Source organism: Prochlorococcus marinus str. MIT 9401 (assembly GCF_000760095.1).
In the GTDB taxonomy this organism is placed as follows: domain Bacteria; phylum Cyanobacteriota; class Cyanobacteriia; order PCC-6307; family Cyanobiaceae; genus Prochlorococcus_A; species Prochlorococcus_A marinus_I.
This window is the reverse complement of the sequence record NZ_JNAR01000006.1, coordinates 57,672-111,179: the sequence shown is the minus strand read 5'-3', so window position 1 is coordinate 111,179 and position 53,508 is coordinate 57,672. Positions and strand designations below refer to the sequence as shown.

Annotated in this window: 60 protein-coding genes and 3 tRNA genes; 35 read left to right on the top strand and 28 right to left on the bottom strand. The window is 32.9% G+C overall.

All coding sequences use genetic code 11. The features are described 5' to 3' along the window. From EV01_RS06150 to EV01_RS06160, 3 genes are all read left to right on the top strand, one after another. The coding region (locus EV01_RS06150) for a P-loop NTPase (RefSeq protein WP_032523280.1) at window positions 1-554 on the top strand (554 nt) is incomplete at its 5' end. Window position 555: 1 nt separating this feature from the next. After that, the gene (minE, locus tag EV01_RS06155; protein ID WP_032517442.1) at window positions 556-882 is read left to right on the top strand and encodes a cell division topological specificity factor MinE; all 327 of its coding nucleotides are present in this window, start codon (window positions 556-558) and stop codon (window positions 880-882) included. 65 nt (window positions 883-947) lie between these two features. Continuing rightward, window positions 948-1,019: transfer RNA gene (locus tag EV01_RS06160), tRNA-Thr, on the top strand. A gap of 172 nt (window positions 1,020-1,191) precedes the next feature. Here EV01_RS06160 and EV01_RS06165 read toward each other — a convergent pair. The 4 genes from EV01_RS06165 to EV01_RS06180 all read right to left on the bottom strand — a co-directional run bounded on the left by EV01_RS06165 (window position 1,192) and on the right by EV01_RS06180 (window position 3,307). Continuing rightward, the gene (locus EV01_RS06165; protein ID WP_032517439.1) at window positions 1,192-1,773 is read right to left on the bottom strand and encodes an L-threonylcarbamoyladenylate synthase; all 582 of its coding nucleotides are present in this window, start codon (window positions 1,771-1,773) and stop codon (window positions 1,192-1,194) included. 36 nt (window positions 1,774-1,809) lie between these two features. Beyond that, on the bottom strand, window positions 1,810-2,679 hold the full coding sequence (prmC, locus tag EV01_RS06170; protein WP_032517437.1) for a peptide chain release factor N(5)-glutamine methyltransferase: 870 nt from the start codon (window positions 2,677-2,679) through the stop codon (window positions 1,810-1,812). 10 nt (window positions 2,680-2,689) lie between these two features. Continuing rightward, on the bottom strand, window positions 2,690-2,842 hold the full coding sequence (gene psbM, locus EV01_RS06175; protein WP_011817804.1) for a photosystem II reaction center protein PsbM: 153 nt from the start codon (window positions 2,840-2,842) through the stop codon (window positions 2,690-2,692). 102 nt (window positions 2,843-2,944) lie between these two features. Then, the gene (locus EV01_RS06180) at window positions 2,945-3,307 is read right to left on the bottom strand and encodes a 2Fe-2S iron-sulfur cluster-binding protein (RefSeq protein ID WP_032517434.1); all 363 of its coding nucleotides are present in this window, start codon (window positions 3,305-3,307) and stop codon (window positions 2,945-2,947) included. A 222-nt stretch (window positions 3,308-3,529) separates the two neighbouring features. Between EV01_RS06180 and psbB the strand changes: the two genes are divergently transcribed. The 7 genes from psbB to EV01_RS06210 all read left to right on the top strand — a co-directional run bounded on the left by psbB (window position 3,530) and on the right by EV01_RS06210 (window position 9,740). Continuing rightward, window positions 3,530-5,053 carry a photosystem II chlorophyll-binding protein CP47 gene (psbB, locus tag EV01_RS06185; protein ID WP_032517433.1) on the top strand — a complete coding sequence of 508 codons (1,524 nt, stop codon included), beginning with the start codon at window positions 3,530-3,532 and terminating at the stop codon, window positions 5,051-5,053. A gap of 23 nt (window positions 5,054-5,076) precedes the next feature. Next, a complete protein-coding gene (locus tag EV01_RS09335; protein WP_011131951.1) occupies window positions 5,077-5,175 on the top strand; it encodes a photosystem II reaction center protein T in 99 nt (32 codons plus the stop codon). Window positions 5,176-5,275: 100 nt separating this feature from the next. Beyond that, the gene (gene nrdR, locus EV01_RS06190; RefSeq protein WP_032517432.1) at window positions 5,276-5,755 is read left to right on the top strand and encodes a transcriptional regulator NrdR; all 480 of its coding nucleotides are present in this window, start codon (window positions 5,276-5,278) and stop codon (window positions 5,753-5,755) included. A 108-nt stretch (window positions 5,756-5,863) separates the two neighbouring features. Further along, window positions 5,864-6,955, top strand: coding sequence for a 30S ribosomal protein S1 (locus tag EV01_RS06195; RefSeq protein WP_032517431.1), 1,092 nt, complete (start codon window positions 5,864-5,866; stop codon window positions 6,953-6,955). Between the two features lie 137 nt (window positions 6,956-7,092). Beyond that, window positions 7,093-8,334 carry a methionine adenosyltransferase gene (gene metK, locus EV01_RS06200; RefSeq protein WP_032517430.1) on the top strand — a complete coding sequence of 414 codons (1,242 nt, stop codon included), beginning with the start codon at window positions 7,093-7,095 and terminating at the stop codon, window positions 8,332-8,334. A 12-nt stretch (window positions 8,335-8,346) separates the two neighbouring features. Further along, window positions 8,347-9,576, top strand: coding sequence for an FGGY-family carbohydrate kinase (locus tag EV01_RS06205; protein WP_032517428.1), 1,230 nt, complete (start codon window positions 8,347-8,349; stop codon window positions 9,574-9,576). Window positions 9,577-9,667: 91 nt separating this feature from the next. Further along, window positions 9,668-9,740, top strand: a tRNA-Phe gene (locus tag EV01_RS06210). Window positions 9,741-9,829: 89 nt separating this feature from the next. Here the strand turns inward: EV01_RS06210 and EV01_RS06215 are convergent. Continuing rightward, window positions 9,830-10,249 carry a hypothetical protein gene (locus EV01_RS06215; protein WP_032517613.1) on the bottom strand — a complete coding sequence of 140 codons (420 nt, stop codon included), beginning with the start codon at window positions 10,247-10,249 and terminating at the stop codon, window positions 9,830-9,832. Window positions 10,250-10,395: 146 nt separating this feature from the next. Here EV01_RS06215 and EV01_RS06220 point away from each other — a divergent pair, with 146 nt between their 5' ends. The 3 genes from EV01_RS06220 (at window position 10,396) to EV01_RS06230 (ending at window position 11,854) form a co-directional block, all read left to right on the top strand. Then, window positions 10,396-11,031: a TVP38/TMEM64 family protein gene (locus tag EV01_RS06220; protein ID WP_032517427.1), complete on the top strand. Its 636-nt coding sequence runs from the start codon at window positions 10,396-10,398 to the stop codon at window positions 11,029-11,031. Between the two features lie 117 nt (window positions 11,032-11,148). Next, window positions 11,149-11,328 carry a hypothetical protein gene (locus EV01_RS06225; protein WP_012007103.1) on the top strand — a complete coding sequence of 60 codons (180 nt, stop codon included), beginning with the start codon at window positions 11,149-11,151 and terminating at the stop codon, window positions 11,326-11,328. Then, window positions 11,303-11,854 carry a phycobiliprotein lyase gene (locus EV01_RS06230; protein WP_032517426.1) on the top strand — a complete coding sequence of 184 codons (552 nt, stop codon included), beginning with the start codon at window positions 11,303-11,305 and terminating at the stop codon, window positions 11,852-11,854. Before EV01_RS06225 ends, EV01_RS06230 begins: the two co-directional genes overlap by 26 nt. Here the strand turns inward: EV01_RS06230 and EV01_RS06235 are convergent. After that, window positions 11,838-12,350: an R-phycoerythrin subunit beta gene (locus EV01_RS06235; protein ID WP_032517425.1), complete on the bottom strand. Its 513-nt coding sequence runs from the start codon at window positions 12,348-12,350 to the stop codon at window positions 11,838-11,840. The two genes, EV01_RS06230 and EV01_RS06235, sit on opposite strands and share 17 nt — an antisense overlap. A 179-nt stretch (window positions 12,351-12,529) precedes the next feature. Between EV01_RS06235 and EV01_RS06240 the strand changes: the two genes are divergently transcribed. From EV01_RS06240 to EV01_RS06250, 3 genes are read left to right on the top strand one after another with little or no spacing between them, the layout of a single operon-like run. Continuing rightward, window positions 12,530-12,736 (top strand): hypothetical protein, encoded by a 207-nt coding sequence (locus EV01_RS06240; RefSeq protein WP_032517424.1) that lies wholly within the window; start codon window positions 12,530-12,532, stop codon window positions 12,734-12,736. 22 nt (window positions 12,737-12,758) lie between these two features. Then, on the top strand, window positions 12,759-15,167 hold the full coding sequence (locus EV01_RS06245; protein ID WP_032517423.1) for a UvrD-helicase domain-containing protein: 2,409 nt from the start codon (window positions 12,759-12,761) through the stop codon (window positions 15,165-15,167). A gap of 5 nt (window positions 15,168-15,172) precedes the next feature. After that, entirely contained in the window at window positions 15,173-16,420 is a 1,248-nt protein-coding gene (locus EV01_RS06250; protein ID WP_032517422.1) for a CCA tRNA nucleotidyltransferase, read from the top strand. Here the strand turns inward: EV01_RS06250 and selD are convergent, their stop codons facing one another. Continuing rightward, window positions 16,421-18,592: a selenide, water dikinase SelD gene (gene selD / locus EV01_RS06255; protein WP_032518536.1), complete on the bottom strand. Its 2,172-nt coding sequence runs from the start codon at window positions 18,590-18,592 to the stop codon at window positions 16,421-16,423. It lies immediately after the preceding gene. A 10-nt stretch (window positions 18,593-18,602) separates the two neighbouring features. Between selD and mtnP the strand changes: the two genes are divergently transcribed. Beyond that, window positions 18,603-19,496, top strand: a complete 894-nt coding sequence (mtnP, locus tag EV01_RS06260) for an S-methyl-5'-thioadenosine phosphorylase (RefSeq protein ID WP_032517420.1) — start codon at window positions 18,603-18,605, stop codon at window positions 19,494-19,496. A 44-nt stretch (window positions 19,497-19,540) separates the two neighbouring features. On the opposite strand, the gene EV01_RS06265 is transcribed toward mtnP, so the two are convergent. The 6 genes from EV01_RS06265 to EV01_RS06285 all read right to left on the bottom strand — a co-directional run bounded on the left by EV01_RS06265 (window position 19,541) and on the right by EV01_RS06285 (window position 21,867). After that, entirely contained in the window at window positions 19,541-19,738 is a 198-nt protein-coding gene (locus EV01_RS06265; RefSeq protein ID WP_011375864.1) for a photosystem II reaction center protein J, read from the bottom strand. A gap of 9 nt (window positions 19,739-19,747) precedes the next feature. Then, a complete protein-coding gene (locus EV01_RS09330; RefSeq protein ID WP_002806119.1) occupies window positions 19,748-19,867 on the bottom strand; it encodes a photosystem II reaction center protein L in 120 nt (39 codons plus the stop codon). 11 nt (window positions 19,868-19,878) lie between these two features. Next, window positions 19,879-20,025, bottom strand: coding sequence for a cytochrome b559 subunit beta (psbF, locus tag EV01_RS06270; protein WP_011375863.1), 147 nt, complete (start codon window positions 20,023-20,025; stop codon window positions 19,879-19,881). Window positions 20,026-20,027: 2 nt separating this feature from the next. Then, window positions 20,028-20,276 (bottom strand): cytochrome b559 subunit alpha, encoded by a 249-nt coding sequence (gene psbE, locus EV01_RS06275; RefSeq protein ID WP_002806020.1) that lies wholly within the window; start codon window positions 20,274-20,276, stop codon window positions 20,028-20,030. Between the two features lie 136 nt (window positions 20,277-20,412). Continuing rightward, window positions 20,413-21,429: a photosynthesis system II assembly factor Ycf48 gene (locus tag EV01_RS06280; protein ID WP_032517418.1), complete on the bottom strand. Its 1,017-nt coding sequence runs from the start codon at window positions 21,427-21,429 to the stop codon at window positions 20,413-20,415. Between the two features lie 9 nt (window positions 21,430-21,438). After that, window positions 21,439-21,867, bottom strand: coding sequence for a rubredoxin (locus EV01_RS06285; RefSeq protein WP_032517417.1), 429 nt, complete (start codon window positions 21,865-21,867; stop codon window positions 21,439-21,441). A 77-nt stretch (window positions 21,868-21,944) separates the two neighbouring features. On the opposite strand from EV01_RS06285, the gene EV01_RS06290 reads away from it, so the two are divergent. Genes EV01_RS06290 through EV01_RS06300 form a run of 3 tightly spaced genes read left to right on the top strand, consistent with a single transcriptional unit; the run spans window position 21,945 to window position 23,576 of the window. Beyond that, window positions 21,945-22,307, top strand: coding sequence for an NAD(P)H-quinone oxidoreductase subunit 3 (locus EV01_RS06290; RefSeq protein ID WP_032517416.1), 363 nt, complete (start codon window positions 21,945-21,947; stop codon window positions 22,305-22,307). A 4-nt stretch (window positions 22,308-22,311) separates the two neighbouring features. Continuing rightward, window positions 22,312-23,046 carry an NADH dehydrogenase subunit K gene (locus EV01_RS06295; protein ID WP_032517415.1) on the top strand — a complete coding sequence of 245 codons (735 nt, stop codon included), beginning with the start codon at window positions 22,312-22,314 and terminating at the stop codon, window positions 23,044-23,046. Further along, window positions 23,046-23,576: an NAD(P)H-quinone oxidoreductase subunit J gene (locus EV01_RS06300; RefSeq protein WP_032517414.1), complete on the top strand. Its 531-nt coding sequence runs from the start codon at window positions 23,046-23,048 to the stop codon at window positions 23,574-23,576. The genes EV01_RS06295 and EV01_RS06300 overlap by 1 nt, the downstream gene beginning before the upstream one ends. On the opposite strand, the gene EV01_RS06305 is transcribed toward EV01_RS06300, so the two are convergent. Next, window positions 23,573-24,958 carry a gluconeogenesis factor YvcK family protein gene (locus EV01_RS06305; RefSeq protein ID WP_032517413.1) on the bottom strand — a complete coding sequence of 462 codons (1,386 nt, stop codon included), beginning with the start codon at window positions 24,956-24,958 and terminating at the stop codon, window positions 23,573-23,575. The genes EV01_RS06300 and EV01_RS06305 overlap by 4 nt on opposite strands. Window positions 24,959-25,090: 132 nt before the next feature. Between EV01_RS06305 and EV01_RS06310 the strand changes: the two genes are divergently transcribed. Continuing rightward, on the top strand, window positions 25,091-25,876 hold the full coding sequence (locus EV01_RS06310) for an ABC transporter ATP-binding protein (RefSeq protein WP_241433405.1): 786 nt from the start codon (window positions 25,091-25,093) through the stop codon (window positions 25,874-25,876). Between the two features lie 5 nt (window positions 25,877-25,881). Next, on the top strand, window positions 25,882-26,727 hold the full coding sequence (locus EV01_RS06315; RefSeq protein WP_032517412.1) for an MlaD family protein: 846 nt from the start codon (window positions 25,882-25,884) through the stop codon (window positions 26,725-26,727). Between the two features lie 7 nt (window positions 26,728-26,734). Here the strand turns inward: EV01_RS06315 and bchD are convergent, their stop codons facing one another. Beyond that, window positions 26,735-28,870: a magnesium chelatase ATPase subunit D gene (gene bchD, locus EV01_RS06320; protein ID WP_050496401.1), complete on the bottom strand. Its 2,136-nt coding sequence runs from the start codon at window positions 28,868-28,870 to the stop codon at window positions 26,735-26,737. 96 nt (window positions 28,871-28,966) lie between these two features. Here bchD and folK point away from each other — a divergent pair, with 96 nt between their 5' ends. Genes folK through EV01_RS06335 form a run of 3 tightly spaced genes read left to right on the top strand, consistent with a single transcriptional unit; the run spans window position 28,967 to window position 31,578 of the window. Beyond that, the gene (folK, locus tag EV01_RS06325; protein ID WP_032517611.1) at window positions 28,967-29,530 is read left to right on the top strand and encodes a 2-amino-4-hydroxy-6-hydroxymethyldihydropteridine diphosphokinase; all 564 of its coding nucleotides are present in this window, start codon (window positions 28,967-28,969) and stop codon (window positions 29,528-29,530) included. A gap of 51 nt (window positions 29,531-29,581) precedes the next feature. After that, window positions 29,582-30,145 (top strand): NUDIX hydrolase, encoded by a 564-nt coding sequence (locus EV01_RS06330; protein ID WP_032517406.1) that lies wholly within the window; start codon window positions 29,582-29,584, stop codon window positions 30,143-30,145. Beyond that, complete coding sequence (locus tag EV01_RS06335) at window positions 30,142-31,578, top strand: cryptochrome/photolyase family protein (RefSeq protein ID WP_032517404.1); 1,437 nt, start codon at window positions 30,142-30,144, stop codon at window positions 31,576-31,578. Before EV01_RS06330 ends, EV01_RS06335 begins: the two co-directional genes overlap by 4 nt. Here the strand turns inward: EV01_RS06335 and EV01_RS06340 are convergent. Both EV01_RS06340 and EV01_RS06345 read right to left on the bottom strand, forming a co-directional pair. Next, window positions 31,563-32,768, bottom strand: coding sequence for a DegT/DnrJ/EryC1/StrS family aminotransferase (locus tag EV01_RS06340; RefSeq protein WP_032517401.1), 1,206 nt, complete (start codon window positions 32,766-32,768; stop codon window positions 31,563-31,565). The two genes, EV01_RS06335 and EV01_RS06340, sit on opposite strands and share 16 nt — an antisense overlap. 53 nt (window positions 32,769-32,821) lie before the next feature. After that, window positions 32,822-33,415 (bottom strand): thioredoxin family protein, encoded by a 594-nt coding sequence (locus tag EV01_RS06345; RefSeq protein ID WP_032517400.1) that lies wholly within the window; start codon window positions 33,413-33,415, stop codon window positions 32,822-32,824. Between the two features lie 105 nt (window positions 33,416-33,520). Here EV01_RS06345 and fabI point away from each other — a divergent pair, with 105 nt between their 5' ends. The 3 genes from fabI (at window position 33,521) to EV01_RS06360 (ending at window position 36,486) form a co-directional block, all read left to right on the top strand. Continuing rightward, window positions 33,521-34,303, top strand: coding sequence for an enoyl-ACP reductase FabI (fabI, locus tag EV01_RS06350; protein ID WP_025893966.1), 783 nt, complete (start codon window positions 33,521-33,523; stop codon window positions 34,301-34,303). Between the two features lie 20 nt (window positions 34,304-34,323). Further along, on the top strand, window positions 34,324-34,929 hold the full coding sequence (hisB, locus tag EV01_RS06355) for an imidazoleglycerol-phosphate dehydratase HisB (RefSeq protein ID WP_032517399.1): 606 nt from the start codon (window positions 34,324-34,326) through the stop codon (window positions 34,927-34,929). A 72-nt stretch (window positions 34,930-35,001) separates the two neighbouring features. Further along, window positions 35,002-36,486: a carotenoid oxygenase family protein gene (locus EV01_RS06360; protein ID WP_032517398.1), complete on the top strand. Its 1,485-nt coding sequence runs from the start codon at window positions 35,002-35,004 to the stop codon at window positions 36,484-36,486. A 2-nt stretch (window positions 36,487-36,488) separates the two neighbouring features. Here EV01_RS06360 and rdgB read toward each other — a convergent pair whose 3' ends face one another. Next, on the bottom strand, window positions 36,489-37,064 hold the full coding sequence (rdgB, locus tag EV01_RS06365) for an RdgB/HAM1 family non-canonical purine NTP pyrophosphatase (protein ID WP_032517610.1): 576 nt from the start codon (window positions 37,062-37,064) through the stop codon (window positions 36,489-36,491). A gap of 2 nt (window positions 37,065-37,066) precedes the next feature. Continuing rightward, window positions 37,067-38,521, bottom strand: coding sequence for a phosphoglucomutase/phosphomannomutase family protein (locus EV01_RS06370; RefSeq protein ID WP_032517397.1), 1,455 nt, complete (start codon window positions 38,519-38,521; stop codon window positions 37,067-37,069). Window positions 38,522-38,601: 80 nt separating this feature from the next. On the opposite strand from EV01_RS06370, the gene EV01_RS06375 reads away from it, so the two are divergent. Beyond that, window positions 38,602-40,020, top strand: a complete 1,419-nt coding sequence (locus EV01_RS06375) for a TM0106 family RecB-like putative nuclease (protein WP_032517396.1) — start codon at window positions 38,602-38,604, stop codon at window positions 40,018-40,020. Here EV01_RS06375 and EV01_RS06380 read toward each other — a convergent pair. Next, window positions 40,006-40,842, bottom strand: a complete 837-nt coding sequence (locus EV01_RS06380; RefSeq protein ID WP_032517609.1) for a folate-binding protein YgfZ — start codon at window positions 40,840-40,842, stop codon at window positions 40,006-40,008. The genes EV01_RS06375 and EV01_RS06380 overlap by 15 nt on opposite strands. Before the next feature lie 9 nt (window positions 40,843-40,851). After that, window positions 40,852-41,412, bottom strand: a complete 561-nt coding sequence (pyrE, locus tag EV01_RS06385) for an orotate phosphoribosyltransferase (RefSeq protein ID WP_032517395.1) — start codon at window positions 41,410-41,412, stop codon at window positions 40,852-40,854. Window positions 41,413-41,554: 142 nt separating this feature from the next. Between pyrE and EV01_RS0108820 the strand changes: the two genes are divergently transcribed. From EV01_RS0108820 to EV01_RS06395, 3 genes are all read left to right on the top strand, one after another. Beyond that, window positions 41,555-41,627, top strand: a tRNA-Ile gene (locus EV01_RS0108820). Between the two features lie 18 nt (window positions 41,628-41,645). Continuing rightward, window positions 41,646-42,914, top strand: a complete 1,269-nt coding sequence (locus EV01_RS06390) for a hemolysin family protein (protein WP_032517394.1) — start codon at window positions 41,646-41,648, stop codon at window positions 42,912-42,914. A 48-nt stretch (window positions 42,915-42,962) separates the two neighbouring features. Then, entirely contained in the window at window positions 42,963-43,967 is a 1,005-nt protein-coding gene (locus EV01_RS06395; protein WP_032517393.1) for a Gfo/Idh/MocA family protein, read from the top strand. 27 nt (window positions 43,968-43,994) lie between these two features. On the opposite strand, the gene EV01_RS06400 is transcribed toward EV01_RS06395, so the two are convergent. Beyond that, entirely contained in the window at window positions 43,995-44,135 is a 141-nt protein-coding gene (locus EV01_RS06400) for a photosystem II reaction center protein K (RefSeq protein WP_011375837.1), read from the bottom strand. A gap of 29 nt (window positions 44,136-44,164) precedes the next feature. After that, the gene (tgt, locus tag EV01_RS06405; protein ID WP_032517392.1) at window positions 44,165-45,283 is read right to left on the bottom strand and encodes a tRNA guanosine(34) transglycosylase Tgt; all 1,119 of its coding nucleotides are present in this window, start codon (window positions 45,281-45,283) and stop codon (window positions 44,165-44,167) included. 98 nt (window positions 45,284-45,381) lie between these two features. Here tgt and EV01_RS06410 point away from each other — a divergent pair, with 98 nt between their 5' ends. Beyond that, entirely contained in the window at window positions 45,382-46,122 is a 741-nt protein-coding gene (locus tag EV01_RS06410) for an adenosylcobinamide-GDP ribazoletransferase (protein ID WP_032517390.1), read from the top strand. Here the strand turns inward: EV01_RS06410 and EV01_RS06415 are convergent. Then, the gene (locus EV01_RS06415) at window positions 46,100-47,236 is read right to left on the bottom strand and encodes a sensor histidine kinase (RefSeq protein WP_032517389.1); all 1,137 of its coding nucleotides are present in this window, start codon (window positions 47,234-47,236) and stop codon (window positions 46,100-46,102) included. The two genes, EV01_RS06410 and EV01_RS06415, sit on opposite strands and share 23 nt — an antisense overlap. A 250-nt stretch (window positions 47,237-47,486) precedes the next feature. On the opposite strand from EV01_RS06415, the gene EV01_RS06420 reads away from it, so the two are divergent. Continuing rightward, window positions 47,487-47,855: a DUF3155 domain-containing protein gene (locus tag EV01_RS06420; protein ID WP_032523279.1), complete on the top strand. Its 369-nt coding sequence runs from the start codon at window positions 47,487-47,489 to the stop codon at window positions 47,853-47,855. Here the strand turns inward: EV01_RS06420 and EV01_RS06425 are convergent. Next, entirely contained in the window at window positions 47,852-48,469 is a 618-nt protein-coding gene (locus EV01_RS06425; protein WP_032517388.1) for an alpha/beta hydrolase, read from the bottom strand. The genes EV01_RS06420 and EV01_RS06425 overlap by 4 nt on opposite strands. Before the next feature lie 33 nt (window positions 48,470-48,502). Between EV01_RS06425 and purH the strand changes: the two genes are divergently transcribed. Beyond that, on the top strand, window positions 48,503-50,056 hold the full coding sequence (gene purH, locus EV01_RS06430) for a bifunctional phosphoribosylaminoimidazolecarboxamide formyltransferase/IMP cyclohydrolase (RefSeq protein WP_032517387.1): 1,554 nt from the start codon (window positions 48,503-48,505) through the stop codon (window positions 50,054-50,056). Here the strand turns inward: purH and EV01_RS06435 are convergent, their stop codons facing one another. From EV01_RS06435 to EV01_RS06445, 3 genes are all read right to left on the bottom strand, one after another. Then, complete coding sequence (locus EV01_RS06435; RefSeq protein ID WP_032517386.1) at window positions 50,057-50,617, bottom strand: DoxX family protein; 561 nt, start codon at window positions 50,615-50,617, stop codon at window positions 50,057-50,059. Between the two features lie 103 nt (window positions 50,618-50,720). After that, window positions 50,721-51,917, bottom strand: a complete 1,197-nt coding sequence (locus tag EV01_RS06440; protein WP_032517384.1) for a 4-hydroxy-3-methylbut-2-enyl diphosphate reductase — start codon at window positions 51,915-51,917, stop codon at window positions 50,721-50,723. An 88-nt stretch (window positions 51,918-52,005) separates the two neighbouring features. After that, on the bottom strand, window positions 52,006-53,466 hold the full coding sequence (locus EV01_RS06445; RefSeq protein ID WP_011862304.1) for an ammonium transporter: 1,461 nt from the start codon (window positions 53,464-53,466) through the stop codon (window positions 52,006-52,008). Window positions 53,467-53,508: the final 42 nt, after the last annotated feature.

The following is a 53,508-nucleotide window of genomic DNA, read 5'->3' as shown; positions in this document are numbered from 1 at the left end:
TTTTACCTGCTGGAGATCCCAGGATGTTGGATTGGATGAAGCCAGAAGACATGAAAACAATCAGTGAGTTGCTTAGTGAAAAATTCGATTTTGTTTTAGTAGATTGTCCTGCTGGTGTTGAGGATGGGTTTAAAAATGCCCTTGCAGCATGTAAAGAAGCTATTGTTGTTACCAACCCAGAATTATCTGCAGTACGTGATGCCGATAGAGTTATAGGCATTCTTAATACTTCCGATATTGAGCCTATCCAGCTCGTAATTAATAGAGTCCGACCTAACATGATGGCAAGCCAAGAGATGCTATCTATCGAAGATGTTCAAGGCATCCTTTCTTTGCCTTTATTAGGTATCGTTTTAGAAGATGAACAAGTAATAATTAGTACAAATAGAGGCGAGCCACTAACACTTTCTGATAGTCGATCTCCTGCGAAAAAATGTTATTTAAATGTTTCTCAAAGACTTACAGGAAATGATGTTCCAATTATTGATCCAAAAAATGAAGGTAAAAGTCTTAAAGATAAATTCATGAGATTAATGCAAACAAAGGTTTTTTAAAATGATGACTCTCAGAGATCTTATAAATAAGTTATTAGGCAGAGAAACGGCTAGTGCAAATACTGCAAGGGAAAGATTGCAACTTGTACTTGCTCATGACAGAGTTGACATGAGTTCACTCACAACTGATCTTTTGGATAAGATGAGGAAAGAAATACTTGATGTAGTTGCTAAGTATGTTGAGATTGATTTTGAAGAGGTAGCAGTAAGTTTAGAGACTGAGGATAGAATGACAGCTTTAGTCGCAAATCTGCCAATCAAGAGAACTATCACCGGTGAAATAAAATTTAAAAAAAATGATCAAACTGATAAAGATATCAAAAAGTAATAAATTTAAAAAAACCTAAAAAAATACTGATATTTGCCCCTAAATAATTGTAAGATTAAATAATTGCCGGCTTAGCTCAGCGGTAGAGCAGCGCTTTTGTAAAGCGAAGGTCATCAGTTCAAATCTGTTAGCCGGCATTTTTCTAACTATGTTCAATATTTTTTCCTGAAAATAACAATATAAAACCAATCAGAACGATGATAGGAAACGATCTTATTTCAAGAACATACTCTAAAAATGATGCAAAGGGTTCAAATATCCAGTAAGTAAAAAATTGAAGTAATAAAACAAAAAATAATAATATAAACATTAATGTAATCCCTCAATTAACAGTTCTCCTCCTCTAATTAATCTCCAATCACCACTTTTATTCCAAAAAATTATGGTACTAGCTTTCCCACTACTTTTTTCCCATGGCATAGGTCCAAGAATTTCTACAGAAGGGAAGTCTAAAGCGATACCTTCAGCTGTAATTGATCCAATACGCCCTGAAATATTTGCACTTGAAGTTAACAATGGACCTGTTTCTCTCATAAGGGATTGAGCCATATATGAATTGGGGATTCTTAACCCAAGAGTAAGATTTTTGCTTGTGAGGACTGAATTCTGCTTTTCTGAAGAAGGTATAATCATCGTCAGAGCTCCAGGCCAATATTTTGAAGCCATATTTTCGTAATCTTCCTTAGCTGATTCGTGAACATAATCGATTAACTGTTTATGTTCTGATCCCATAAGAATTAAGGGTTTATTTCTATCTCTTTTTTTAAACTTATATATGATCTTTGAAAATTTTGGCAAGCATCCAATTGCAGGTAAGGTGTCTGTTGGGAAAATTATAGGTAAGCCACTTTTAAGCGTTTTCAAAGCAGACTTGCAAGTTATTAAATTCATTTTGTTTTTTTAGCCATTAATTTAGCCAATAATAATTTATTTATATCTTCCAATCGTAAACCTACCAATACCTGAGAGATCATTCACAATTTCTACTGATTTAAATTTATTTTGGATAAATAGTTGTTTTACCTTTTCACCTTGATCAAAATGATTCTCTAAAATCAGCCATCCCCTTTCTTTCAAAAAAAAGGGTGCTTTTTGAATTATTTCTCTAATATGTTTTAAACCATCTTCACCGCCTAATAAAGCAATTTTTGGTTCGAAATTTTTAACTTCTTTCGGCAATTTTTCATAAGTGTCCTTTGGAATATATGGCGGGTTTGAAATGACGAGATCTAATTTATTTTTGAAACTTTCTAGAGGAGTCCACCAATGTCCGCAATAAAATTTCAAATTTGATTGTTTAGAAGAACTCTTGAAATTTTCACTGGCTATTTCTAATGCATCTTGATCAATATCAGTTGCTATACCTTCCCACATTGGGTAAGCCAATGCCAAAGCAATACTGATAGCTCCAGATCCTGTTCCTAATTCAGCAAAAAATAAATTTTGTGATTTTTTTACAAATATCTTTGAAACAATCTCTATTATAAGTTCTGTCTCTGATCTGGGAATGAGTACTTTATCTGAAACTTTTAATTTTAAATCTCTCCAATAAGTTTCTCCACAGAGGTATTGTATTGGGGTAAAGTTTATTAAATGATCTTCCCAAATTGATTCTAAGTATTCTAAGTTTTTTTCAAAATATATTTGACGATCAGGATTTATATTCAACAAGCTTTGATCACTAGTTTTAAAACCACCTTTGCAGTCAATTAGAATAGCTAAGGACTGATCATCTCCGCCTTTAGAAAGTTGCTTTTTTTTCCAAAATAAAAATTCTTTTACAGAAATGCTAAGCATTTAGAAAAGTTTAGCGTTTTGGACCAAGCCTACCTTTGCTAGAGTCTGAGTAGAAGCTTGATTTTTCACCATCTTGAGTAGAAATAAATAAACCTATAAGGAATATTGTTGGAACTCCTACAAATAAAAGACTAGCTACGAATCCAAAATTAGTTGTTTCCATTTAGTTGACGGTTCTAATAGTTAATAAGACTATAGACGTATAAAATGAAATAAATGGGAAAAATCAACAATATTTATAAACTGATTAACAGTCTTAAACAATTTAACGAGGTAATTTTTTATTTTCACTAATTTTTTTTAGTTCTCCTAGATTTGAAGGAGGAGATTGTGGTTTTGTTAAAATAACTGCAGAGGATTTAATTATTGTTTGGCATGCAAGTCGCCAGTTTTCAGGCCTATTCTTGAGTTTTTCTTCTTCGACAGAGGTAAGAGGGCTTAAGGAATTTTTGTTTCCTCCTTCAACTGAAATAAAACAGGTGCTACATTGCCCTGCTCCTCCACAATTTCCTAAAATACCTTTGAGTCCATAAAGTTGTAAGTTCTCTTTCATTACTAATTCTCTTAAATTTTCACCAGGGCTACATTGAACCTCTAAATCTTCACGGATGAATCTGATAGTTGCCATTTTTTTAGTTATTTTTCATATTTTGGCGCTTTAGTTTGAGAATTGTGACCAAAATATTAACAATTTTTTGTCAAAAATTCCTTGTAAATGCAGACCTGCAAAGCGTTTTAACCAATTTTTGCAATAAGATAAATTTATTTACAAAAATCCCTCAAAGACTAAAAAACCCTTACTATCGTGATGTTTAGCTGTTTATTCAGCATAGTTATTAGAAATTAACCGATGGGATTGCCTTGGTATCGAGTTCACACAGTAGTTATTAATGACCCAGGTCGACTACTTGCTGTGCATCTTATGCATACTGCATTATTAGCCGGCTGGGCCGGTTCAATGGCCTTATATGAATTAGCCATTTTTGATCCTTCTGATGCTGTTCTCAATCCAATGTGGAGACAGGGAATGTACGTCATGCCTTTTATGGCAAGACTTGGTATAACGAGTAGTTGGAACGGATGGGATATTACTGGTGCTACAGGAGTTGATCCTGGATTTTGGAGTTTTGAGGGGGTTGCAGCAGCTCACATAGTATTTAGTGGCCTACTGATGTTGGCCTCAATATGGCACTGGACATACTGGGACCTAGACTTATGGGAAGATTCTAGAACAGGAGAGCCTGCTCTAGACCTCCCAAGAATCTTCGGAATTCATCTTCTTCTAGCTGGACTTACTTGTTTTGGATTTGGAGCATTTCATTGTGCAAACGTGGGAATTTGGGTTTCCGATCCTTACGGTTTAACTGGACACGTAGAGCCAGTAGCTCCTTCGTGGGGAGTAGAAGGTTTTAATCCCTTTAATCCAGGGGGTATAGTGGCCAACCATATTGCAGCTGGACTAATGGGTATCATTGGAGGAATTTTTCACATTACCAATAGACCTGGAGAAAGACTTTATAGAGCATTAAAACTTGGAAGCCTTGAAGGAGTTCTTGCTAGTGCGCTAGCGGCTGTATTATTCGTATCTTTTGTTGTTGCAGGTACAATGTGGTATGGATCAGCAACAACCCCAGTTGAGCTATTTGGTCCTACTAGATATCAATGGGATTCAGGCTACTTCAAAACAGAAATTAATAGAAGAGTTCAAGCTGCCATAGATGATGGCGCCACTAAAGAAGAGGCTTATGCATCTATTCCAGAGAAATTAGCCTTCTACGATTATGTTGGAAATAGTCCTGCTAAAGGAGGATTATTCAGAGTCGGAGCTCTTGTTAATGGTGATGGTTTACCAACCGGCTGGCAGGGTCACATCACTTTTCAAGATAAAGAGGGTAATGATTTAGAAGTTAGAAGAATACCTAACTTCTTTGAAAACTTCCCTGTGATACTTGAAGATAAGGAAGGCAACGTAAGAGCCGATATCCCATTTAGAAGAGCTGAAGCAAAGTATTCATTTGAGCAAACTGGCATTACAGCAACTATTTATGGAGGTGACCTAAATGGTCAAACATTTACTGATCCTGCAGTAGTCAAGAGATTAGCCAGAAAAGCACAGCTCGGAGAAGCATTCAAGTTCGATAGAGAAACTTATAAATCTGACGGTGTATTCAGAAGTTCTCCTCGGGCATGGTTTACATATGCACATTTATGTTTCGGATTGCTATTCTTGTTTGGCCACTGGTGGCATGCTTCAAGAACTCTTTATAGAAATTCCTTTGCTGGTATTGACGCTGAGATTGGTGACCAAGTTGAATTTGGTCTATTCAAGAAGCTTGGCGATGAAACCACTAGAAGAATCCCAGGAAGGGTTTAAACTAAACTTTATTAATTGATCTTATGGAAGCCTTCGCTTACGTTCTTATTTTAACTCTCGCAGTTGTAACTTTATTCTTTGCTGTCGCCTTTAGAGATCCACCTAAATTCGATAGGAAATAATCCCAAAAAAAACTCCTCTTAACAGAGAGGAGTTTTTTTTTACTTTTCATAATTAAGATATTACTCTACTATTAGAGTTAAAGTTCATTTACTTCACTAAATGCAGTGTCCAACCTGTCAAAATACAGATAGCAGAGTTTTGGAATCGAGATCAGCTGATAGTGGTAAAAGTGTTCGAAGAAGAAGAGAATGCTTAAACTGCAGCTTTAGATTTACCACTTATGAGAGGGTTGAAACACTGCCAGTTTCAATTATTAAAAAAGATGGAAGCAGAGAATTATTTAATAAAGAAAAATTATATACTGGCATTTTAAGAGCTTGCGAAAAGACTACTTTCACGAGTGAAGCAATTATTAATTTTGTAGATGGAATTGAATCACAAATCATTCAAGATTCTAATAAAGATATTAAATCTTCACAAATTGGCGAATTAATACTTAAAAACTTAAGGAAAGAAAACGAAGTCGCTTACATAAGATATGCTTCAGTATATAGAAAGTTTAATGGGGTTAAAGATTTTATTTCTACTCTTCAGTCTCTAAAGGGAAGTTCAAAAAACCAATTAGCTTCAATTTTGTAAAAACCAGCATCCTGAAGTGTAGAATACATATCACAAATACTTTTGCTATTAGTTTGCAGGCTAATATCATTCCTTTCTAACTACCTTAGGTAGTCTGCGTCCCTACAAATGAACGAAAATTCTTCTCAAACGATAAAAGAACTTTCTGAAGATCAAAAAATTAAAAATTCTTCTGAACCAGATAATAATTCAGCATCTCAAAATGAGGAAGAAATATCATTCGAAACAAAAGATATTCCTTCAGCAGATTCTTCATCAAGTAGAACAAATCTGGATTTTGAAAATGCAGGATTCACTCAAGAAGAGTTTGCATCACTATTGGGTAAATATGATTACAATTTCAAACCAGGTGATCTAGTAAAGGGAACAGTTTTTGCTTTAGAACCTAAAGGGGCCATGATAGACATAGGCGCGAAAACAGCCGCTTTTATGCCTGTCCAAGAAGTTTCAATTAACAGAGTTGAAGGACTAAACGATGTTTTACAACCTTCAGAAAGCAGAGAATTCTTCATAATGAGTGAAGAAAATGAAGATGGCCAATTAGCACTATCAATTAGAAGAATTGAATATCAAAGGGCGTGGGAAAGAGTTAGACAACTTCAAAAAGAAGATGCCACAATTTATTCTGAAGTTTTTGCAACAAATAGAGGTGGGGCTCTTGTGAGAGTAGAGGGCTTGAGAGGTTTTATTCCAGGGTCTCATATAAGTGCCCGAAAAATTAAAGATGACTTAGAAGGTGAGTACTTACCTTTAAAATTTCTGGAAGTTGATGAAGAAAGGAACAGATTAGTATTAAGTCATAGAAGAGCATTGGTTGAGAAAAAAATGAATAGACTTGAAGTGGGTGAAGTTGTAATAGGTTCAGTGAAGGGTATTAAACCGTATGGAGCCTTTATTGATATCGGCGGAGTAAGTGGTCTATTACATATTTCTGAGATCAGTCATGAACACATAGAAACCCCTCATAACATTTTGAACGTTAATGACCAAATGAAGGTAATGATAATTGACCTTGACTCTGAAAGAGGCAGAATTTCTTTATCTACAAAAGCACTTGAACCTGAACCTGGAGATATGTTAACTGATCCTCAAAAAGTTTATAATAAGGCTGAAGAGATGGCGGCAAAATATAAGCAAATGTTATTTGAGCAAACTGATGAAACTGAAGAAATTCCAACAGCTTCATCTGAAACAATTTAAATTTAAATTTACTATTTACTGATAAACGGAAATTATAAGTTTATTTATTTTTAAAAAGGTTTTTTTAAATTTACATTAATTGATTAGTAACGACAAACTAATTTAGGATAATATCTAATATTAAAAATTAGCTTAAAATGAGTGATTTTATCTTCACTTCTGAATCTGTAACTGAAGGACATCCTGACAAAATATGCGATCAAATAAGTGACGCAGTTTTAGATGCCCTACTTACAGAGGATCCAGAAAGCAGAGTTGCATGTGAAACTGTAGTCAATACTGGTCTTTGTTTGCTTACCGGAGAAATAACTTCAAAAGCAAAAATTGATTATATAAAACTAGTGCGGGATGTAATAAAAGAAATTGGTTACGAGGACTATAAAGCTGGTGGCTTTGACTCAAATAGTTGTGCTGTTTTAGTAGCACTTGATGAGCAATCACCAGATATTTCTCAAGGGGTAAACGACGCAGATGATGTTAACGATGATTTGGAAGACAATACTGGAGCTGGTGACCAAGGCATAATGTTTGGCTATGCATGCGATGAAACCCCTGAATTAATGCCTTTACCGATTAGCCTAGCTCATAGATTAGCTATTCAACTTGCCAAAGTAAGACATGAAAAAGTCCTAGATTATCTCCTCCCTGATGGCAAAACACAAGTAAGTATTGATTACGAAAAAGGGGTTCCAGTTTCGATCAATACAATCTTAATTTCAACTCAACATAATCCTGAGATTGATGGGATCACAAATGAAGAAGAAATTCGGCAAAGAATCAAAGAAGATTTGTGGACGAATGTTGTGATTCCAGCTACTGAAGATTTAGAAATAAAACCAAACATTCACAATACAAGATTCCTAGTAAACCCCACAGGGAAATTTGTCGTAGGAGGGCCTCAAGGAGATGCCGGGCTTACTGGTCGAAAAATTATCGTAGATACTTACGGTGGATATGCAAGACATGGAGGAGGAGCTTTCTCTGGCAAAGACCCTACAAAAGTTGACAGGTCAGCCGCATATGCAGCACGTTATGTAGCCAAAAGTATAGTTAAGGCAAAATTGGCGAAAAAAGCAGAAGTACAATTAAGTTACGCAATCGGAGTTGCAAAACCAATTTCCATTCTCGTTGAAACTTTTGATACTGGTGTTGTCTCACAAGCTAATTTGACTGAGCTTATAAAAAATAACTTTGATTTAAGACCTGCAGCAATAATAAAAGAATTTAACTTAAGAAACCTACCAAAAAAAATGGGAGGTAAATTTTTCAGAAAGACTGCCTCCTATGGACATTTTGGTAGAAGAGATCTTGAGCTCCCTTGGGAAAATGTTAAAGAAAAAGCAGCTCAATTAGAAGAGGCATCAAAAATCTTTTTATAAATTCTTTTTTCTATGCCTGAAAATTTTTATGGGGGATTAGATTTTGGAACCAGTGGGGCAAGAATATCAATAATTAATCTTCATAAGAAATTAGTATATTCAAATTCAGTACCTTATTCATACAGCTTTAAAAATCCAAACTCTTGGATCAATTCTTGTAAAAATCTATTAATTAGTTTACCTAATGAGGTAAAAATTAACCTTAATAAATTGGCTATCTCCGGCACTTCAGGAACTTTAATAGCTTCCAATTTAAAAGGAGAGCCGATGGGAGAAGCAATACCTTATGACCAAGCATGTAATGAACATAAGATCCTTCTTGAGTGCTTAACTTCCGAAGAAGATAATCTGCGAAATCCATACAGTAGTCTTGCTAAAGCATTAAAACTAATAGACAAATATGGGACAAATATACTTTTACGACATCAATCTGATTGGATCACTGGTTGGTTTTTAAAAGATTGGACTTATGGTGAAGAAGGTAATAATCTTAAACTTGGTTGGGATCTAAAAAGAGAATCATGGCCAAAAAGCTTTCTCAATACCTCATGGCAAAAATGCCTACCTCAAATAATAAAAAGTGGGCAAATTATTGGACAAGTGAATATTGATTTAGCAAAGAGATTTAACTTGAACAAGAAATTAATATTAATTTCAGGCACTACTGACTCTAATGCAAGTTTAATAGCTGCAGGTTTAGGTAAAGAAGATGGTCTCACAGTATTAGGGACAACTATTGTAGTTAAAAAAATTATTAATAACCCTATTAAAAAACAAGGAATTACGAATCATGTAGTAAACGGAGATTGGATATGTGGAGGAGCATCAAACGCAGGCTGCGGTATTTTGTCAAAGTTCTTTTCTGATTTAGAAATAAAGGAGCTCAGTCGACAAATAAATCCATCAAAAAAAACTTCTTTAAATCTTTTACCTCTTAATAGTATAGGAGAGAGATTTCCTGTTAATAATTCTAATTTAAAGCCAATACTTGGTCCAAGGCCAGTAAGCGACTCACTGTATTTACATGCATTATTTGAGGGGCTAGCCAAGATCGAATTGAGAGGATGGGAAAAACTAAGCGAACTAACAGGTTCCCTTCCAAAAAAAATTATTACTATTGGTGGAGGTTCAAAAAACCCACAATGGAGAAAAATAAGAGAAAAAATTATCAATATACCAATAGTTTCCTGTAAAAAAACTACTTCATTTGGCACTGCCTTATTAGCGATTAATGCAAAATAATAGTTTTTTGGAATATTTGATGAAGATATAAAATTTTTAATAAAAAGGGTTTCACAAACTACACATCGTAATTTAAAGTATATAGGTTAGAGCCGGGATAGCTCAGTTGGTAGAGCAGGCGACTGAAAATCGCCGTGTCCCCAGTTCAAATCTGGGTCCTGGCACCTTTAAAACCCTGTCCTAGACAGGGTTTTATACTTTCAAATCATTGAAAACTCGTTATTTTTTTCGTATTTTTTATAACTTAAAATCTTTAGTTTTCGACTCTGCAGACTTGACCAATAACACCCAAAATCAGGGTATCTCCATTTGGATCTTGCCAATTAGCTAAATCATTGAAATTACTATTTGCTTCATCTATTGAGACATCAACATCTCTAAATGATTTTTCAAAACAATTTATATCCATTGTATAGAGAATATCCTTAGTAATTTCACTTTTTGATTTGGGAATAAATTTACTCAATACTCTTACAGAGCCATCCTCATTCCTTTTTATACTTTTCCTATCCCATAACTGCTCTCCGTATTCACTTTTAGGGACTCCAACCCATTCATGAGGCAAGGCTTCTGATTTTTTTATTGATATACAAAAGAAAACAATAATCGAAAGGACTAAATTAAATATATTCCTAAAAAATATTGAATTGACTTTATTATTAGAATTAATCATGACTACTTGTGGCATACAAATATTTTTATTAGTAGGAAATATAAGATTAAAAATTTATAAAAATTTTTATTGATTAGTATTTCTATTATAGATAGAATCAAATATTAAATTAAGAATTTACTTCCAATAAATTTATTAGAAAAATAATGAATAAAATACAGAAATTTCTCTCAGTAGTTTTTTTTATAGCAATATTTGTAGTATTGATTTATTTAATCCAAAATTATGGGATTGAACCTCTAAGGAACAAAATAGAAAGTATGGGTATTTGGGCTCCTTTTGGAATATTCATACTCAGAGGAGTAAGTATTATTTTACCTGCCCTTCCAAGTTCAGCTTATTCTCTGCTAGCTGGTTCATTACTAGGATTTCAAAAAGGTTACATGACAATAATCTTGTCTGATATAGTTTTTTGTCAAGCTGCTTTCTTTATCGCAAGAAATTATGGTCGGGTTCCTGTACGTAATTTAGTTGGCCCGAAAGCAATGAAAAAGATTGAAAGTTTTAATCAAAACCAGCTAGAAGAAAATTTCTTTCTTATGACAGGTCTACTAATGACTGGCCTTTTTGATTTTTTAAGCTACGCAATTGGTATTGGTGGAACTCGGTGGAAAATATTTACTCCTGCCTTATTAATAAGTCTTCTAATCAGTGACTCTATACTAGTAGCAGTAGGAGCTGGAGTTAGCCAGGGAGCAGGATTATTTCTAGGGATTGCTCTATTGGGAATGTTTGCTTTGGCGACTATTTCAGGATTGGCAAAAAATAAAATACCTAAATAACAAACCAGTTGATAATTCTGTAATCAAAGATGAAAGATATGACATTTTCGCAAACAATAACTATATAAATAATGATCCATGCAAGAATAGGAATCGATTAATTTTTAAAGTTATTAGATGACTCCATTTAGACCAACTTCATATAATCGCCCTGGAGAACAAATATCAACTACTCCTTCTGGATTAAAAGTAACTTCTGCAAAGAGATTAATGGTGGATTCAATGGTAAGGATGATACAAAAAGCAGAAAATCATTCCGTAGAAGATAAACTTGACGAAGAATCTAATAATAATTAATCAATTCATTGATAAAAGTATAGGAGAGTGGAAATCTATTAGAAGTTCTCACACTTTAGCTTTTCAGGAATTTGAAAACTCAACTAGTAAAATATATATAAAACATATCAACAAAAAAAATAAAAAAGTCGTTGAGATTTTTAAAAATTATAAATTCAGTTTAAACATAGATAGTATAGCCATTTCTATAAACTGGCAAGCTATTAGTGATTGGGAAGATGATTATATGAGTGAGGGAGGTGAAACTATTCTGATTTTTTTACCCAAAGATGAAAATTCAGGAATTGTTCTAAGAAATAAAGGTTATACAGAATCCTTTATTTCATCATCCAATTATTTTGTTGATGAACAAAACAATTTACATATTAAAACTATTTATAAATCAACAGTTTCCGAAGAAAGAATTTCCTTTTTATCCACTCATGTAAGATCCAGGTTTTCTACTATTAGAAATCTGGAAAACAACTCAGTTATACAGACATCACATACTTCAGAGATAAGGAATTTAGCTAGTTTAAAAGATTAATTATCCTTTCAAATTGAAACTCTGTTTCAGATATTAATTTAGGAAGAAAGCCTTTGTTTCCACTCATATTATTAACTGTTGAATTCAAATCAGAGATAGTTGCATCTCGCATTAATTGAAAAACCCTTCTTGCATTTCTTAATGGTACCCCAAGAGCAAGATAAGTATTTTTAAGATCCTTCAAACAACTTTTTTCTAAAACTGATTCATCATTAGAAATTAAAAGATAAGCAACAATCCTTAGGATTATTTCTCCATCTCTTAAACAAACGGACATCTTGTTAGTTGTATTTAAAGATATTTTTGAATTAAGTGAATCTTGATTTTCGCAAATCATTGCTGTTACAGCGTCTGCTGCAATTGCATGAGAATTATTAGTAATTGAGCTTATTGCATCTAATCTTGAGTTTGCACTATTAATAAATTCTTTTATATTGCTTAAATCATTTAATTTCTTATCGGCTAACAATTGTTTATTATTCTTTGAAACTGACATTCCTGAAGTAAAAATTTAAAGACCGATATTAAGAATAATACAAAGCTAGTAAAAACAATACAATTTCAAACTTAACGCAACGCTTCTTAATTAATAACTTCATTCCAAAGTGATCGTTGAAATAATTCAAATAAAAAATTTTTTTTCCGCTAATATGAAACTACATTTTTAATAAAGTTTTGGATCAACAGGATTTAAAATTATCAAAGAAACTTATTTCCTCATATAAAAAGAGATTGGAAAAAGAAATTCTAGACAGAAGTATGAAATTAAAGATGCCTCAAAATAAATTTGAAGAAATAATTAATAACAATAATGAACTTATAAATTTAAAAAAAGCGTTAGAAGATCTAGAAACGGAATCTGAATCTCGTAGTAAAGTCTGATTTTTGAAAAACCCTTCCAAAAGTGCCTCAAACCAACAATTTCCTTTTTAAGTCCCTAAACAATCAACAACTTCAAGCAGTAAAACATGTTTATGGACCATTACTAGTTGTAGCAGGTGCAGGTAGCGGGAAAACTAAAGCTCTTACACACAGAATTGCAAATCTTATTGAAAATAACTCTATAGATCCCTATAACATTCTCGCAGTCACTTTCACTAACAAAGCTTCTAAAGAAATGAAAGCAAGATTAGAGGTTCTTCTAGCCCAAGAATTAGCTTTTATTCAATTTGGTCAGCCTTGGACAACTCTCAATGAAATTGATCAAAATCAATTAAGAACAAACGTTCACCAAGAAAGGCTTCAGAACCTTTGGATCGGTACTTTCCATTCCTTATTTTCAAGACTTCTGAGATACGATATTGAAAAATATACTGATCCTGAAGGCTTAAAATGGACAAGACAATTTTCAATTTATGATGAAACAGATTCTCAAACATTAGTAAAAGAAATTATCAGTCAAGATATGAATCTTGATCCAAAAAGATATGATCCCAAAAAGATTAAAAGATTAATAAGTAATGCTAAAAATCAATGCTTAACGTCTAATGATCTTTTAGAAAAAGCAGATAATAATTTTGATAAAACAGTTGCAGAAGCCTACAAGAGATATAGGATTTCGCTCTCAAAAAATAATTCTTTAGACTTTGATGATCTTCTACTTTTGCCTGTTTTCTTATTGAGGCAAAATGATATAGTCAGAGATTACTGGCACAGAAGATTTAAACATATTTTAGTTGACGAATATCAAGATACAAATAGAACACAATATGAACTTATAAAATTAATTACGGCTGGAAATACTGAATCAAAAAAATTCTTTAATTGGCAAGATAGATCAATTTTCGTAGTTGGGGATGCTGATCAAAGTATTTATAGTTTCAGAGCAGCTGACTTCAGAATTTTAATTGGTTTTCAAGAAGATTTTAAAACTTCCATCAACGACGATACAAAATCATCTTTAATTAAATTAGAAGACAATTATAGGTCATCTTCCAATATCCTTGATGCTGCAAACTCACTAATTGAAAACAACTCTGAAAGAATTGACAAAGTTTTAAAGGCTACTAAAGAAAAAGGGGAACTTTTAACGTTACTCAGCTGTGATGATGAAATTTCCGAAGCAGAAGCAATTACCAATAAAATAAAATCACTCAATAACTATAATCAAAACCCAATTTGGAAAAATTTTGCAATTTTATATCGAACCAGAGCTCAGTCGAGAGTACTAGAAGAATCTCTTGTAAGGTGGCGCATTCCTTATACAATTTTTGGAGGATTGCGTTTTTATGATAGAAGAGAAATTAAAGATGCAATAGCATATTTGAAAGTTCTGGTTAATTCTTCAGATAACGTTAGTCTTTTACGAATCATAAATGTTCCTAGAAGAGGGATTGGTAAGACTACTATTCAAAAACTGAATGAACTATCTAATAGGTTAAATATCCCATTATGGGAGGTTCTCAATGATAAGCAAAGTCTTGAAGAAACAATAGGTAGATCATCAAAAGGAATTAATAAATTTACTGAAATTATGAATGATCTACTGTGTTACCTAGAAAATTCAGGTCCTGCTCAACTACTACAACTTATTTTAGAAAAAAGTGGTTATTTAAGTGACTTACTCTCTAGTGGAACTGAAGAATCTGAAGATAGAAGAAATAATTTACAAGAACTAATTAATGCAGCAACTCAATATGAAGAAGAAACAGAAAGTGGAGATGTAGAGGGATTTCTTTCTACAGCAGCCTTAACAACTGATAATGATACGAAGAAAAATAATCCTAACTCTGTAACTCTCATGACTCTGCATAATAGTAAAGGTTTAGAATTTCAAAATGTTTTTATCACTGGGCTAGAACAAGGCCTCTTCCCTAGCCATAGATCAATAGATACTCCCTCACTTCTTGAAGAGGAAAGAAGATTATGCTATGTAGGTATTACTAGAGCTAAAGAAAGAGTTTTCTTGAGTCATGCCAGAGAAAGAAGATTATGGGGTGGCATGCGTGAACCAACAATTCCTTCAATATTTCTCTCGGAAATACCTGAAGATTTAATGGATGGCGAATTACCACAAACTGGTGGTGCTTCAATAAGAAGGGATTGGCATCTTGATCGTTTAACTAGAGTTGATCGAAACAATCCAAATGAATTTGTTAACAAACCAATAAATGCAGTAAGGAAATTATATTCAGGTCCCAGTAAAGGGAAAAACTGGATAGTGGGAGATATGCTAATTCACTCAAAGTTTGGGAAAGGTGAAATCATACATATTTTTGGGAGTGGGGAAAAAATATCTTTAGCAGTAAAATTTGGTGATAAAGGGAGTAAAATTCTTGATCCCAGATTAGCTCCAATTCGTTATGTAAGTTAAAACTCATGAACGATATCTCTGATTACATCCAAGGGGAATTAATCAAAACTCCATTTAATCTATATAACCTAATTGCTAAATACATAGAATCTAATAAGAATACTAAAGTAGCTTTTGTTGGCGGTTATTTAAGAGATTTATTAATTAGTAAATTCCACAAAAAATCGTTTTCTAAACCTGTAGATATTGATCTTGTTATTGAAGGATCCTCTATTTCTCTTGCAAAATTTATAAAAAAAAATATCGTAAATGTAGATTTATGTTTAATCAAGGAATTTAATTTATATAACACTGTAGAAATAAATATTAATGACTATAAAATTGATATTGCCTCTGCAAGAAAAGAAATTTATTCTGCTCCAGGCTTAAATCCCACAGTAAATAAAAGTACTATTGAGGAGGATCTTAAGAGGAGAGATTTCACTATAAATTCAGTAGCCTTCGAGGTCTCGACAAGGAAAATCTATGATCTTTATGGAGGAATTTCTGATATAAAAAGTAAAAGATTGAACTTACTTCACAGTAATAGCATTTCAGATGATCCAAGTAGATTAATTAGATGTGCAAAATATGCTTCAAGGTTAGATTTCAATATTTCAAATAATTCCCTCAAACAATCTCAAGAAACAGTTAGACAATGGCCATGGAAAAGTTCAGAAACTCATCAGAAAATGATTTACCCTCCTGCACTAGGCATACGAATAAGGATGGAGCTAGCTGAAATATGTAAACACGATAATTTGGCTAGTGTGATTTCGATAATTCATAAATGGGAAATTATTTCAATCTTAAATGAAAATATTAAAGTCGATAAAAGATTTTTAAGAGGACTTAATTGGATCAAGAAGTTAAAAGGAAATCATATGCTTTACTTATTAAAAGACTCAGCAGATTTAGAAAAAGCATGTCAAAGATTTTTGGTAAATAATAGTGAGATAAAAATATTAGAAGATTATATAAATATCAAAAAGATATTTAAAACAAACCAAAAAAATTTCAATCATTTTTCTCCATCAAGTTGGACAGAATTTATTGAGAACAGAAATCTTAATGATGAGACAGTTAAATTATTAATTTGTGATGGAGGACCATACTGGCGTAAATTGTTTAAGTGGTTATTTATTTATAAATTCATAAAATCAAAAAAAGATGGAGAAACATTAAAAAAAGAAGGATGGGATCCAGGGAAGAAGATGGGAAAGGAAATCAAAAGATTAAGATATTTGGAAATTGACAAATTAAATAGAAATTAATTACATTTTTACAACCTCTCCAACCTTATACCATTTATCCTTTAGAACATTTTCATATTTGCGATTACAACTAATCAACAAGGGTCCACATGTTTGAGGATCTAATAGTAATGATATTCTCTCGTTAAAAGTCTCTTGATCTAATGATTTTTCGTTTAAAAAATTAATTATTCTTTTTTGCTTATTTACTTTATAAATTTTGTCAAAAATTTCTTTATTAGATTCAAAGAAAGTACTTTTAACATTTTTTCTTATTAAATCAAATACTCCAGGATAAGCTTTAAATGCAAATAAATCTAATAAAACTTTTAGTGGCTCAAGATTATTGCTTTGCCTATATAAATTAGATGATTCAACCATTTCTTTAAGATGTCCAATAAATCCATATCCAGTAATGTCAGTCGCGGCATTGACTAATGATTCTTTAAATTGATTTTGAAAAAGATAAATTTCATCAAGCAAATATTGCTGACTCTTTACTAAATTATTAATTACTTCAGAAGAACTACCTAGCATATTAATATTTTGCATTTGACTAGCAAAGTAAATCCCAACGCCAAGAGGTCTAGACATCATGAGAATATCCCCAATATTCATTCCAGATTTAAGCCATGGTTTTGCTCCATTTTTTAAAATACCTTGAACTGTTAAAGAAACATCTATTCCTAATGGATAAGGTTTATTTACTAAACTTCTTGCCTCGAAAGTATGGCCTCCAAGTAATTCTCCTCCATGATCCTCAACTGTTGATTTAATACCTTGAAGTGATTGAGAAAAGAGGTAACTCTGAAATTCCCTTTCAACTTTTGGTAATGAAATTAAAGCCTGCGCAGATGAAAGTTTTGCTCCGCATGCCCACAAATCTGAGCAAGCATGCAAAGTAGTAATTTTTGCATTAAGCCAAGGATCACTTACCAAAGCAGGAAATCCATCTACACTTTGCAAGATAATATCTTGACCATTTTGATATATCTCAACTGAATCTTCAGGAGAAGAGGCAAAAGAATCTAAATTAGATTTTATTAATGATTTGTTCAAAACAAATTGGGGAATCTTAGCTGCACACCCCCTGCAATCATTAAATGAAATATTTTTTTCATTATTTTTCATAATTAGCCTTTTAAATCTAAATTTATTTACAAATTTCAGATCAATTTTATGTTTTAAAATCCAAAATAGGAAAGAAGGGCCAAAAACAAAATTGCGATAAATAGCAAAAGCCTTTGAATGATGGCTTTGAAATGTATTAACTATTTGCAATCCGATCCTTTGAGGAAACCACTTTTTTAATGATCCCCCTTCTACATTCTTTTTTAGATTTTGGACTAATGTATTTACAACTTTTACTGCAAAAACTCCCGATGCAGGTCTTCTTGCTGAATCTACAACTGCACAATCACCCACAGCAAAAATTCCGGAAAAACTTTTCAACTGCAAATTCTGATTTGTAATTATTCTGCCATGAGAATCCGAATCTAATAATTTTTTTTGTATCCATAAAGGAGCTGTATTTCCAGTACATAAAAGAATCTTGCCATAATCAAAATTTAGGTTTTCAACTAAATCAATATTAGAATTCCGTAAACTCTTTAGAATTTTATTATTAATTTTTCTTGAATCACATAATAATTTTAAAGATCTACCTCTCCATCTTTTTCTCAAAGCATATGATACTTCGATTGCTGCGAGGCCACTCCCAACTATTACGAATGGAGGTTCACTCACTGAATCCAGAATGTCCTCTTTTTGTATTAAATCATAAGCCCTCAAAAAAGGTTTAATTGTAAAAGCATTTTGATTTTTAACTAGTGACTCAAATTCTTTTGGAATTATTGTTTGACTTCCACAATTAAGAACCAACTTCGAATAATTAATTGACGGTCTATTACTTAAAAAAATTTTCTTTAAATTAAAGTCGATATCGTTTACTTCTTCTTCAACAAAAGATATTTTTGCATTTTTTGCTAAAGACTTTATATCAATTAAACTCTCTTCTAAAGAAATTGATTTTGAAAGCACCGATGGGAACATTGCCGAATAAACCAAATGAGAATCTCTAGATATAATTGAAACAGGAATCACTGGCATTAATTTCGTAGACATTAACCATTTCTTAATTAAAAGAACATTTGCATGTCCTCCTCCAATTAGTACTAGATGATTAAAAGTCATTTACATCACAATGAATAAAGAACATTTATTACCAATTGAAAAATCAAGATTAGGAGTAATTGGTGGGAGTGGATTTTATTCAATGAACCAAATAGATTACTTAAGAGAAATAGAAATCAATACTCCCTATGGTAAACCTTCTGATTCAATAAGAGTATATAGTCTTGGAAATTTAGAGATAGCATTCATTCCAAGGCATGGAAGAACACATAGATTAAATCCTACTGAAATCCCTTACAAAGCTAATATTTGGGCTCTAAGATCAATCGGAGTAAGATGGATTATAGCTCCATCAGCAGTTGGTTCATTACAAGAACAGATAAGGCCACTTGATATAGTGGTGCCAGATCAATTTATTGACAGGACAAAAAACAGACCAGCTACGTTCTTTAACGAGGGAGCTGTAGCACACGTAACTATGGGAGATCCCTTTTGCACAAATTTATGCCGTATATTAAGTGAAATCGGAGAAAAAAATATTCCTGGTGGTAGACAGTTGCATAGAGGGGGCACCTATCTCGCAATGGAAGGTCCCGCTTTCTCAACTAGAGCAGAATCTAATTTATATAGAAGTTGGGGATGTTCAATAATAGGAATGACGAATCATACAGAAGCAAGATTAGCTAAAGAAGCTGAAATAGCTTACTCCTCATTGTCAATGGTTACTGATTATGATTGCTGGCATCAAACTCATCAAGAAGTTTCAGTAGAGATGGTTTTGGATAATCTTAGATCGAACACTGAAGTGGCTAATAAAATAATCTTCGAAGTCGCCAAATTAATTGAAAAAGAAAGACCAAAAAGTAAATCTCATTTTTCATTAAAAGATGGATTGATAACAGAAAAACAAAATATCCCAAGCTCTGCAAAAGAGAAACTGAGGATATTTACTGATTCATATTAGACGTACTAAATTTTAGTGATTGTCAGGTCAAGGTAAAGATTTTGTTATCCTCCAGCTCCGACTCCTTGGTATGAGCCATAGAAAAATATTCCTAAAACGAAGATAACAGCGATTCCACCTGCTGTAGCAACAAGCCATAGAGGAAGAGTTCCTTCTGTCCATCGTCTTTCCCATGCAACTGCTGGTCTACCGTCGGGAAGTCTATCTGGGATTCTTCCATCAGGTCCTTTTAATTTACTCATAATTTTAATTTAATTGAAAAAGTAACTGGAAAATAAAATTCCCAATACAAAAACTGATAACAAACCTAAATAAAGGCTTGTACGGTTAAGTTCAACTGGAACTTTGTTAGGATTTTCGTTTACTTGCATGATAGTTAAATTTATCGGGCTACAAATTGCATAGCAGCAATCGAACCTAAAAAGAATACTGATGGAATAGCTAAAGCGTGAACTGCTAGCCAACGAACAGTAAATATAGGATAGACGCGGACTTCCGCAGCCTGCATTGGAGCTTGAGAATTAGTCATTGTTATTTTGTTCTTAAATCTAGTTGAGATTTAGCTTCATATCTTTGTGTTACAACAGGCGCTTTAGATTCTGATGATTGGAAATAACTATCTGGACGAGGAGTCCCGAAAGCATCGTAGGCTAAGCCTGTATATACGAATAGGAAGCCTGCTATAAAAATAGCTGGTAATGTTACTGCATGAATAATCCAGTACCTAATACTGGTGATTATTTCAAAGAAGGGGCGTTCACCCGTTGAACCTGCGGCCATAATCACAAATGTTTACCCTATGATCTTACAGTGTAAAATCATAAGTTCGCGAAGAAATTAACAGCTTGGTTACAGACAGTTGCTAAATCAGTCGAAAATTAAGTTTTTTTTTATTTTTTACTCTGGTTATGCAAACTTAGCTATTCCATTTAAGGATATAACCACGTTCGCCAAGTACAAACCCTTTTTGATTATCAAAAGCATCCTTATCAAGGAATACTATCTTAATATAGTTTGTTGGCAATTCAGAAGCAATAGGGTCTTTCTTCCAAGTTTTACCTTGATCTTTACTTACTATTAAAGTGCCATTACCACCTCCAGCCCATATATCACCATTTGGATCCCATCCCATGTCTAAATAATTGTATCCATTAAGTATAGGTATAATAGGCTTTGACCAATTTTCAAGATCGTTAGTATCTTCATTAAATCTGATTTCTGCACCTCTAGAAAGCATCCATAGACTTCCTTCTGGATTGAAACCAATACTTTGAACTCTCTTGCTGCTTGCTCTTTGATGAGCTATCCATGCATCGCTATCATTTTCCAAGGTAGAAAAGAAATTACCCAGACTACTTACGCTTACATAATCTCCGTCTTTAGTTCTTCTTAAATCTCTTACACCTCCAGAACCAGATGCATCTACAACTTTTGCATTCCATGATTCACCACTATCTGATGTTTCATAGATTGCACCAGCAGTGGTGGCCAATTCTGCAATCCCTGAATCAACAGTCGTTATTAGAAATGGTTGACCTGGTAATTTGTTACCCAAAGATAAACGAGTCCAATTTTTTCCCGCATCGAGTGTATGCATAACTAATGAGGGCTGACCTATTAACCACCCTTCTTCACCCTTGAAGTCAATATCTAGCAGACGAAAGTTCTCTTCGCTTGGTAAATCTAAATTTCTTTTTTCCCAAGTTTCTCCCCCATCATTAGATTCCATGATGAGTCTATTAGAACCTACTAAAAATCCATTTTTATCATCTATAAAATCAACATCTAAAGCATTAGCCTGGTCCTCAAACTGAATTGTTTTCCAAGGGCTGCTATCACTTATCTTTACTCCTGTAGATGAACAACTGCTCAATACAAAACAAAGAAGGATAGATAAAAGAAGATTGGGAATACTAGTAATAATTTTTTTCATTTGTATATATTAGTGCAAAGAGTACAAAGAAAGGAACATAGCAGCAGCAAAAGCTAGCCCTCCAAAAATCAAGATATTTTTTTGTCCAGGAGGTAAACTATTGAAACCAAACCCATAGACTAAATTTTCTTCAAAACCACTAGGTTTAGATTTAGGACCAATATCCTTGTAGAAATTTTTACCTGCTCGACAAACAGGGCAAGCGAATGTATTCCCATCCAACTCTAAAAAAGGAGTATTTTTAGGTATATTTAATTTTTTATTCCCTTCAGACGGATCATAAATGTATCCACAACTTCTACATTCGAATCTATTTTGTTCTAAATTAAGTACAGGTTGTTCAACATTTTCTCCTGAGGAGTTTTTAGAGAGTTTTTCTTTCTCAAAGTCTTCAACTATCTTGTTTTCCTCAGAGGTTGGTTGAATGTTTTCACTCACGGTTTATTATTGTTCTTTAAGAACTTTAAAAGATTTTGCTTAATTAAGCGACTTTTATTCAAAATTAATTTTTTAAGATGTTTTTATTAACTGGCTATGAATATTTTTTAGGTTTCCTTATTATTGCCGCAGCTGTTCCAGTATTAGCTCTAGTTACTAATCTCATCGTTGCCCCAAAAGGAAGAACAGGGGAAAGAAAACTTACGTATGAATCTGGAATGGAGCCTATAGGAGGAGCATGGATTCAATTTAATATTCGTTATTACATGTTTGCCTTGGTTTTCGTTATATTTGATGTAGAGACAGTATTCCTTTATCCTTGGGCTGTTGCCTTCAATAGATTAGGCTTATTAGCTTTTATTGAGGCTTTGATTTTCATTGCAATACTTGTTATCGCTCTGGCATACGCATGGAGGAAAGGTGCTTTAGAATGGAGTTAAAAAATTGAATCCACAATTATCCCCAAAAGCAATAAGAGAAATCCGAGAAGGAACTTGTAATCCTCTTGGTGCACCCCAAGTTACAACCGATTTAAGCGAAAACATTATATTGACAAGTTTAGACGATCTTCATAATTGGGCTAGGCTAAGCAGTCTATGGCCCCTCCTTTATGGAACAGCTTGTTGTTTTATAGAATTTGCTGCCTTAATTGGATCAAGATTTGATTTTGATAGATTTGGATTGGTACCTAGAAGCTCGCCAAGGCAAGCAGATTTACTAATAGTTGCAGGGACAGTAACAATGAAGATGGCTCCCGCTCTTGTAAGACTTTATGAGCAGATGCCTGAACCAAAATATGTTATCGCTATGGGTGCTTGCACAATCACTGGAGGTATGTTCAGTGCAGATTCTACAACTGCAGTAAGAGGCGTTGATAAATTGATACCAGTTGATTTATACCTTCCAGGATGTCCGCCAAGACCAGAAGCAATTTTTGATGCTGTTATTAAATTAAGAAAAAAAGTTGGTAATGAATCAATTTTAGAGCGCACAAAAACAGAGCAAAATCACAGATACATAACATCTGATCACGAAATGAATCTTGTTTTCTCAGAAAATACAGGTGAATATCTAAACAAAACTTCAGCTAACGTAATACCATCCTCCAAAAAAGAAAAAATAACCGAATTACCTGAAAATACCGAAAAAACTGAAATTATTAATTCTGCAGAAGATTAATGGAAAAAGATAGTTTAGCCAAATCCTCAGATACCTCTATAGAAAAAGAAGGCTTTATAAGCCAATCCTTGTCGAAAGATGGAATTCCAAATCAATCTTTACCTGATGATCACATAGGAATCGAAAACATTTCTGTGGAACCTAACAAATTATATGAAGCAGTATCCGCCTTAAGAAATTACGGCTTCAATTATCTCCAATGTCAAGGAGGATATGATGAGGGACCAGGAAAAAATCTTGTGAGTTTCTACCATTTTATAACTGTTGATGATTTACAAAAAATAGAAAAAATTAAGGAAGTCAGATTAAAAGTCTTCTTAAAAAGAGATTCTGATTTATCCATCCCTAGTTTGTATAAACTTTTTAAAGGAAGTGATTGGCAAGAAAGAGAAACTTTTGATATGTATGGGATAAATTTTATTGATCATCCGAATCCCAAAAGATTATTAATGCCTGAAGATTGGAGAGGATGGCCATTACGAAAAGATTATATTCAGCCAGATTTCTATGAACTTCAAGATGCTTATTAATTTAATCTTTTTAATTTGCGATAAATAAACATAACTGCTCTTGCTAGTCTCCTTGGATCATGTCTAAGGGTTGGAGTTATTCTTTTTGAATACAATGGTGCTTGCAAAACATAATAACCCTCAGATAATAACTTTTCTTTATTACATTGGACAGGCTCTGCTCCTTTACTTTCGTAATAGTCTACTAATGGGGACTTTTCAAATTGAATCTGAGATAAGATTGCATTAAAAATTCGAGTATTAACTCCAAAATTTGATAATTGTTTTTCTATTGCTTTGATATGTTGATAGACATCAAGACCATCTGTTTCTCCAGGCTGAGTCATTAAATTACTAATATAAATTTTAGGAGCGTTACTTTGCAATAAGGCATCTACTATCTCTGGTACTAACAGATTAGGCAATAAAGAAGTGTATAGACTACCTGGGCCAAGAACAATTAAATCAGCTTCTTTTATAGATTCAAGAGCACTTGGAAGAGCTGAAGGATTTTCCGGTAGGTAACCAATCCTCGATATTAATTTCTTAGATTTACTGATATTACTTTCACCAAAAATTTTTTCACCATCTTCTAATTCGGCCCATAACATAACATCAATATTTGTTGCAGGTAAAACTTGACCTTGTACCGCTAAAACCTTGCTAGAAGCTTGAACTGCTTTTTCTAAACTGCCTGTAATTGTTGTTAAAGCTGACAAGAATAGATTTCCAAAACTATGACCTTCCAGACCACTTCCCCCTGAAAATCTGTACTGAAATAATCTAGTTAAAATAGGTTCTTCATTTGATAAGGCTGCCAAACAATTTCTAATATCTCCTGGAGGTTGCACACCTAATTGTTTTCTAAGAATTCCACTACTGCCACCATCATCAGATACAGTTACGATTGCTGTAATATTGCTACTATAATTTTTTAAGCCTTTTAGTAAAGTAGATAAGCCTGTACCACCCCCAATTGCGACAATATTTGGGCCTCTGTTTAATTTACTTTTAACTCTTAATGCATCAACTAAAAATGTATCTTTTTCTGGAACAAGCGCTTTCTGAATAGAATTAATACTTCTGTTTTGTCCAATCCCTATTAATAATATTCCAATAACAAAAATAATTGGTCCCAGCAATGAAACTGGCAAAATACTAGTTAAACCTGTAATTACAGAAAAAAAGATTTCAATAAGCCAATAGAGCGGTCTTAAATTTGTCCAAATTGCCACGCCTAGTAATGTAGTCAAAAAACCTATCGCAGATGTAAACATCCATCTTTTTATTACCAACCCTGGCAAAAGCCAACTCAAAATTCTTAAGATCCTCTTCAATAAAACAAAATTAGATTTTTTAAAATTTTTATAATACCTTCTTACTCTTTTTTTTCGAATATTCATTTAAAACCTCTCAATTTATTTTTATCAAATTTAAAAACCTTATACATACATTATAAATCAAATTCATACACCCTTTTTTTATTCCTAAAAATAGGCAATATATAATTGATGATGAATACTTTTATAAAGGTTTTGAAGAAATCAAAGCATGCGGTTCAAACAAAAGACCTTTCAATAGGTTGGGGAGAAAATAATGTGCTTAATAAACTTAATTTTGAACTTAACGAAGGCGAAAAATTAGCTATAGTTGGACCATCAGGTTCAGGTAAATCAACAATCTTAAAAATATTGGCAGGTCTGCTTTTACCTACCAAAGGAGAGTTAAAGATATTTGGTGAAAAACAAACATATTTGAGACTAGATCAAGATAATCCTCCTGATGTAAGACTTGTTTTTCAGAATCCCGCATTATTAGGATCTTTAACCATAGAAGAAAATGTTGGTTTTTTACTAAAGAGAAATAAAAATCTATCCAAAAAGTTAATCCATGAAATAGTTTGTGAATGTTTAGCTGAAGTGGGCTTATTCAATATTGAGAACAAACTGCCAAATGAACTAAGCGGAGGAATGCAAAAAAGAGTGAGTTTCGCGAGGGCTTTAATTACGGATCAAACTCTTAATAAAAATACTAAACCCATATTACTTTTTGATGAACCAACTGCAGGTCTCGATCCAATTGCTTCATCAAGAATTGAAGATTTAATTAATAAGACAAATAATAAAGCCAACGGATCATCTATTGTTGTTAGCCATGTTCTTAGTACTATAGAAAGGTCATCAGATAAAGTTTTAATGCTTTATGGAGGCAAATTTAGATGGGCAGGTTCTGTAGATGAATTCAAAGAGAGTAAAGATCCCTATGTATTTCAATTTAGGCATGGGAAACTTGATGGTCCAATGCAACCCAAAGACATTTAGAAATTATGCGTAGAAGTTTACGAGATTCAATAGTTGGATTTTCCTTGTTAGGAGGGATTTTAATATTCACATTTTTTTCTTTTTGGCTCAGAGGAGTAAAGTTATCCTCAAAAAATTGGCACCTCTTTGCCGAATTTAATAACGCAAGCGGTTTATCAAAAAAATCTCCAGTTACTTACAGAGGAATTCTTGTTGGGTCAATAGAGGATATCTTATTTACTAATGAATCAATTACGGCAAAAATTGTTTTAAATAATCCTGAAATTATCCTCCCTAGGCCAGCATTTGCGAGGGTAGTAACCAACTCTTTCCTGGGAGGAGATGTTCAAGTTGCTTTAGAAACTAGCGAAAAAACAATTCCAAAAAACATTTACAAGCCTACATCCGATAAATGCGATTCTAAATTAATTATTTGTCAAGGAGATACTATTACTGGGAAACAATTATCAAGTCTTTCAAATATTACCAATAGAATAAGTCAACTTTTAAAAGAATCAAATCAAGAAAACTTAATTGAAAATATCGTTAATTCAATAGATCAATTTGATACAACACAAGAAAATCTCGATGAACTAATTTATTTATCAAAGCAAGAAATATTGCGAGTTGAACCTTTAATTAAACAAATCGCAGTTGCCGCGGATCATTTGAACAATATTTTGTCTACTATCGATAACGAGGAAACCCTTAATGACATTAAATTGACAATAAATGCTGCTAGGTCTATCTCAACCAAAATAGATGATATGAGTGATGATTTTGAAAAATTAACACAAGATCAAGAATTAACTAAATCTATAAGAGATTTAACGATTGGACTTTCAAAATTCCTTAACGAAATTTATCCATAAGAAATATTTAGAGTTCATTTATAGCATTTAAAGCCATAGCTGCGATTGCTTTATCTGTAGCTTTTGGCAGTTGAACGTATTTCCCTTGAGCAGCCTCTGCTAATTCTTTACCAAATCCACTTGCTATAAATTTTCTCTCTGTATCAATTATTAAGAGTTTTATCCCAAGCATGGGGTATTTTGCTGCGATATCTAGAACCTCTTGTTTTAAATTGACATTTTCATTTTCGTTATCTTTTCCCTCAACCTCATTTTGTCCTAGAGATAATCCTAATGGTACATTTCCCCGGCCATCAGTGATCCCCACAACAATAACTTGACCTATATCGCCTGTTGAAAGAGCATTTTTTGCTACTTTTGCTGATTGTGTTAGTCCATGTGCCAAAGGAGATCCACCTCCGCAAGGCATTGTTTCTAGCCTTCTTTTCGCTGCAGTTATTGATCTTGTTGGAGGCAAAAGCACTTCTGCCTGATTGCCTCTAAAAGGAATTAGGGCAACTTCATCTCTATTCTCATATGCCTCTGTTAAAAGTCTTATTACAGCGCCTTTAGCACTTTGCATTCTATTAAGAGCCATAGAACCACTAGCATCAACAAGAAAAATTACTAAAGCACCCGCCTTTTTTTGAAGAAGCTTTGCCCTAAAATCATTTTCTTCAATAACTATTGATTTATTAGGGTTCCTTAACCTTCGTGATTTTTGATAAGGAGCTGCAGCTCGCAAAGTTGCATCTACCGCAATTCTTTTTACTTTACCTCTTGGAATAATAGGTTTTACATATCTTCCTCTACTATCACTAAATATCACTGATCTACTTCCACTATTTCCGGCTTTTGCTTTAGCTGATGAAAAAAGCAATAAATCAGGATCAACCATACATGCCTCAGGATCTAATATGAATTCTTCAGGTATTTCGGGCGTAGATTCTTCTTCTCCATCAGAATTATCTTCTTCTTGTTCTTGGTCTTGCTCATTATCATTTTCATTAGCCTCAGGTTCAGACTCTTCATTGTCTGATTGAGGCGGAGGTGGGGGACTCTGATCCTCTGGAGGGGGGGGTTGAATATCATCATCTTCTGGAGGAATTTGCATTGCTCGTGGGAGAATAACTAACCTAACTGCAACTTTTAGATCTTCAGAATTTACATTCTCATCGCCTCGAAGAGCAGCATTAGCCTTTGCTACTTTTACTGCAAATAATTCTGACCTATGCCCTTCTACTCCTCCTCTTAGAGCTTCATTCACTAGATAGGTTATTTGCTCTTTTGTTATCTTGACATCCTTTAACCATTGCCTTGCCAAAATTAATTGAGTAGATAAATTATCTGATTCTTCAGACCATTTTTCTGAAAATTTAATATTATTTTCTGCATGCGATAAAACAGATTTTGTAATCTCAACCCTTTGAGAATTATCAATAGATTGATCTGCGGAAAGCACGATGGCAAAACGATCTAAAACATGATCTCTTAGAGCACCTTCTTCGGGATTATAAGTTGCTATTAAAAGTGACTTACAAGGATGAGAAAGGCTTAAACCATCTCTTTCAATATTATTTTTTTCTCTTCCTGTGGCTTCAAGAATTAAATTTACAATGCCATCATCCAACAAATTTATATCGTCTACATAAAGAACACCTCTATGAGCCTCTGCTAAAATTCCAGGTTGAAAAACTTGTTCCCCCGTACTTAATGATGCAGCGACATCAATTGATCCAACAAGCCTATCTTCAGTTATGCCAATGGGAACTTGAATAAATGGAGCCTCTCTCACTTTTTTCGGAATTTCTTCAATTTGATTCAAATAATCGCTTCCAATTACCTCCTCCAACAATTTATTAGTACTAACATCCCATTCCTCTGGTTTATCTGGATTAAGGTTCCTACCAATAGGTCTTAATGAAGTATTACTATTTCTCTTAGATAGTGTTTCCAGTATTAATTCATTATCTAATACCTCTATAGGGGGGAGTAAAGTATGCAACCCCCTAGCTAACACTGACTTGCCAGTACCTCTTCCGCCAGCGATAATCACTCCTCCTAAGCTGGGATCAACTGCTGCCAAAAGCAAAGACAACTTCAATAAACTATGTCCTGTAATTGCCGCCAAAGGGAAAGCTCTAAAAGAATCCTTTGACTTCATTAAATCTTTTATTTCTCCTTTTTCTTGTAACTCGGGGTTCAAAATCACTTTAAAAATGCCTGATATAGAATTTATCCAATAACTTTGTTTTTTGTAGTGGAATTATCAAATCTTAATATCAAAAATGGACTATGTATATCCCTCGGAGCAAATATTGATAGTAAATTTGGAAGCCCTCTTGAGTCACTATTAATGTGCAAACCAAAAATAGAAGAAATAATAAATGAATGGGGAGATAATTCCAACAAACAAAAAAAAGAGAAAGAAAAATTTCATGCAAACTTTTTTTGGTCTTCAATTTATGAGACATTACCTCATGGAGTTGAAAATGAGCAGCCAAATTATTTAAATACTTTATTGGTTATAAAAAGTAATTCTTTTCCTAAACCATCAAATAAAAAGGCGAAATTACTTTTAAAAGAGCTAAAAAAGTTAGAGAAATTTTTTGGAAGAGAAAAGACGCCAAAGGGTAAGAAATGGCTATCAAGATGTCTCGATTTAGATATTCTTTGGTGGGATGATTTTCATACGGTTGACGAAGAATTAACATTGCCTCACCCTAGATTCATGAATCGGAATTTCGTTATTACACCACTATCTGAAATATTAAGTAGAAGCCAAAAAATCACAAAGTTTGATGTCCCAAAATGGTCTATATAAATGATTTACAAAACCAAAAAATAACTGTTAGGCTATTAATATTTAAAAGTTATGGGCAAGAAAAACCTTATAAAAAGATCCATTTTTAAAGAAAAAATATCTGAGTTAAAGTCAAAAAAATTTAGTTTCGAAATAAATAGGATTGAGCTTCCAAATGGTCATGAAAGTGAATATGGATACATTAAGCACCCTGGGGCAGCATTAGCCGTACCTATAACAAAAGACAATAAAGTAATTATTCTTCGACAATATAGATTTGCTGTCTCAAGGTATTTATTAGAATTTCCAGCAGGTACACTAGAAATAGGTGAAACACCTATTAATTCAATTCAAAGAGAAATACAAGAAGAGACTGGATTCAGTGCAAAAAAATGGGATGAACTAGGAACTCTTGTCCCTGCTCCAGGTTATGCAGATGAAGAAATTTATTTATTTTTAGCTCGTGATTTAACCAAACTCAATTACGAGGTTAAAGGAGATTTAGATGAAGATATAGAAGTATTAATTTTAGATCCTTACGAACTAGATAATCTTATTTCTAGTGGGGATGAAATTCTTGATGCAAAAACCGTAACGGCTTGGTTTAGAGCTAAACAATTTTTAGATAAATTATGAATAAACCTAGAATACTTTTTTGGCATAGAAAGGATTTAAGAATATTTGATAATCAAGCTTTAATCAAAGCATTTTCATTATCAAATGCTATTACTTCAACTTATATATTTGATAAAAATTACTCACACGATTTCAATGCAAGTTCAAGAGCTTGGTTTCTAGGAAATTCGCTTCAAGAATTAGGAAATAATTGGAAAAAAATGGGTAGTAGATTAGTTATGGAAGAAGGAGATCCGGTATTAATAATTCCTCAATTAGCAAAGAAAATAGATGCTAAATTTGTTTTTTGGAATAGATCAATTGAACCTTATGAGATTAATCGCGATTTACAAATTAAAAAAAATTTAAGAGAACAAAACATTCAAGTTATTGAAACTTGGGATCACTTATTAGTAGAACCTTTAAAAATATTTTCAGGGAATAACAATCCTTATTCAGTTTATGGACCTTTTTATAAAAACCTTAAATTAAAAATGAATTTATTAGGTTTATATGACCAAGATAAAGTTGTTTTCCAGTTTAAAGATATAGATAATAAACTCAAAGAAAATAAGACAATAAATTCATCTGATTCTGTTCTGGAGAAATTTATCAAAAATATCAAATTTCCTGGTTCGAATATTTGTCCATGTAGACCTGGAGAGAATGCTGCAGAAACATTATTAGAAAACTTCATTAACGAGAAAAAAATATATTCTTATAATTCTTCAAGAGATTTTCCTTCCCATAATGGGACATCATTGCTAAGTGCATCTCTCCGATTCGGCACCATCAGCATTAGAAAAGTTTGGAACGCCACGTTAAATTTAAATTTAGATTTTGCAAATCAAGAAAATTACCTATCAATTGAAACTTGGCAAAAAGAACTTGTTTGGCGTGAATTCTATCAACATTGCTTATTCCATTTCCCAGAGCTAGAGAAAGGTCCATATAGAAAAAAATGGGATCACTTTCCATGGCAAAACAATAATGAATGGTTTCAGCATTGGAGCAACGGAGAGACCGGAGTACCTATAGTTGATGCGGCTATGCGTCAACTAAATAGTACTGGCTGGATGCATAACAGATGTAGGATGATAGTCGCTTCATTTCTCGTAAAAGATCTTATATGCAATTGGCAAATGGGCGAGAAAAAATTTATGGAGACTTTGGTTGATGGAGACTTAGCTGCAAATAATGGGGGATGGCAGTGGAGCGCCAGTAGCGGTATGGATCCAAAACCACTTAGAATTTTTAATCCATATACCCAAGCAAAAAAATTTGATCCCATTTGCGAATATATAAAATATTGGATTCCTGAATTATCTAAAGTGTCAAATTCAGAATTATTAAATGGGGAGATATCTAATTTAGAAAAAAATAATTATTCAAGCCCTATTGTCAATCACAACATACAACAAAGATTATTTAAATCACTTTATGCTGAAATTTGAATTTCCTCTATACAATTTTTTAAAACTTTATTTAAATTTTCTGCCACATAAACTTGCTCTTCATAAGAAATTTCAGGAAACATTGGAAGACTAAGAACTTCTGTACAAATCCTCTCTGTATTAATAAGTTTTGTTCTAGAAAAATTTTTATTTTTGTAAGCTATTTGTGCATGTATTGGAATTGGATAATAAATAATTGAATTAATACCTTTTTCAAAAAGTTGTTGTTTTACCAAATTCCTTAATGAATAGTATTTTTTGCAATCAGTATCAAATAAATTTGAAAAATCTTCATTTAAAAAATATTTATCGTTTCTTAATTTGATTACAAATTGATTCCAAGAATGGGAAATTGAATCAGAGCTGATTATTGGAAAACTAATAAATGGATTTTTTTCTAATAAATCAAGGTAATTATTAGCAATTTTTTGGCGATTATTAATCCACTTAGAAATATATTTGATTTTTATGTTTAATATGGCAGCTTGAATGGTATCAAGTCTGCTGTTATATCCAATTTGGGTATGATGATATCTTATTGGGCTGCCATGAACAGCCAGTTCTCTAATTTTTTTTGCAATCTTCTGATCTGAAGTTGTTACTGCCCCACCATCTCCAGCAGCTCCTAAATTTTTAGTAGGAAAAAAGCTAAAACAGCCTATATCACCGATACTACCAACTTTGGAAGTTTCCCACATTGTGCATGTTGCCTGAGCACAATCTTCGATTACTTTTAAGTCATATTTCTTAGCCAAAGATTTTATTAATGTCATATTCACCGCATTACCAAATAGATGAACTGGCATAATGGCCTTGGTATTAGAATTTATTTCTTGTTCTATTAGTTCAGTATTAATGAGATAAGTTTCTGGATCTATATCTACCAAAACAGGATTAGCACCAACTGCGCTAATAGCCTCTGCAGTTGCAAAAAAGCTAAAAGATGAGGTAATAACTTCATCACCCACACCAATATCTAATGCTCGCAAAGCCAATACTAAAGCATCAGTTCCACTATTACATCCAATAGTATTTTCAACACCAATTAGATTTGAAAAACTCTCCTCAAATTTGGCAATTTCTTGTCCTCCAATATACTGGCCCCCTTTTAAAACTTTAGAAACCTCACTCTCAATTTCCGAGCCAATTTCTTGGAACTGCCTATCTAAAGTAAATGGAGGTATCTGCATAGTAAATATATTAACCCTAAACCATATTTCTATGGGTAAAAAAATTTTTTAATTCATTTAAACCAACTTGGTTCTTTACCAGGAGTCCATTTTATATTGCAACCTAAAGAAGGCATCTGATTTGAAGGATAAGAATTATCTTGATTCAAATCTTTCACAGCAGAGCGCAAATCTTTTCCAGATAGAGGGATATTATTACCTGGTCTACTATCGTCTAATTGGCCATGATAATACAATAAAAAATCACCATCTCCTTCATTTGAAAAAAGATAAAAATCTGGGGTGCAAGCCGCTTTTAATTTCTTAGCAAAATTTTGATTTTCATCATATAGATAAGGAAAACTCCATCCCTGTGTTTGTGCTTGTAATCTCAAATTATTAGGAGAATCTGAAGGATGAGTGACAATATCATTGCTAGAAATTGCAACTGTTTGAACTGTATTTTCAATTTCTTTACTTAAGATGAAAATTTGATTCTCAATATATTTTACAAATGGGCAATGGGCACAAATAAACATTAAAAGTAAATGCCGATTATCTAGATTATGAGAATTAAAATATTCATTTTTTGAAGAATTAACATTTAACATTTCGAAATTCGGTAGTTGATAACCTAATTCCAAAACCATAGAATTTGTTCTTACCATGTTCAAGTTAAAAATTCTTTGATATTTGAAAATTATTGTATATTTTGCAGTAATCCGTAAAGATAGGTACTTTTATATAGGAGAATAATAGAAATAATAAACAAAATGCTTCTAAATCTAACTGGCAAAAAAATTCTTGTTACGGGAATTGCCAACAATCGTTCAATAGCATGGGGTATCGCTCAACAACTTTCAAAAGCTGGCGCAGAACTTGGAATCACATATTTGCCTGATGATAAGGGAAGATTCGAGTCTAAAGTTAGAGAACTTACTGAACCTTTAAACCCATCGTTATTTTTGCCTCTTGATGTTCAAAATCCAGCTCAAATTGAAGAAATCTTTAAAAATATAAAAGACAATTGGGGGCAAATTGACGGATTAGTTCACTGCCTAGCATTTGCAGGACGCGATGAATTGATTGGAGATTATAGTGCTACCACTTCAGAGGGTTTTGATAGGGCTCTTAATATAAGTGCGTATTCTTTAGCACCTTTATGTAAAGCAGCAAAACCACTTTTTAGTGATGGTGCTGGAGTTGTCTCATTAACTTATTTAGGTTCAGAAAGGGCGATTCCTAACTATAACGTGATGGGAGTTGCAAAAGCAGCTTTAGAAGCTTCAGTAAGATATCTTTCTGCAGAACTTGGTCCCGAAAAACAAGTCAGAGTTAACGCAATAAGTGCTGGGCCTATAAGAACACTTGCGAGTTCTGCTATAGGTGGCATTTTAGATATGATTCATAATGTTGAAGAAAAGGCTCCTTTACGCAGAACAGTCACTCAAACAGAAGTAGGTAATACAGCTGCTTTTTTATTAAGTGATCTCTCTAGCGGCATTTCAGGCCAAACAATTTATGTTGATGCGGGTTACTGCATTAATGGAATGTAAACTAAGTTTTTTGCATAAAAATGTCATCTCTAAGGCAATCTGAAATAAAAAGAAAAACGAATGAAACAGATATTTCTGTATTGATAAACTTAGATGGAAATGGAATTTCTGAGATTGATACCGGGATACCATTCTTAGATCATATGCTTCATCAAATATCCAGTCATGGTTTATTCGATTTAAAAATAAAAGCAATTGGAGATACTCATATTGATGATCATCATACAAATGAAGATGTAGGAATCGCATTAGGTAAAGCATTTTCAAAAGCCTTGGGAGAAAGAAAAGGAATAAGCAGATTTGGACATTTCTTTGCCCCATTGGATGAAGCATTAGTTCAAGTCACTTTAGACTGCTCTGGTAGACCGCATCTATCTTATGATCTTCAATTAAAAGCCCCTAGAATAGGAAACTATGATACTGAACTAGTAAGAGAGTTTTTTATTGCCTTTGTAAATAACAGCGGTATTACTCTGCATATTAATCAAATACGAGGAAGTAATTCACATCACATAGTTGAGGCGTGCTTTAAAGCTTTTTCAAGAGCAATGAGAATGGCTACCGAGATAGATCCAAGAAGATCTGATTCAATTCCAAGCAGTAAAGGAATGTTAGAAAAACAATAAAATAGGAATTTTTTCGAATCAGCCACAATTCAGTTGATTTTTGGCGAAGATAGATAAAACGAAAATTTTGTTGTGACTAATTTACAAGATAAAACAATTGATAAATTGAATATTTTTAAAAAAGAAGATTGGTCAAGTGCTTATCAAAATGTAGAAAAGGAGCTAACCAAAAATCCCCTAAAAATTAGCAAAGGTAATAATATTAAAAATTTAAATGGAACATTATTAAGAAATGGACCAGGAATATTAGAGAGAGGTGGACAATGGGTTCATCATCCATTTGACGGTGATGGGATGATAACATCCATAAAATTCGAAAATGGTCAGCCTTTCTTAACAAATAGATTTGTTAAAACAAAAGGCTATTTGGAAGAAGAAAAAATAGATAAATTTATTTATAGAGGTGTTTTTGGAACGCAAAAAAATGGAGGAATTTTAAATAATGCATTAGATCTAAAATTCAAGAATATCGCTAATACACATGTCATTAAATTAGGAGATGAAATTCTCGCATTATGGGAAGCAGCAGGTCCACATGCAATGGATCCTGATAGTCTTGAAACTATTGGTTTAACAACATTAAAAGGAGTACTCAAGCCTAACGAAGCATTCAGTGCTCATCCCAAAACAGATCTAAACTCAAATTCATCTACAGAACTTTTAGTCACTTTTGGAGTACAAACCGGGCCAAAAAGTACCATTAGATTAATGGAATTTGATAATGCTGGTACAAACTCTGGAGAGCTCATTTTTGACAGAAAAGATACCTTTAATGGCTTTGCATTCCTTCATGATTTCGCAATTACAACTAATTGGGCAATATTTTTACAGAATGCTATTGATTTCAATCCTCTTCCATTTGTAATGGGTCAAAGAGGAGCAGCACAATGTCTAAAGTCAAACCCAAATAAAAAGGCAAAGTTTTTTATTATCCCCAGAGAAAGTGGGTTATTTAGAGGACAGCCTCCTTTAACAATAGATGCTCCAGAAGGATTCGTTTTTCATCATGTAAACGCTTTTGAAAAAGATTCCAAAATCGTATTAGATAGTATTTTTTATGATGATTTCCCATCAGTTGGTCCAAACGAGAATTTTAGGGATATTGACTTTAATAAATACCCAGAAGGAAAACTGAAAAGATCAATTATCGATCTAAAGACAAAAACTAGTGAACTTGAAACTTTCAGTGAACAATGTTGTGAATTTGCTGTTGTTAATCCTAAAAACTTAGGATTAAAAGCAACTTTTAGTTGGATGGCAAGCACATCTCAAAAGCTGGGGAACGCTCCACTCCAAGCAATAAAAAAAATAAATTTAACTACTAAGGAAGAGATTTTTTGGTCAGCAGGTCCAAGTGGATTTGTTAGTGAACCAATTATGGTTCCATCAGAAAACTCTTCAAAAGAAGATGAGGGATTTTTATTTATACTTCTATGGAACGGAGAAAGAAGAGGAAGCGATTTAGTGATATTAGACGCGAAAAACTTAAAAGAATTAGCTGTTTATGAATTACCCATTTCAATTCCTCATGGCCTTCATGGATCTTGGGTTAATTGAATTTAAGAAAAAATTTCAACTAAATCTGGAATAATTTTTTTTAATGCTTTACCTCTATGACTACAAGAATCTTTAATATCATTATTCATTTCAGCGAAAGTTAATCTGGTAGAACTCTCCTCAAAAATTGGGTCATACCCAAAACCACTTTTTCCTCTGGGATTTAAAATAATATTCCCATGACATTTGGCCTCAGATTCAATAATCACTTTACCATTTGGGGAACAAACACAAATATTAGCAATAAAGAAAGCAGTTCTATTTTGAACTCCATCAAGTTCTCTTAAAACTCGTTCAATTCTCTTCTGATCATTTTCTGCATATCTGGATGAGTAAATGCCAGGCTTACCACCTAGTGCTTCAATACAAATTCCTGAATCATCTGCAATTGAATAATTGTTTGTTTTTCGCGAAACTTCACTCGCTTTTTTAATTGCATTCTCTCTAAATGTCAGTCCATCCTCTTCAACTTCTAATGATTCTGGCTGGAGTAACAATTTACAATTAACTCTAGCAAGCAATTTCTTATATTCTTCAATTTTACCTTTATTCTTACTCGCTAAAAATAAATTTTTCATCCTTATTTTCCTTCCAAATTTATAAATTCTTGACCCCACTCTAATACCTCAATTAGATAAGATTCTTTCGGTGCTTCACAATATAACCTTAAAAGAGGTTCCGTTCCTGAAAACCTAAAAAGAAGCCAAAAATTTTTATCAATTCTCAACTTTATTCCATCGATCTTTGAGATACTTTTTAACTTGTGATTATTAATATTCTCAGGAATATTATCTATGATAAATTCTTTGACGTTATTTTTTTCTGACTGATTTGGAAATTTAATATCAATTCTTTTATAAAAACTTGGCCCAAAATCTTCTTGAATTTCATCTAAGGTTTCATATAAATATTGCGATTTATCAGCAATTCCATTTAATAAAACCATCGCTGCATATAGAGCATCTCTTTCAGGCATAAAGTCACCAAAACCAACTCCCCCAGATTCCTCGCCTCCAATAAATATTTTTTCTTTAATCATTTTTTCAGCAATATATTTAAAGCCAACTGGAAGTTCAACAACATCTCTATTTTGACTCTCTGATATATTTTTAATAATATCTGAACCGCTAACAGTCTTTAAAACTGGATAAGAATTATTTTTAATTTCGCCCAAATAGCTAATAAAGTATGGGAGTAAATCTTGAGTACTAGAGTATCTTCCTTTTTCATCAATTGCCGCAATTCTATCACCATCACCATCAAATATAATTCCTAAAGTTACCACTTCATTTGTTGCATTTTTCATTAGTGTTTGTTTTAGATCATCTGCATAATTCAAAAGAGGTTCAGGAGGTTTTCCTCCAAAAAAAGGATCAGCATTTTTCCTGATTTCTGAAATAACTCCTAAATCGCTAGAAGCAAAAATCTCAGCTATACAATTTGCAGCTGAACCATGCATAGAATCTACAAAAACTCTCAATTTCATTTTTTTTAATCTCTTGGAAATATAGTCAATATCAAAAAGGGATTTAATTCTATCTAAATGAAATTTCTTAATATCTACCAATTGATTAATACCATCTATTTTTTCAATTGAATTTCCAAGCATTAATCTTTTTTCAACTTCACTTGTAAAAGATTCGTCAACAGAACATCCATTAAAGCTCTTTATTTTCAGACCTAGCCAATTATATGGATTATGACTTGCTGTAATTACTAACGCTCCAAGACAACCGAATTCCTTAGCATAGAAACTACAAGAGGGTGTTGTAACAAAGCTATCAGATAAGATCGGTTCGAAACCACATCCTCTTACAAAAGGCACTATTTGCTGGGCAAAATCAGAGGCCATAAATCTACGATCATATCCAATAATAATTTTCTTTGAATTAACTTCTTTATAGTATTGATAATGCAACTCCTGACATGCAGCGACAACAACTCTTGAAAGATTGGACAGGTTAAAGTCAAAACCAATAATTCCTCTCCAACCATCAGTTCCAAATTTTATCTTATCTAATTTATCAGCTGTCAAATTTCAAATTTCCTTGATTTCTTTTAATTATCTATACTAATTTATATGAGTAAATTTTAAAACCGCCCTTAAAAAATAATTTGAATTCTCTTCATTTAAAAAGTTTTACAAGATGTAAAAGAAAAGCATGGCTCGATTTTAAGGGTAAAAAATCTTATGAAGTTTGGTCTCCCCATAAAGCTATAGATAAAATTAATCAGTTTCAAATTTTCTCTGAATTTTGTAATGGTGAAATATATACAGGATTAAAAGCCTGTGAAAATGGTTATCAAGGGGTAATTGGATTAAAAATCAAAGGAAATATTTTCCAAGATATAAACGCAGAGATCCTTCCACAATTACTTTTAAAGAATAAAGGTAAAAGTAAATGGGGACAATATAAATATTTACCTGCTGTTTATAAGTTAGGCCACAAAACAACTAAAGAACATTTATTCGACTTAGCTTTTTGTTCTATGCTATTGGAATCTTTTCAAGAATCTAAAATTGAGAAAGGATTAGTAATTTCAACTTTTTATAAAAAAGTTAAAGTTGAAGAAATTTATTTAAATAAAAAAATAAGAAAAAAAGTTTTAAATGTTTTATTAAATTTGAATGCATGCTTGGAGGGATCCATACCAGAAATAACTCAAGATAGAAAAAAATGTACTATTTGTTCCTGGCAAAAATTTTGTGACAAAGAAGCAAAAGAAAATGGATATTTGACAGATATAGATGGAATAGGGTCCAAAACAGCCTCGTTACTCGAAGCAAATGGAATAACTAATACCCAAACATTAGCTTCTTATAGTGAAAAACAACTTGGAGAGAAATTATCTAAATTCAACGATCAAAAGTATGAAAAAGCGTCGGTATTCGTAAAGCAAGCACAAGCTTATATTTCTGGGGAACCTTATCGCATTTCTAATAAAAATGATATTAACGATCTCCTTGAAAAAACATGTTCTGGATTTTATGTATTTGATATTGAGTCAAATCCAGATGATAAGCATGACTTTTTATATGGTTTTTTAAAAATAAATAATTTGTTTACAAAAAAAGAAGATCTTATTTATGAGCCAATCTTAAATCTCCAAAACAATAAGGGAGAATCTTACAGGAAAATTATTGAAATACTTCTTTCACAGAAGGAATGGCCAGTTTTACATTATGGAGAGACCGAAAAGATAGCAATAATAAATATTGCTAAAAATCTAAATTTTAGTTTTGAAGAAATTGATTCACTTGCCTCAAGATTTATAGACTTACATACCTTAATAAGAAAGTCTTGGATATTACCACTAAAAAACTATGGCTTAAAAACTGTTTCTAACTGGCTTGGATTTGAATGGATGCAGAAAAACGCAAGTGGATCGAAAGCCCTTTATTGGTGGATTCAATATCAAATTACAGAAAACGAAATATTTTTAAAAAAAATTATCCAATATAATAAAGATGATTGTTTGGCTACTCTACAAATTGCGGAATATTTAATCAAAAATCAATTAAAGAAAAATTGATCCTACAGATTTATTAATAACAATTTTTCCAAAAATTTCTGAAAAAAAATAACTTCCTTCCTCTAAATATTTTCTTTTTATCATTGCTAAACCTTTTATCTGAGAATCTGATCTAAAAAAACTTGTGATTTTGCCTACAGATATATCCTTGGCAGAATTTATATATAAATTTTTATCTTCAACGTCTAAATTCAAATTTGATTCAAATGATTTCCAAATTCTTATTTCCTGTTTTAAGGAAGAAACATTTTTTATTTTTGACATTGTTTCTTGTCCTAAATAACAACCTTTATTAAAATCTATAAGATCTTGTAATCCAAGCTCAAGAGGATTATTTTTTCCGTTTATTTCCATTTCTAATGAGGGTATTGCCTGATTAATCTTCCAAAGTTTTAAATCATTGGGATTTAGTAAATTTAGTTTGTTTTTATATATTTCAAATTCTTTATCATCTATTTTAAAGAAAATAGGCAGATAAGTTCTCCATGAATTAGATTCATCAATTTCCTGAATTCTATTTACCAAGAAAGGTTCACTTAAAAGTACATCATCCGCTGGAAAAATAATTTGATTAAAGTAATCAATTATTTCATGAGTGTTACCCATCAAGATAATCACTTCTAATTTTCCTTCTAAAAATATAATTTCAATTAATGCCCTTAGAACTCCATTTGGAGTTAGCCAACAAGTTTTGATAACTTTATTTCCTGAATTTAGAATATTACTCGTTGTTATTCCATTTAAAAATTTCCTGGCATCTTTCCCAGTAACAGAAAAACAATCAAATTTTTCAAGCCAAAACTTTTTTTTAAAATCTTGCATTTTAGACAATTATAAAAAGTCTTTTATTGTAAAAAGACTTTTTAATTTAACATTTTCATCGCTAAGTGCTTCATATCCTCCTTCTTGCCTATCAACTATAGACAAAACTTCTTCTACAACATAATTATTTTCTCTGAGCTTATTAATAGCTTTTATTACTGAACCAGCAGTTGTAACTACATCCTCCAAGACAGTAACCAAGGTGCCCTTTTCTAATAGGGGACCCTCTATCCCGGCTTTGGTACCGTATTGTTTAATTTCCTTTCGAATTATTAAACCATTTAGTTCTAAACCTTGAGAAGCTGCTTTGACAATTAATCCACTTACTAAGGGATCTGCTCCTAATGTCAATCCTGCTAAAGCTTTTGACCTTGAGTCTTTTAACTCTAAAAACAAATCACTTATTAAGTTTAGGCCTTCGCCATTTAATGATACAGGTTTACAGTTTAAATAATGGCTGCTTTTTTTTCCTGAAGATAAAGTGAAGCTTCCTCTCTTGTAAGATTTTTCAATTAACTGTTTTAACAATTTTGCTTTATTTAAGTCATACTTTTCAGAAAAATTACCCATTAGTAAAAGTTAAATTTATATTTAAAGATTAGAAGAAAAAAAAGAAATCTCACAAAAACTTCCTAATGAGGTGTTTTTTGAAATATTATTTTTATATTGTATATTGAAATTCATATGTAATTAAAATTACATTAATTCCCTTGGGGGTGTAGCAATCTGGTGAATGCACCAAACTCATAATTTGGCTAAGGCGAGTTCGATCCTCGCCACCCCCATTATTCATTTGTCATTGAATGAAAATAACTCTACTTTTATTTCTTTTATTTTTCCCCGCTTTTTTCGCAGCAAGCGAACTTTCTTTTTTATTAATAAGGCCAAGTAAAGTTTTAAGGTTGATAGAAGAAAAAAAGAAAGGAGCATTTTCAATTTTGAAGATTCAAAAACGCTTTAGATCCTCATTAATTGCCTCTCAATTTGGAGTAACAATTTCATTAATTGCAATTGGATGGCTCAGCAATAACCTGGCCAATGATTATTGGAAAAGAAATATTTTGTCAAATAGATTTTATGATCTTCTACTTTTTTTATTTGTTGTTTTAGTTGTTACTCTCGTTTCAGGACTGATTCCTAAAGCAATAGTAATTAACAATCCAGAATCTGCTGCATTAAAGCTTACAACAATATTCGATGCCGTCAGAAAAGCTATGAATCCTATAGTGAAGACAATAGAATTCTTTGCTAGTGCCTGTTTGGGTTTGTTCAATTTAAATAACAAATGGGATTCTTTAAACTCAGGTTTATCTGCAGGTGAATTAGAAACTCTTATAGAAACAGATAATGTAACAGGTTTAAAACCAGATGAGAAAAATATTCTTGAAGGAGTTTTTGCTTTAAAAGATACACAAGTTAAAGAAGTAATGATTCCAAGATCTGAAATGGTAACTTTGCCAAAAAATATAACCTTTGCAGAACTTATGAAACAAGTAGATAAAACTCGCCATGCTCGCTTCTTTGTGATTGGTGAGTCATTAGATGATGTATTAGGTGTATTAGATTTGCGATATCTAGCTAAGCCAATTTCAAAAGGTGAAATGGAAGCCAATACATTATTAGAGCCTTTCCTTTTACCAGTGACAAAAATTATAGAAACATGTTCGTTAGCAGAAATATTTCCGATAGTAAGAGACTATAATCCTTTCTTACTAGTAGTTGATGAACATGGAGGAACAGAGGGGCTCATAACTGCAGCTGATCTAAATGGCGAAATAGTTGGAGAGGAAATGCTCAACAATAGAATTTATTCAGACATGAGAATGTTAGATAATTTCTCTAAAAAATGGTCAATAGCTGGAAAATCAGAAATTATTGATATCAATAAGAAGTTAGGATGTTCCATTCCAGAAGGTGCAGATTATCATACTCTTGCTGGATTTATGCTAGAAAAATTTCAAATGGTTCCAAAAATTGGGGACGTTTTAGAATTTAATTACATTAAATTTGAAGTTATTTCTATGTCAGGTCCAAAAATTGATCGTGTTAAATTAATTCTTCCCAAAAGCTAAATGTGGCTCCTCATGGAGGATAATATTAATAAATACATGGACTAAATTATGCAACCAACCTCATCACCCGTAAAGGTTGGAGTCATAGGCATAGGGAATATGGGCTGGCATCATGCTCGAGTACTAAGTTTACTCAAAGATGCGAATCTCGTTGGGGTAGCAGATCCAAATGAAGAGAGAGGTAAATTAGCTATTGAACAATTTCAATGTGAATGGTTCAAAAATTATAAGGACTTAATTCCAAAAGTGGATGCTATTTGTATCGCTGTTCCGACTCTACTTCATCATAAGGTAGGACTAGATTGTCTAAATGGAGGTACTAACGTTCTTATTGAAAAACCAATTGCAGCTAATGAACTGGAGGCAAAATCATTAATAGAAGCAGCTAATGCAAGCAATTGTCTATTACAAGTTGGGCATATTGAAAGATTTAATCCTGCTTTTAGAGAATTAAATAAAATAGTAAATAACGAAGAAATTGTTGTCTTAGAAGCAAGGAGGCACAGTCCTCATGCAGACAGAGCAAATGATGTGTCTGTAGTAATGGATTTAATGATTCATGACATTGATCTTATTTTAGAGCTTGTAAACTCAAAAATACAAAAATTAGCAGCTGTTGGAGGAAGAAATAGCGAAGGATTAATAGATTATGTTAATGCTACTTTAGTCTTTAAAAATAATGTTATTGCAAGCTTAACTGCTAGCAAAATGAGTCACAAAAAAATTAGAAATTTAAGTGCTCACTGCCAAAATAGCCTAGTAGAAACTGATTTCTTAAATCACTCATTACAAATTCATCGAAAGTCTCATGAATCATACACAGCAGAGCATGGAGAATTAGTTTATAGAAATGATGGATATGTCGAAGAAGTAAGCACAACCTCCATTGAACCTCTTTATGCAGAACTGGAGCATTTTCTAAAATGCGTTCAGGGCAAAGAAACTCCTGAGGTAGATGGTGAGCAAGCCTCAAGAGCATTAAAAATTGCTGATTTTATAGAGAGTGCTGTAGATAATTCGGGAGATGCGATTTTATTAGAAAATCCTTTCTAACACTAACAATCAAAAACTAAAAGAATTTTATTTAAATCCAACTGCAGCTTGCCAAACAAATACCAACAAAAAGAAAAATAAAGGAATAAGTGGAAGAACATCAACGGTTGGAGCGAAGGCCTTATAAGCCTCGGGCAATTCAGCAAATGTATTAAATAGAATGAGCACCTTTTTAATAAATTAATTATGATAAGACGTTACCACGTATGGTGAGCAATAGAGGATGTTTTCCAAGGAGCGAAATCATTTGTAAAACAATTATCTCTAATTGCAGTAGAAATTGCATTGGTAAATCTTATTAAGTGAGCAATATTATGCAAACTTATTAGGGATAGTCCTAATATTTCGTCATTTCTAATTAGATGATGCAAATATGCTCGAGAATAAGATTTACAGGTCTCGCATTTACAAGTTTTGTCAATCGGAGAAAAATCATTTTTGAATCGAGCATTTCGCAAATTCAATCTTTCATCATTAAAAAATGCAGTCCCATGTCTTCCTAGTCTTGTAGGTAAAACACAGTCAAATATATCGAATCCATTAGCAACAGCTAAAGAAATTTCTCTTAAAGAGCCAATTCCCATTAAATATCTTGGTTTATTGATTGGTAAGAACTTCGGGACGTAATTAATTACATTATGTATTTCTTCGACTGCCTCGCCAACACTGACACCTCCCACTGCTATTCCGGGCAGATCAAAAGAACTTGTATATTTTGCGCTAAATTCTCTCAATCTCGGATACTTACCACCTTGAACTATACCGAATAATGCTTGATTTGATTTCTTATGAGTCTCAACACATTTTTGCAACCATGAATGAGTTCTCTGTAGAGAATCCTCAATATCATTTTCATTAGCTGTATGCGGAGGACAATGATCAAAAGCCATCGCAACATCCGATCCAAGATCCATTTGAATCTGTATTACTTTTTCTGGTGACAAAAATACATGATTACCATCTCTTGGATTTTTAAATTCCACACCTTCATCAGAAATATTATTTAATTTGGCCAAACTAAAAACTTGATATCCTCCGGAATCAGTAAGAATTGGCTTAGGCCAATTCATGAACTTATGTATTCCTCCAGATTCTTTAACAAGTTTTTCTCCAGGTTGCAAATGAAGATGAAAGGTATTTGAAAGAATCATTTCTGACCCTGTGGAGGTTAACTGCTTAGATGAAATTCCTTTAACCGTTGCCAAAGTACCCACAGGCATAAATTTTGGTGTACTAACCTGACCATTTGGCGTATGAAAAATACCAGTTCTGGCACCTGTGTTACTGCAATTCGATGTAATTTCAAATTCAAACACAATAATTTATAAAATTTTTTGATCCTTTTTTATTAATCTACCCTATTATTTAATATTGATTCTATTTTTATCTCATCAAAAAATATTTCATAAAAAATTTGGCAGGATCTTGGATTTTCTATACGACATTTCCAAAGATACCTTTTATTAATCCCGAATTTAAAAATATTGCGCAATTTGCGCCGCTTTTAGGATTTTTTATTGGAACAATACAGAGTTATATTTTTCTTTTTTTAAGATCAAACTATTGGTCAATTTATGCATCAACATTAGTTTGTTTGGCTTCAGGATATTTAATTACTGGTGGTCTACACCTTGATGGTTTAATGGATACTTTCGATGGAATTTTTGCGGGTAAAAAGAAACGTTTAAAAGCCATGAAAGACAGTAAAGTTGGATCCTTTGGCGTTCAAGCTTTAGTTTTTATAACTTTAATTCAAATTGCTTGCATACTGACAATTCAAAATCTAATAATCTTCGTTTTACCTTTATGCTTATTTTGGGGAAGATTTTCAAATTTATTTTTTATAGAAAAGTTTAAGTATATTAGTTATAAGAAAAAATCTATAAGTCACAAAAAGTTTTGGAATGGATTTAAAAAAGAATCTTTGATCTCCATTATTTTTCTTTTAATTTTCATTGCATACCAATTTCTCTCAATTACATCCCAAGCAATATTAATTAAATTTTTAATTCTTATTTTTATTGGTATTTTTATAAGCTATTTTATCCCAAATATACTAGGCAATAAAATTGGAGGCTTCAATGGAGATGCCTGCGGAGCAAGTGTTGTACTAGTTGAAACTGTAATGTTGTTTATGCATGCAATTCTTTTATAGGTAGTTCTAAATAGAAAATATTTTTCTTCTTAAGATTTTTTAATTTCTCAGTATCATCACTCGAGTTATTTTCCAACAATCTCAAATCTCCTCCAATTTGTTTTGCTAATTTTCTTGCCAAAAAAAGTCCCACACCGGTCCCATCCTTCTTTTTTGCAGCAGATCCTCTAAAACCTTTTTCAAAAATTTTCTCGTTTTCATTTTTGGTTATTTTTTTACCATCATCAAATATACAAAGTCCATTACTCGTAATTACGAGTCCAATTTCAGTATCTTTTTGGGCATATTTAAACGCATTTTCTAATAAATTGGCCACTATTTCGGCAATTACAGCATATTTTGCCTTTAATGGCGAAATTGTCCAATCTGGCCAAAGAGAAGGTTCAGTCCAATCTCTATTCTCTAAGTCCGCATTAGCTTTACCCCTTTCTAATATTGGTCTCAATAAACTTTGAACAGTTATTATCTCTTTATTATCTAAATTTGGTGGTAATAATAATCTTTCCTCTCCAATTTCTAGAGGAAGTTGAATAGGTGAATTTAATTGTGCAAAAGAATCCATATATTGATTAATTTGTTTTTGCTCTATTATCATGCGTTCGACTATTTCAATAGAATCATCATCTGAACCAAGTCTTTTGATTAATAATTTTGCATATGTTCTAATAGCAGCTAATGGATTCCTTAATTGATGAATTATGACATTGACCTGATTTTTTAAATAATTAACTTCTTCATTTTTATTTTGACGTTCTAGTTCTATAGAGACGCATTTAGCTAAAGACACTGAAAGCGCTTTTAATCTAGAATCCAGAGTTACTGGCCAATTCCCCCCTTTTAAATCAGTTTCAACCCTAAGGACACCAAGTAGAATATCGTTTTCTTGTAAAGGGTACCATCTTCTATTAGGCGAAGAAACCTTTAGTGAAGGATCATCTTCTATTGAAGTAAGTAACCGATCAATTTGTGGCCATTGACCAATCATTTCAAAAGATGCTTTAGTTCCTTGCTTCGCTGAAGCAAGATACATAACTAAATTTGTCACGCCCATTGAGCAGCCAAAACTCTCTAACTGTTTTAAAATGAGCTCTTCAAATTTTTTTGAAAGATTCATAATTAATAAAATTTTGGGAAATTTTTTAAAAAAAAAATTAAAAAAGGGCTTGTAAAATATGAAAAAAGTATTAAGATATATAAAGAGGTCTGACTTTAGCCAGCCTTAAATATGAATATTTAATCATATTTTAAGCTACATCAGGGGTTGATGGGTCCTCTATGTAATTTGAAGTGAATTTAAAATCACATATAAGATTAGTAAAAATAACTAAGACTAATCTCATTAATAATTTCAGGAGTACCAATCAATGTCAAAAAAAAGAAAAAGAATCAGCAGAAGAAGATTGGCTGGCCAAAGAGTAATGGCACATGTACCTATTTATCATATCGAAACTGGCAAACATAAACCAATTACAGCCGCAAGAAGATTCATAGCTGAAAATGGTCTCTCTGCACCTTCAGTTTTCAATGTCAGAAGAAATGAACACACCACCGATAGATTTTTTTGGGGTGAAAAAGGTTTGTTTAGCGCACAATATGCTGAAGAAAATCATTTTCTATTTCCATCACTAAAAGTTGTAGTTGAAGGAATTGGTGAAGAAAAAATATTTGAGGGTCTAGAACTTACTGCAGATGATTGGGAAGAGATTGAAGAATATGAATATGCTTTTGTTTAAAAAATATTGCTTATATTTGAACTTATAAAATTAATTAAATTTGAATCAATTTGATGAGATCCATCGAATTCTAGTAATTCACAAAATTTAGAGGACTTACTCTTTACCTTTTCATAAATATTCCTAGAAGCATTTACAGGCACAACGTCATCAAGTAAACCATGACTAATAATAAATGGCGATAATGTTTCTCCAGGGGCCCAGTTGGGGTGAGGATAACCACTACAAGCAACAATTAATCCAAAATTTAACTTAAATCCCGCATCAATTGCCATTGCCGCCCCCTGAGAGAACCCCAACAAAATTGTTTTTCTTAGTGGAATCTGATCAGTATCAAATTTTTTTAATGTAACTAAAAGTTTATTGACTTCAACCTCAGCTCCATTCCAATCATGTGGGTATAATCCATACCACTGCCTTCCCTGACCACTTGGGTGTAATCCAGGACCCCTTAAAGAAATTACCTCAAAATCAAGATTTATTTTTTCAGTCATCTCCTTTCCAAATGTTAAAAGGTCATCTGAATCAGCTCCCCAACCATGCATCAAAATAATTCTATGAGTTGCAGTTTGAGAGCTAATCGAGACAAATTCATGATCGATAGCATATTTCATGTTTATATTCTTAAGTAAGTAAACTTTTCCATAATGTCTCCATTAGCTTTAGTAAGTGTCTCTGATAAAAAAAATATAATCCCATTTTGTAAGGAATTGGTAGAGCAATTTAATTATAAAATTCTATCAAGTGGAGGAACTGCCAAACATCTTATAGAGGCTAAAATTCCAGTTATTAAAGTTGCTGATTTTACTAATTCTCCAGAAATTCTTGGAGGAAGAGTTAAAACTTTACATCCAAAAATACACGGGGGAATATTAGCTAAAAGAACTGATGAGGAACATAAAAAAGATATAGAAGCTAACAATCTTGAGTTAATTGACTTAGTAGTTGTAAATTTATATCCTTTTAAAAAAACTGTAGATCAGGGAGCTAAATGGGAAGAAGCTATTGAAAATATCGATATCGGAGGGCCATCTATGATTCGTTCTGCAGCTAAAAATCACAAGAATGTTTCGGTTTTAGTAGATCCTAGTCAGTATCAAAATTTTCTTGAAGAAAGTAAAAAAGGCGAATTAAAAGACTCATATAAAGCAAAATTAGCCCTTGAAGCTTTTCAACACACAGCAGACTATGACACTGCAATATCTAATTGGATAAGAAAAGAAAGAGATTTACAATCTTCCAAATATATTGAATCTTATCCACTAATCAAAACCTTAAGATATGGGGAGAATCCACATCAAAAAGCTTTCTGGTATGGTTTAAATAACGTTGGATGGAACTCAGCAGAACAACTTCAAGGAAAAGACTTAAGTTATAACAATCTATTAGATCTAGAGTCGGCACTTTCAACAGTTTTAGAATTTGGCTACACAGAAAAAGATGATGTAACAAACGACATGTTTGCCGCTGTTATTTTAAAACACAATAATCCTTGTGGTGCCTCCATAAGTAATTCAGCTTCTAAAGCATTTTTGAATGCCCTGGAATGCGACTCTGTTAGTGCATTTGGAGGAATAGTTGCTTTTAATTCAAATGTTGATAGTGAGACCGCAATTCACCTCAAAGATATTTTCTTAGAGTGTATAGTCGCTCCATCTTTTGATGAGGAAGCTTTAGAAATTTTAAAAGTTAAAAAGAATTTAAGAATTTTAAAATTTGCAAAAAATCAACTTCCAAAAAAGAATCAAAATTCTACTAAATCAATAATGGGAGGATTACTTGTTCAAGATACTGACGATAGTGAAGAAAAAACTGAAAATTGGATTTCAGTAACAGATAAAAATCCGAGTAATCAAATTAACTTAGATCTAAATTTTGCATGGAGAATTTGCAAGCACGTGAAATCCAATGCCATTGTTATTGCAAAAGACCAAAAAACTATTGGTATTGGTGCTGGACAAATGAATAGAGTTGGAGCAGCAAAAATTGCATTAAAAGCAGCTGGAAGTTTGTGCTCTGATGCTGTCTTAGCAAGCGATGGATTTTTTCCATTTGCGGATACTGTAGAGTTAGCAAATGAATATGGAATAAAAGCTATTATTCAACCTGGAGGAAGTCTAAGAGACCAAGAAAGTATTGATATGTGTAATTTGAAAGGAATCTCAATGGTATTTACCCAAAAAAGGCACTTCTTACATTAATTATGTTGATTTTGGATAATATGTTATTTTGTTTGTCTTTCTAAATAAAGATAGCCTGCCAGGACCTGCACATAGAAAGTAAAGAGAAATAGCCCCATATATAAAAGACAATTCGAAAGCATAATTATGACCCTCGACCACTGCCAGAGGAAAACCTTCTAGTCCAGTATCAAGAAGATGAAAATAAACTGCGAATGCCATGGTGGAGAATAGACCAAGAGAAGAAAGCCTAGCAAAAACCCCCAAAGCCAAACCTACTGGACATACCAATTGAGTAATTGCTGCTCCAAAAGTCCAAATAACAGGATCGCCTGGCAAAAATGGAAAGTACTTACCAACTACAAACTCAGCAAAACCTTGCGGATCCTGAAGTTTCTCAAGGCCATGGTGAATCATCAAAGCACAAAAACCTATTCTTAAAACAAAAATTGATAGTTCTCCAAGGATATTAACTTCTGACCCTGAAGATGAATTGGCAACCACAACTTCAACTTTTTGGGGGGCTTTAGTTCTATTCATACTTGCAGTTTGAATCTGATCTGTTTGTGCTTTGTCTTCCATACTTCATTATTTTTTCATTATTCTAGTTAATAAAGTAGATCTTTTGGAATTATCTGACTAATAAATTAAAAAAACTAAGCAAATTTATAAATACATAAGAAATTCATGAAGCAATATCAATTAACTTTTCAATAACATCTGCTACGACCTTATCAGGAGTGGATGCACCTGAGGTAATTCCAACATTAATTTTTCCACTAGGTAGAAAATTATTTTTAAGTTCTAATTCTGATCCTAGTGGTTTATGAAATATTGAGTTTTCTTTAACTGATATCCTCTCTGGGGTATCAATGTGAAAAGAAGAAATATTTTTAGTAATTGCTATTTCTTGTAAGTGGGTAGTATTGGAAGAATTGAACCCTCCAATAACCACTAGGATATCAAGGTCTTCATCAACCAGAGAGAACATTGCATCTTGTCTTTCTTCAGTCGCATCACAAATAGTATTAAAAGCTAAAAAGTGACTATTTACATTTTCTGGTCCAAATTTTTTTAACATCGTTCTTTCAAACACCTTTCCAATTTCCTCAGTCTCGCTCTTGAGCATAGTTGTCTGATTTGCAACTCCCACTCTATCTAAATCCTTATCAGGATCAAATCCATTAGAACAGGCTTTAGCAAATTTGTTCATAAACTCATTTCTATTACCTCTCCCCAGAATATATTCCGATACGTAGTTTGCTTCTTCTAGATCAAGTACGACTAAATATTTACCTGCGAATGAACTTGTAGCGAGAGTCTCTTCATGTTTAAATTTTCCATGAATAATGGATGTGAAAATATGTTTTTTATGTTTTTCAACTGTATGCCAAACCTTAGAAACCCATGGACAAGTTGTATCAATTATATGACAACCTTTCTCATGCAAGAGTTTCATTTCTTGAACAGTAGCGCCGAAAGCAGGAAGTATAACAACATCCCCGTTAGACACTAAAGAAAAATCTTTAATTCCATTTTTAGCTGAAATGAATTTTACATTCATTTTTCTTAAATGATCATTAACCGAGGGATTATGAATAATTTCATTTGTTATCCAAATATTTTCTTTTGGGTAATGTCTTCTAGTTTCATAAGCCATTGCGACAGCTCTTTCAACTCCCCAACAGAAACCGAAAGCTTGGGCCAATTTAATATTTAGTCTGCCTTTAGTGTAAGTAAAACCATTATCCCTGATAGAACTTATCAAATCACTTTGGTAAGCTTCTTCTAACGCTTGAGCTCTTTTTGTTGGAGAATCGAAACCCCTTCTGTTGTATCTATCAGAATGATGAAGTGATCTTCTAAAAGCTTGTGTATCCATCTTTCTATATTACAACGTTTTAAATAATTTTCGTAAAAAAAAAGAAACCTGACATAAGTCAGGTTTCTCAAATCAATTTTCAGTTAGATTATTTAGCAGATGCAAAGTCTGGATATGCTTCCATTCCATGCTCTCCTATATCTAAGCCTTGAGTCTCTTCCTCTTCAGATACTCGGATTCCACCGAACAATCCTCCAATTACAGACCAGGCAATCCAGCAAGTAACTAGTGTCCAAATAGCATAAGCTGCGGCACCAAGAGCTTGAACTAGAAGAAGGGTAATACCTCCGCCATTGAACAATCCCATACCTGCTCCATCACCTTGTACAGCTGTACCCCAAAGACCGATAACTACAGTACCCCATACACCACAAACTCCGTGAACAGAGAATGCACCTACAGGATCATCGATCTCAGCGGCATCAAGTGCTGCAACAGAAAATACAACAATAATTCCGCCCACTAGTCCTGCGAACCAGGCTCCAGCAAGGGTCATATCACCACAACCAGCAGTGATACTAACCAAACCAGCAAGGATTCCGTTAATTATCATTGTAAGATCAGGCTTACCAGAAGTTAAAGTTGAAACAATAGTTGCACCAATAGCTCCAGCTGCTGCTGCCAAAGTAGTTGTTACAGCAACGTATGGAACCCATTGATCCATAGCAAGTTGAGAACCGGGATTAAAACCATACCAACCTATCCATAGAACTAATGCACCAAGAGTAGCTATTGCCATATTGTGTCCTGGCATAGCCTGTGGTTTCCCATCAGAGTATTTGCCTATTCTTGGCCCAAGAAGCATAGCTCCTACAAGACCAGCCCATGCTCCAACTGAGTGAACAATTGAAGAACCAGCAAAGTCTACAAAACCTAAAGAATCAAGCCAACCACCATTCCATTTCCAGCTACCAGCAATTGGATATATAAATGCAGTTAATACAACAGCAAAAACAACAAATTCTCCAAATTTAACTCTTTCAGCAACAAGACCGGATACGATAGTTGCCGCAGTTCCTGCAAATGCAGACTGGAACAAGAAATCAACTGTTGGGACTAATCCAGCATCAGTTACCATATCTGCAGTAACTGTTGGATCAAAAAATAAGCCGCCAAAATAAAGCCATCCGTCAGCAACACTACCTCCGTACATTAATGAGTAGCCGATAAACCAATATGAGGTTACAGCTAGAGCAAATACGAATAGGTTTTTAGCAAGGATGTTAACTGCGTTCTTAGAACGACACATACCTGCCTCAACCATAGCGAAACCAGCGTTCATAAAGATCACTAAAATAGTAGCGATCAAAAGCCATAAATTGTTAGCAAGAAAAGCTGCATTCAACTCAGGTAAATCAGCTGCGTGAGCTGAAAGATTAAAAATACCTAAACCAAACAAAGCTAAAGGAACAGTTGCAAGCCACAACATAGAGCGGTTTGAACTAAATCCTCGAATACTCCTCAAAAGGAGCATAGGTCCATTTACAAGACTTGCATCTTGTAACTTGGACCTAGAGCGCCTTTGAGGCGTTTGCAAAGCAGTGGTCATAAAAAAAAATTAGATCTGCAAAAAAACAGTTTGTGCTGTTTT

Excerpts from the sequence above, each read along its gene's own strand:
- minE (WP_032517442.1), top strand. The coding sequence starts at position 556 with ATGATGACTCTCAGAGATCTTATAAATAAGTTATTAGGCAGAGAAACG.
- EV01_RS06165 (WP_032517439.1), bottom strand. The coding sequence starts at position 1,773 with ATGAATTTAATAACTTGCAAGTCTGCTTTGAAAACGCTTAAAAGTGGC.
- prmC (WP_032517437.1), bottom strand. The coding sequence starts at position 2,679 with ATGCTTAGCATTTCTGTAAAAGAATTTTTATTTTGGAAAAAAAAGCAA.
- psbM (WP_011817804.1), bottom strand. The coding sequence starts at position 2,842 with ATGGAAACAACTAATTTTGGATTCGTAGCTAGTCTTTTATTTGTAGGA.
- EV01_RS06180 (WP_032517434.1), bottom strand. The coding sequence starts at position 3,307 with ATGGCAACTATCAGATTCATCCGTGAAGATTTAGAGGTTCAATGTAGC.
- psbB (WP_032517433.1), top strand. The coding sequence starts at position 3,530 with ATGGGATTGCCTTGGTATCGAGTTCACACAGTAGTTATTAATGACCCA.
- EV01_RS09335 (WP_011131951.1), top strand. The coding sequence starts at position 5,077 with ATGGAAGCCTTCGCTTACGTTCTTATTTTAACTCTCGCAGTTGTAACT.
- nrdR (WP_032517432.1), top strand. The coding sequence starts at position 5,276 with ATGCAGTGTCCAACCTGTCAAAATACAGATAGCAGAGTTTTGGAATCG.
- EV01_RS06195 (WP_032517431.1), top strand. The coding sequence starts at position 5,864 with ATGAACGAAAATTCTTCTCAAACGATAAAAGAACTTTCTGAAGATCAA.
- metK (WP_032517430.1), top strand. The coding sequence starts at position 7,093 with ATGAGTGATTTTATCTTCACTTCTGAATCTGTAACTGAAGGACATCCT.
- EV01_RS06205 (WP_032517428.1), top strand. The coding sequence starts at position 8,347 with ATGCCTGAAAATTTTTATGGGGGATTAGATTTTGGAACCAGTGGGGCA.
- EV01_RS06215 (WP_032517613.1), bottom strand. The coding sequence starts at position 10,249 with ATGATTAATTCTAATAATAAAGTCAATTCAATATTTTTTAGGAATATA.
- EV01_RS06220 (WP_032517427.1), top strand. The coding sequence starts at position 10,396 with ATGAATAAAATACAGAAATTTCTCTCAGTAGTTTTTTTTATAGCAATA.
- EV01_RS06225 (WP_012007103.1), top strand. The coding sequence starts at position 11,149 with ATGACTCCATTTAGACCAACTTCATATAATCGCCCTGGAGAACAAATA.
- EV01_RS06235 (WP_032517425.1), bottom strand. The coding sequence starts at position 12,350 with ATGTCAGTTTCAAAGAATAATAAACAATTGTTAGCCGATAAGAAATTA.
- EV01_RS06250 (WP_032517422.1), top strand. The coding sequence starts at position 15,173 with ATGAACGATATCTCTGATTACATCCAAGGGGAATTAATCAAAACTCCA.
- selD (WP_032518536.1), bottom strand. The coding sequence starts at position 18,592 with ATGACTTTTAATCATCTAGTACTAATTGGAGGAGGACATGCAAATGTT.
- mtnP (WP_032517420.1), top strand. The coding sequence starts at position 18,603 with ATGAATAAAGAACATTTATTACCAATTGAAAAATCAAGATTAGGAGTA.
- EV01_RS06265 (WP_011375864.1), bottom strand. The coding sequence starts at position 19,738 with ATGAGTAAATTAAAAGGACCTGATGGAAGAATCCCAGATAGACTTCCC.
- EV01_RS09330 (WP_002806119.1), bottom strand. The coding sequence starts at position 19,867 with ATGCAAGTAAACGAAAATCCTAACAAAGTTCCAGTTGAACTTAACCGT.
- psbF (WP_011375863.1), bottom strand. The coding sequence starts at position 20,025 with ATGACTAATTCTCAAGCTCCAATGCAGGCTGCGGAAGTCCGCGTCTAT.
- psbE (WP_002806020.1), bottom strand. The coding sequence starts at position 20,276 with ATGGCCGCAGGTTCAACGGGTGAACGCCCCTTCTTTGAAATAATCACC.
- EV01_RS06280 (WP_032517418.1), bottom strand. The coding sequence starts at position 21,429 with ATGAAAAAAATTATTACTAGTATTCCCAATCTTCTTTTATCTATCCTT.
- EV01_RS06290 (WP_032517416.1), top strand. The coding sequence starts at position 21,945 with ATGTTTTTATTAACTGGCTATGAATATTTTTTAGGTTTCCTTATTATT.
- EV01_RS06300 (WP_032517414.1), top strand. The coding sequence starts at position 23,046 with ATGGAAAAAGATAGTTTAGCCAAATCCTCAGATACCTCTATAGAAAAA.
- EV01_RS06305 (WP_032517413.1), bottom strand. The coding sequence starts at position 24,958 with ATGAATATTCGAAAAAAAAGAGTAAGAAGGTATTATAAAAATTTTAAA.
- EV01_RS06315 (WP_032517412.1), top strand. The coding sequence starts at position 25,882 with ATGCGTAGAAGTTTACGAGATTCAATAGTTGGATTTTCCTTGTTAGGA.
- bchD (WP_050496401.1), bottom strand. The coding sequence starts at position 28,870 with ATGAAGTCAAAGGATTCTTTTAGAGCTTTCCCTTTGGCGGCAATTACA.
- EV01_RS06330 (WP_032517406.1), top strand. The coding sequence starts at position 29,582 with ATGGGCAAGAAAAACCTTATAAAAAGATCCATTTTTAAAGAAAAAATA.
- EV01_RS06335 (WP_032517404.1), top strand. The coding sequence starts at position 30,142 with ATGAATAAACCTAGAATACTTTTTTGGCATAGAAAGGATTTAAGAATA.
- EV01_RS06340 (WP_032517401.1), bottom strand. The coding sequence starts at position 32,768 with ATGCAGATACCTCCATTTACTTTAGATAGGCAGTTCCAAGAAATTGGC.
- EV01_RS06345 (WP_032517400.1), bottom strand. The coding sequence starts at position 33,415 with ATGGTAAGAACAAATTCTATGGTTTTGGAATTAGGTTATCAACTACCG.
- fabI (WP_025893966.1), top strand. The coding sequence starts at position 33,521 with ATGCTTCTAAATCTAACTGGCAAAAAAATTCTTGTTACGGGAATTGCC.
- hisB (WP_032517399.1), top strand. The coding sequence starts at position 34,324 with ATGTCATCTCTAAGGCAATCTGAAATAAAAAGAAAAACGAATGAAACA.
- rdgB (WP_032517610.1), bottom strand. The coding sequence starts at position 37,064 with ATGAAAAATTTATTTTTAGCGAGTAAGAATAAAGGTAAAATTGAAGAA.
- EV01_RS06380 (WP_032517609.1), bottom strand. The coding sequence starts at position 40,842 with ATGCAAGATTTTAAAAAAAAGTTTTGGCTTGAAAAATTTGATTGTTTT.
- pyrE (WP_032517395.1), bottom strand. The coding sequence starts at position 41,412 with ATGGGTAATTTTTCTGAAAAGTATGACTTAAATAAAGCAAAATTGTTA.
- EV01_RS06390 (WP_032517394.1), top strand. The coding sequence starts at position 41,646 with ATGAAAATAACTCTACTTTTATTTCTTTTATTTTTCCCCGCTTTTTTC.
- EV01_RS06395 (WP_032517393.1), top strand. The coding sequence starts at position 42,963 with ATGCAACCAACCTCATCACCCGTAAAGGTTGGAGTCATAGGCATAGGG.
- EV01_RS06415 (WP_032517389.1), bottom strand. The coding sequence starts at position 47,236 with ATGAATCTTTCAAAAAAATTTGAAGAGCTCATTTTAAAACAGTTAGAG.
- EV01_RS06420 (WP_032523279.1), top strand. The coding sequence starts at position 47,487 with ATGTCAAAAAAAAGAAAAAGAATCAGCAGAAGAAGATTGGCTGGCCAA.
- EV01_RS06425 (WP_032517388.1), bottom strand. The coding sequence starts at position 48,469 with ATGAAATATGCTATCGATCATGAATTTGTCTCGATTAGCTCTCAAACT.
- purH (WP_032517387.1), top strand. The coding sequence starts at position 48,503 with ATGTCTCCATTAGCTTTAGTAAGTGTCTCTGATAAAAAAAATATAATC.
- EV01_RS06435 (WP_032517386.1), bottom strand. The coding sequence starts at position 50,617 with ATGGAAGACAAAGCACAAACAGATCAGATTCAAACTGCAAGTATGAAT.
- EV01_RS06440 (WP_032517384.1), bottom strand. The coding sequence starts at position 51,917 with ATGGATACACAAGCTTTTAGAAGATCACTTCATCATTCTGATAGATAC.
- EV01_RS06445 (WP_011862304.1), bottom strand. The coding sequence starts at position 53,466 with ATGACCACTGCTTTGCAAACGCCTCAAAGGCGCTCTAGGTCCAAGTTA.